The sequence below is a fragment of the Paenibacillus periandrae genome, assembly GCF_022458865.1.
In the GTDB taxonomy this organism is placed as follows: domain Bacteria; phylum Bacillota; class Bacilli; order Paenibacillales; family NBRC-103111; genus Paenibacillus_S; species Paenibacillus_S periandrae.
The window spans coordinates 1-57,671 of the sequence record NZ_JAJNMU010000020.1 but is presented as its reverse complement, the minus strand read 5'-3'; the positions used below and the strand labels follow the sequence as shown (position 1 = coordinate 57,671).

At 44.8% G+C, this 57,671-nt stretch carries 52 protein-coding genes and 3 pseudogenes (1 of these 55 running past the window's edge); 9 read left to right on the top strand and 46 right to left on the bottom strand.

Annotation, left to right across the window (positions count from 1 at the left end):
- The 3 genes from LRL21_RS29870 to LRL21_RS29860 all read right to left on the bottom strand — a co-directional run.
- Positions 1–311, bottom strand: the 5' portion of a protein-coding gene (locus tag LRL21_RS29870; protein WP_240419417.1) for a Gfo/Idh/MocA family protein. It extends 214 nt beyond the left edge of the window; 311 of the gene's 525 nt are visible here — the first part of the coding sequence; it begins with the start codon at positions 309–311; its stop codon lies beyond the left edge, outside the window.
- Positions 312–350: 39 nt separating this feature from the next.
- The gene (locus tag LRL21_RS29865; protein ID WP_240419416.1) at positions 351–1,652 is read right to left on the bottom strand and encodes a right-handed parallel beta-helix repeat-containing protein; all 1,302 of its coding nucleotides are present in this window, start codon (positions 1,650–1,652) and stop codon (positions 351–353) included.
- Between the two features lie 870 nt (positions 1,653–2,522).
- Complete coding sequence (locus LRL21_RS29860) at positions 2,523–2,720, bottom strand: hypothetical protein (RefSeq protein ID WP_240419415.1); 198 nt, start codon at positions 2,718–2,720, stop codon at positions 2,523–2,525.
- A gap of 274 nt (positions 2,721–2,994) precedes the next feature.
- Here LRL21_RS29860 and LRL21_RS29855 point away from each other — a divergent pair, with 274 nt between their 5' ends.
- Genes LRL21_RS29855 through LRL21_RS29845 form a run of 3 tightly spaced genes read left to right on the top strand, consistent with a single transcriptional unit; the run spans position 2,995 to position 4,106 of the window.
- Complete coding sequence (locus LRL21_RS29855; protein ID WP_240419414.1) at positions 2,995–3,426, top strand: helix-turn-helix domain-containing protein; 432 nt, start codon at positions 2,995–2,997, stop codon at positions 3,424–3,426.
- A 52-nt stretch (positions 3,427–3,478) separates the two neighbouring features.
- A complete protein-coding gene (locus LRL21_RS29850; protein WP_240419413.1) occupies positions 3,479–3,739 on the top strand; it encodes a hypothetical protein in 261 nt (86 codons plus the stop codon).
- Complete coding sequence (locus LRL21_RS29845) at positions 3,663–4,106, top strand: transposase (RefSeq protein WP_240419412.1); 444 nt, start codon at positions 3,663–3,665, stop codon at positions 4,104–4,106. Before LRL21_RS29850 ends, LRL21_RS29845 begins: the two co-directional genes overlap by 77 nt.
- 587 nt (positions 4,107–4,693) lie before the next feature.
- Here LRL21_RS29845 and LRL21_RS29840 read toward each other — a convergent pair.
- The 4 genes and pseudogenes from LRL21_RS29840 to LRL21_RS29825 all read right to left on the bottom strand — a co-directional run.
- Positions 4,694–5,219, bottom strand: a pseudogene (locus LRL21_RS29840) (AraC family transcriptional regulator ligand-binding domain-containing protein); the annotation flags it as partial.
- A gap of 73 nt (positions 5,220–5,292) precedes the next feature.
- Positions 5,293–6,265 (bottom strand): annotated as a pseudogene (locus LRL21_RS29835) (aldo/keto reductase).
- Positions 6,266–6,275: 10 nt separating this feature from the next.
- Positions 6,276–6,707 carry a MerR family transcriptional regulator gene (locus LRL21_RS29830; protein ID WP_240419411.1) on the bottom strand — a complete coding sequence of 144 codons (432 nt, stop codon included), beginning with the start codon at positions 6,705–6,707 and terminating at the stop codon, positions 6,276–6,278.
- 416 nt (positions 6,708–7,123) lie between these two features.
- Positions 7,124–7,903 carry a phosphotransferase gene (locus LRL21_RS29825; protein WP_240419410.1) on the bottom strand — a complete coding sequence of 260 codons (780 nt, stop codon included), beginning with the start codon at positions 7,901–7,903 and terminating at the stop codon, positions 7,124–7,126.
- Between the two features lie 946 nt (positions 7,904–8,849).
- Between LRL21_RS29825 and LRL21_RS29820 the strand changes: the two are divergent.
- A pseudogene (locus LRL21_RS29820) lies at positions 8,850–10,097 on the top strand (IS110 family RNA-guided transposase).
- Between the two features lie 298 nt (positions 10,098–10,395).
- Here LRL21_RS29820 and LRL21_RS29815 read toward each other — a convergent pair.
- From LRL21_RS29815 to LRL21_RS29745, 15 genes are all read right to left on the bottom strand, one after another.
- Positions 10,396–10,821: an SRPBCC family protein gene (locus tag LRL21_RS29815; RefSeq protein WP_240419409.1), complete on the bottom strand. Its 426-nt coding sequence runs from the start codon at positions 10,819–10,821 to the stop codon at positions 10,396–10,398.
- Positions 10,822–10,982: 161 nt separating this feature from the next.
- Complete coding sequence (locus tag LRL21_RS29810; protein WP_240419408.1) at positions 10,983–11,309, bottom strand: sigma-70 family RNA polymerase sigma factor family protein; 327 nt, start codon at positions 11,307–11,309, stop codon at positions 10,983–10,985.
- 69 nt (positions 11,310–11,378) lie between these two features.
- Positions 11,379–11,840: a sigma-70 family RNA polymerase sigma factor gene (locus LRL21_RS29805; protein WP_240419407.1), complete on the bottom strand. Its 462-nt coding sequence runs from the start codon at positions 11,838–11,840 to the stop codon at positions 11,379–11,381.
- Between the two features lie 181 nt (positions 11,841–12,021).
- On the bottom strand, positions 12,022–12,507 hold the full coding sequence (locus LRL21_RS29800; RefSeq protein WP_240419406.1) for an NUDIX domain-containing protein: 486 nt from the start codon (positions 12,505–12,507) through the stop codon (positions 12,022–12,024).
- Between the two features lie 126 nt (positions 12,508–12,633).
- The gene (locus LRL21_RS29795) at positions 12,634–13,116 is read right to left on the bottom strand and encodes an HIT family protein (protein WP_240419405.1); all 483 of its coding nucleotides are present in this window, start codon (positions 13,114–13,116) and stop codon (positions 12,634–12,636) included.
- Between the two features lie 165 nt (positions 13,117–13,281).
- Entirely contained in the window at positions 13,282–13,767 is a 486-nt protein-coding gene (locus LRL21_RS29790; RefSeq protein ID WP_240419404.1) for an NUDIX hydrolase, read from the bottom strand.
- 181 nt (positions 13,768–13,948) lie between these two features.
- Positions 13,949–14,386, bottom strand: a complete 438-nt coding sequence (locus LRL21_RS29785; protein ID WP_240419403.1) for a DUF5946 family protein — start codon at positions 14,384–14,386, stop codon at positions 13,949–13,951.
- Positions 14,387–14,619: 233 nt separating this feature from the next.
- Entirely contained in the window at positions 14,620–14,919 is a 300-nt protein-coding gene (locus LRL21_RS29780) for a hypothetical protein (protein ID WP_240419402.1), read from the bottom strand.
- Between the two features lie 149 nt (positions 14,920–15,068).
- Complete coding sequence (locus LRL21_RS29775) at positions 15,069–15,653, bottom strand: Ldh family oxidoreductase (protein ID WP_240419401.1); 585 nt, start codon at positions 15,651–15,653, stop codon at positions 15,069–15,071.
- A 463-nt stretch (positions 15,654–16,116) separates the two neighbouring features.
- Complete coding sequence (locus LRL21_RS29770) at positions 16,117–17,031, bottom strand: NmrA/HSCARG family protein (RefSeq protein WP_240419400.1); 915 nt, start codon at positions 17,029–17,031, stop codon at positions 16,117–16,119.
- A 167-nt stretch (positions 17,032–17,198) separates the two neighbouring features.
- The gene (locus LRL21_RS29765; RefSeq protein ID WP_240419399.1) at positions 17,199–17,765 is read right to left on the bottom strand and encodes a TetR/AcrR family transcriptional regulator; all 567 of its coding nucleotides are present in this window, start codon (positions 17,763–17,765) and stop codon (positions 17,199–17,201) included.
- 636 nt (positions 17,766–18,401) lie between these two features.
- Positions 18,402–18,578, bottom strand: a complete 177-nt coding sequence (locus LRL21_RS29760; RefSeq protein ID WP_240419398.1) for a dihydrofolate reductase family protein — start codon at positions 18,576–18,578, stop codon at positions 18,402–18,404.
- Positions 18,579–18,674: 96 nt separating this feature from the next.
- Positions 18,675–21,293, bottom strand: coding sequence for a phosphoenolpyruvate synthase (ppsA, locus tag LRL21_RS29755; RefSeq protein ID WP_240419397.1), 2,619 nt, complete (start codon positions 21,291–21,293; stop codon positions 18,675–18,677).
- Between the two features lie 157 nt (positions 21,294–21,450).
- Positions 21,451–23,856, bottom strand: a complete 2,406-nt coding sequence (gene helD / locus LRL21_RS29750; RefSeq protein WP_240419396.1) for an RNA polymerase recycling motor HelD — start codon at positions 23,854–23,856, stop codon at positions 21,451–21,453.
- Positions 23,857–24,847: 991 nt separating this feature from the next.
- Positions 24,848–25,819 carry an NAD(P)-dependent oxidoreductase gene (locus LRL21_RS29745; RefSeq protein ID WP_240419395.1) on the bottom strand — a complete coding sequence of 324 codons (972 nt, stop codon included), beginning with the start codon at positions 25,817–25,819 and terminating at the stop codon, positions 24,848–24,850.
- 349 nt (positions 25,820–26,168) lie between these two features.
- Here LRL21_RS29745 and LRL21_RS46890 point away from each other — a divergent pair, with 349 nt between their 5' ends.
- Complete coding sequence (locus LRL21_RS46890; protein WP_240419394.1) at positions 26,169–26,330, top strand: helix-turn-helix domain-containing protein; 162 nt, start codon at positions 26,169–26,171, stop codon at positions 26,328–26,330.
- Between the two features lie 267 nt (positions 26,331–26,597).
- Here LRL21_RS46890 and LRL21_RS29735 read toward each other — a convergent pair whose 3' ends face one another.
- The 19 genes from LRL21_RS29735 to LRL21_RS29645 form a co-directional block, all read right to left on the bottom strand.
- A complete protein-coding gene (locus LRL21_RS29735; RefSeq protein ID WP_240419393.1) occupies positions 26,598–26,837 on the bottom strand; it encodes a hypothetical protein in 240 nt (79 codons plus the stop codon).
- 111 nt (positions 26,838–26,948) lie between these two features.
- Entirely contained in the window at positions 26,949–28,688 is a 1,740-nt protein-coding gene (locus LRL21_RS29730; RefSeq protein WP_240419392.1) for a DUF5605 domain-containing protein, read from the bottom strand.
- Positions 28,689–28,703: 15 nt separating this feature from the next.
- A complete protein-coding gene (locus tag LRL21_RS29725; RefSeq protein WP_240419391.1) occupies positions 28,704–28,892 on the bottom strand; it encodes a hypothetical protein in 189 nt (62 codons plus the stop codon).
- 21 nt (positions 28,893–28,913) lie between these two features.
- The gene (locus tag LRL21_RS29720; RefSeq protein ID WP_240419390.1) at positions 28,914–30,464 is read right to left on the bottom strand and encodes a glycoside hydrolase family 43 protein; all 1,551 of its coding nucleotides are present in this window, start codon (positions 30,462–30,464) and stop codon (positions 28,914–28,916) included.
- Between the two features lie 28 nt (positions 30,465–30,492).
- A complete protein-coding gene (locus LRL21_RS29715; RefSeq protein WP_240419560.1) occupies positions 30,493–32,112 on the bottom strand; it encodes a response regulator transcription factor in 1,620 nt (539 codons plus the stop codon).
- A 1-nt stretch (position 32,113) separates the two neighbouring features.
- Positions 32,114–33,865, bottom strand: a complete 1,752-nt coding sequence (locus tag LRL21_RS29710) for a sensor histidine kinase (RefSeq protein ID WP_240419389.1) — start codon at positions 33,863–33,865, stop codon at positions 32,114–32,116.
- A gap of 86 nt (positions 33,866–33,951) precedes the next feature.
- On the bottom strand, positions 33,952–34,878 hold the full coding sequence (locus LRL21_RS29705) for a carbohydrate ABC transporter permease (RefSeq protein ID WP_420832502.1): 927 nt from the start codon (positions 34,876–34,878) through the stop codon (positions 33,952–33,954).
- Between the two features lie 14 nt (positions 34,879–34,892).
- Positions 34,893–35,795, bottom strand: coding sequence for an ABC transporter permease (locus LRL21_RS29700; protein ID WP_240419388.1), 903 nt, complete (start codon positions 35,793–35,795; stop codon positions 34,893–34,895).
- 67 nt (positions 35,796–35,862) lie between these two features.
- Positions 35,863–37,596 (bottom strand): extracellular solute-binding protein, encoded by a 1,734-nt coding sequence (locus tag LRL21_RS29695; protein WP_240419387.1) that lies wholly within the window; start codon positions 37,594–37,596, stop codon positions 35,863–35,865.
- Between the two features lie 312 nt (positions 37,597–37,908).
- Positions 37,909–39,444 carry an alpha-N-arabinofuranosidase gene (locus LRL21_RS29690; protein ID WP_240419386.1) on the bottom strand — a complete coding sequence of 512 codons (1,536 nt, stop codon included), beginning with the start codon at positions 39,442–39,444 and terminating at the stop codon, positions 37,909–37,911.
- Positions 39,445–39,460: 16 nt separating this feature from the next.
- Positions 39,461–39,724: a DUF6171 family protein gene (locus LRL21_RS29685; protein WP_240419385.1), complete on the bottom strand. Its 264-nt coding sequence runs from the start codon at positions 39,722–39,724 to the stop codon at positions 39,461–39,463.
- 18 nt (positions 39,725–39,742) lie between these two features.
- Positions 39,743–41,275: an alpha-N-arabinofuranosidase gene (locus LRL21_RS29680; RefSeq protein WP_240419384.1), complete on the bottom strand. Its 1,533-nt coding sequence runs from the start codon at positions 41,273–41,275 to the stop codon at positions 39,743–39,745.
- 36 nt (positions 41,276–41,311) lie between these two features.
- Entirely contained in the window at positions 41,312–42,157 is an 846-nt protein-coding gene (locus LRL21_RS29675) for a carbohydrate ABC transporter permease (RefSeq protein ID WP_240419383.1), read from the bottom strand.
- 2 nt (positions 42,158–42,159) lie between these two features.
- Positions 42,160–43,110: a carbohydrate ABC transporter permease gene (locus tag LRL21_RS29670; RefSeq protein WP_240419382.1), complete on the bottom strand. Its 951-nt coding sequence runs from the start codon at positions 43,108–43,110 to the stop codon at positions 42,160–42,162.
- Between the two features lie 88 nt (positions 43,111–43,198).
- Positions 43,199–44,515, bottom strand: a complete 1,317-nt coding sequence (locus tag LRL21_RS29665) for an ABC transporter substrate-binding protein (protein WP_240419381.1) — start codon at positions 44,513–44,515, stop codon at positions 43,199–43,201.
- A 151-nt stretch (positions 44,516–44,666) separates the two neighbouring features.
- Complete coding sequence (locus LRL21_RS29660) at positions 44,667–46,304, bottom strand: response regulator transcription factor (RefSeq protein ID WP_240419380.1); 1,638 nt, start codon at positions 46,302–46,304, stop codon at positions 44,667–44,669.
- Positions 46,294–48,135: a sensor histidine kinase gene (locus tag LRL21_RS29655; protein ID WP_240419379.1), complete on the bottom strand. Its 1,842-nt coding sequence runs from the start codon at positions 48,133–48,135 to the stop codon at positions 46,294–46,296. The genes LRL21_RS29660 and LRL21_RS29655 overlap by 11 nt, the downstream gene beginning before the upstream one ends.
- 255 nt (positions 48,136–48,390) lie before the next feature.
- Positions 48,391–48,705, bottom strand: a complete 315-nt coding sequence (locus LRL21_RS46885; RefSeq protein WP_420832501.1) for a hypothetical protein — start codon at positions 48,703–48,705, stop codon at positions 48,391–48,393.
- Positions 48,706–48,792: 87 nt separating this feature from the next.
- Complete coding sequence (locus LRL21_RS29645; RefSeq protein WP_240419378.1) at positions 48,793–48,960, bottom strand: hypothetical protein; 168 nt, start codon at positions 48,958–48,960, stop codon at positions 48,793–48,795.
- Between the two features lie 84 nt (positions 48,961–49,044).
- Here LRL21_RS29645 and LRL21_RS29640 point away from each other — a divergent pair, with 84 nt between their 5' ends.
- Together LRL21_RS29640 and LRL21_RS29635 are read left to right on the top strand one after the other, a co-directional pair.
- Positions 49,045–49,311: a hypothetical protein gene (locus LRL21_RS29640; protein ID WP_240419377.1), complete on the top strand. Its 267-nt coding sequence runs from the start codon at positions 49,045–49,047 to the stop codon at positions 49,309–49,311.
- Positions 49,312–49,859: 548 nt separating this feature from the next.
- Positions 49,860–50,099 carry a hypothetical protein gene (locus tag LRL21_RS29635; RefSeq protein ID WP_240419376.1) on the top strand — a complete coding sequence of 80 codons (240 nt, stop codon included), beginning with the start codon at positions 49,860–49,862 and terminating at the stop codon, positions 50,097–50,099.
- Between the two features lie 170 nt (positions 50,100–50,269).
- On the opposite strand, the gene LRL21_RS29630 is transcribed toward LRL21_RS29635, so the two are convergent.
- From LRL21_RS29630 to LRL21_RS29610, 5 genes are all read right to left on the bottom strand, one after another.
- A complete protein-coding gene (locus LRL21_RS29630; protein WP_240419375.1) occupies positions 50,270–51,073 on the bottom strand; it encodes an undecaprenyl-diphosphate phosphatase in 804 nt (267 codons plus the stop codon).
- Positions 51,074–51,293: 220 nt separating this feature from the next.
- On the bottom strand, positions 51,294–51,632 hold the full coding sequence (locus LRL21_RS29625) for a YxeA family protein (RefSeq protein ID WP_240419374.1): 339 nt from the start codon (positions 51,630–51,632) through the stop codon (positions 51,294–51,296).
- 22 nt (positions 51,633–51,654) lie between these two features.
- On the bottom strand, positions 51,655–52,383 hold the full coding sequence (locus LRL21_RS29620) for an ABC transporter permease (RefSeq protein WP_240419373.1): 729 nt from the start codon (positions 52,381–52,383) through the stop codon (positions 51,655–51,657).
- A 12-nt stretch (positions 52,384–52,395) separates the two neighbouring features.
- Positions 52,396–53,148: an ABC transporter permease gene (locus LRL21_RS29615; RefSeq protein ID WP_240419372.1), complete on the bottom strand. Its 753-nt coding sequence runs from the start codon at positions 53,146–53,148 to the stop codon at positions 52,396–52,398.
- Positions 53,145–54,062, bottom strand: a complete 918-nt coding sequence (locus tag LRL21_RS29610; RefSeq protein ID WP_240419556.1) for an ABC transporter ATP-binding protein — start codon at positions 54,060–54,062, stop codon at positions 53,145–53,147. The genes LRL21_RS29615 and LRL21_RS29610 overlap by 4 nt, the downstream gene beginning before the upstream one ends.
- Positions 54,063–54,231: 169 nt before the next feature.
- Here LRL21_RS29610 and LRL21_RS29605 point away from each other — a divergent pair, with 169 nt between their 5' ends.
- Both LRL21_RS29605 and LRL21_RS29600 read left to right on the top strand, forming a co-directional pair.
- Positions 54,232–54,945 carry a response regulator transcription factor gene (locus LRL21_RS29605; protein WP_240419371.1) on the top strand — a complete coding sequence of 238 codons (714 nt, stop codon included), beginning with the start codon at positions 54,232–54,234 and terminating at the stop codon, positions 54,943–54,945.
- Complete coding sequence (locus LRL21_RS29600; protein WP_240419370.1) at positions 54,946–56,343, top strand: sensor histidine kinase; 1,398 nt, start codon at positions 54,946–54,948, stop codon at positions 56,341–56,343.
- The last annotated feature ends 1,328 nt before the right edge of the window (positions 56,344–57,671 follow it).

Below are 57,671 nucleotides of genomic sequence, written 5' to 3'. Positions count from 1 at the left end.
GCAGCCGCAGGCTTCTCACAAAGAACATGGGACCCTTGCGAAAGAGCGTAACACGTCTGATCGGCATGCAGATGAATGAGTGAAGAAATGACGGCAAGATCGGCCCTGTTCTTGGCGTAAAATTGCTCTAGACTTTTGTATACAGGAACGTTGCGTTCCATTAATTCCGAATAATAATGGCAGCCCTCTGGATAAGGGTCTACGGCTCCGGCAATTTCCAAATAGTGCTCATCCATCCGCTCCAGCATTTCCTTCACATAGATGTTCCCATAGCCGCCGATCCCTACAAAGGCTATCTTTAACCTATCCACGTAACTTCCCCTCTTCACTTCTTACCCACTATACGAATACTATTTAACCGACAATCCGACAATTCGGCCATGTAAATGTCCAGTTGCTGTTGGCGGTGCATTGCTTGGTCCTATTTGCAAAGAGTTTTCCGCGAGCTGAAACGAAATTTCGTTCATATAAGAATCCTGAGCCGTTTTTACCAAGGTGTACTTGTTCGCATCGTTGCCCCAGACAACGATTCGCTCGGGAGGAGCATTAACTATAATCGCTGTTTTTTCTTCCTCCGCATGCCCGGCGGATTGAAACGAGTTTTGAACGATATGCATATCCGCTACGCCCGAAGTCAAATAGATGTCACTGTCTCCTACGGTGCGATTGTTATCGTGAAATGCGTTATTTTCCACCAATGTCCGGTGGCCGGACTGATTATAGAGGTCATTGCGGACAAAGATCCCATGCCTTCCGTTTGAGGCAATGCGGTTATTGCGAATGATCGCATCGGTGTCCCGATGCCCGATAGACAAGCCGTCCTGTCCGTTCCCTTCAATGATACAGTCCTCACACAACGAATAGGAAACTCGCAAACAATAATAAACCCCGTCTTTTCCATTGCTGAGACTTTTTGAACCGCGGAAAACGAAACCGACAGAGCCACTGCCGGGATGAAACCCGCAACCGGTATTGTTGATGCAGGAACAGTGCTCCACAAGCGTATTGGTACACTGCTGGAAGCTGATCCCGTCGCCGTTGTAATTTTTAACCGCTACATTTCTTATTTGCACATTGTCCGTACGCAGCAGGAAAATGCCGCCTCCCCGGCAGCCATTCAAGTAGGCATTTTGTTCCGCATTCCCATCGATAACCAGATTCTCTACAACAGCATTCTCCAGATCGTAACCACTGATCATCGGATACACCGTGGTGACCCTCCCATTGGCTGCTCCGGAAATGTCGTGGTTGAGCGAACGCGTCAGTCCGAGTTCGTTGCCTCTAATCCAGCAAACGGTTGCTACCGCATCCGTAAAGCCACCTGCTCGGTCGTCTGTAATATGAACACCATTACCAATAGAGAACTTTTCCGGTTCTGTAACGGCTACCGCAAACAAACCGTAACCGTTATTATAGATCACAGACGAGCTGATTGACGGCGGCTTCCACAAAACCGTTTCGCTGCCATGACCACGAAGTGTTATATTTGAACTCAGGTGTAGCGAATCCTTCAAGACATATCTTCCTGGAAGTATATTGATGATGCCCCCGCCCACAGCGGCTGCCTGATCAATTGCTGCCTGGATGATTTCGTTCGTTGTACCCGTCAACTCGGCATCCTGTTGTCCCACTGTCCATTCCATTTTCACCATATTCCTGCTCCTCCTAAGCTCTTAGCTTGCAATTTTTTTGCAGCATCCTTACAATCACAACACATCGGACCTAGCCTACCTGAAAGTAAGACACCCCTTCATGTGTCAACCGCCCAATGCCCCAGCACATTGTTATATATAGCTCTTTTCAAAGTTAATAATTAGTAGATAGAGTCATCATACCTCAGCGATTAATTATACGACAAATCTTTTTTTCTTCTTTTTTAATCAACAAATTAACGAAGCAATCCTACTTGCAACTAAATAGTCTGTCGGCATTCACCGAGGCAGATGAGACAATATTTCCTTGTACCATCCAAACGGATCTCCTCCTACGAACCGGAATTCGCAACCTCCCATAATACACAAATCAGCATGCCCAACAAGCAATGACCTCGATTGATGAAGAAAAAAATCGCCGTTTAGAAATACGGCTATCTCTGTTATGATAGAATCGATTTTGAACTGAAAGGAGTGGCATCACCTTGAAAGCGATCTCATTCGTTCGATCTTTGATTTCCGGCAAACCGAACAAAGGTCACCTTTATCGAAAAAGCTTACTGTTCGTCGTATTCGTGACCTGTATCCCTACAGCTATCATCGGGATCAGCTCTTACTTCGTGGGCAGCAATAATATCGAGCATGAGGTAAATCGTACTCATCATCTGCAATTAACTAAGTTTCCTCTCCCAAATCGGCCCACTTGCTAGACGCTAAGACTCTTCCGGAAAAATATCGGGTTGGAGAGATTTCCGTTTCCCCTCTTGTAACTCTTTTCGATATTTTTTTGCGCGGCTCATATACACAGATATCTGCTGCTTTGATGTCTCTAGTATTTCGGCAACTTCGGAAAGTCCAGCAAGTGGGGGATTAGTTTCCCAAGATTACGAATGTTTCAGCTTGTTCAGGTATGTCGCTTTCATCTTCAAGCGTGATGTAAAAAAAATGAGATTGTTTAGTTTCAGGTTCATTTTGACGTTTTGCCCACATCCACTCAAGATCAATGCGGACGCTTGGTTTGTGTGTATGAATCAGGTTTTGGTTTGGAGGAGTGACGATAACTGTCATTGGATATTGAAACGGTTTGCTGTAATAAGTTGCGGCATTAAGAATTTATGTAAAGTTATTTTTGATGGCTTCAATAATGTTTGCCTCTCGAATTTGAATATTTTCTGCAATGGGCCGCGGTCGTTTTGGTTGTTCATTTGATAAGTTTTCAATCAAATCATCCTCTCATCGATTGTTTAACTTTATTTATGACTATATAGAATGAACTCGTGTTTTAAACAACCGACCAATTCGGGTAATGATGTAGAAAAGACCGAAAAGGAAGGGATCAGAGATGAAAAAAGAAAACGAACTAGAGATACTCGTAACAGCAATGAAAGAAACCAATAGCACTCGGATGTATGAACGCTATCTCGCTGTGCGTCTTCACTTGGTAGGACGAACCTTAACGGAAATCGCGGGTAGCTTAAAACGGACTTACCAAACCGTCAGCACGTATTGGAACACCTACCGTAACCAAGGGTTGTCGGGTCTCGATCTTGGACATTCGCCTGGAGGTCCAAAGAAACTCACTGAAGAACAAGAAGACAAGGTGAAGGCTACCATCACGACTCTGCGTCCTGTCGACGTTGGATTCAAAGCCCGGCACACTTGGACCCTGAACATCAAGTCGAATCCATCGTCAACCGATCGGGGAACACAGATAAAGCTCGTAAATTTACGGTGTATCAATTGTTGCAATATTGGTGCGCACAGCGGTTTATGAAGAATGGCCCAGCTACCGTGCCGGTTCTGATTGCGCTTCCCTCAGTGACCTGGTGGAAGTTCATTATTCACGATTTTCAAGTAAAGCGGCTGAAGTTCCATTTGCCGTATTTAAGGATGGACCGGTGAGCGAAAGCCTGACTCAGATGCCTTTCATTATGGTCATGGACCGGGCGTACGGCAAACTGGAGCGACTGGATCGTTTCAAACAAGACGGGCAATTCGTTTGTCATTCGCTTGCGCGACAACGTCCATCTGGAAAAGCCGATAGCGTTACGTCAACAAAGTCCGATGGAATTACCGGTCATACGTGACATCACCTGTCAACTGGGCACTCCGCAATGTCGTTCGAAAAAGCTCCATCGCGTCGTCATTTTTCAAGACTTCGAAGGCAGTGAAATCCGAGTGGTGACCGATTTAATGCATGTGACGGCGGAGCAAATTGCACAGATATATAAAGTTCGCTGGCAGATTGAGGTCTTTTTTCGCTGGATCAAACAGCATATGAACCTAACTACGCTATTTGGCACAACCGAAAATGCGGTGTATGGCCAATTGTTTAGCGCTCTCACGATCTATGTCCTGCTCAAATGGTCATTCAATGCACTTTCCTTAAAAATGCCCCGGCATGCCAGACTTCCATTTGTTCAATTTTCACGCTTATTTAGTCTGTGTAAGTAACCGATTGAGTGGGTGGTGCGACTGAATCGCCTGCTTCAGTATACCTCTGGCAGGATTACTTGTATTACAATTTCTGGTTAATCAACAGGTCTGGTATCCCCAATATATACCATCTCCTTGTTAGATTCCTTTAACTTTGCTCTGCAAAGCCATGTTGTTCCGGATGAATCCTCATCCGTTTACTTAAACTTATTATAAATCCTGCCTATTTAATGCACTACCCAGAGATCTTCCGATTTAGCCAGGTAATATTCAGATTATTAAAAATACTTGGAATATAAGAGCATTCGTAACGTCACCGGGCATTATCTTTTTTCTTAAACATAAAACGAATGATAAAAGCGGTATAAGGGGGCACCCAACCGAAATCACAGTAAATTAATCTTCAGTTTTTTCCTTCCTAAAGTGGGCAACAAGTGGGCAACTTTATATGAGTAGGTAACTTTGTGTCAATATACAATTGAGTAGGTAACTTTGTGTCATTGAAAAATGACACAAAGTTACCTACAAAAAAAACGAGAATCCTATATAAGTATTGAGTTTCCATAGTGGGAAACTTAATGTCGATCTACATGACAAGATTAAACTTCGAGTACTTCCGTGTTGCCCATATCGTGGACGAACTCTACCGAATAAGCCGTGAGCGGCCGACCGGTTCCTCGTCGTCCTAGCTCTAAGAGATAGGCGAGTGTAATCCCAACCAGTACAGGAGGTCCGGGCTCCGTGGCATGCTGCCAATCCAGTTCGATGATACCCAGCCCTCCTTCTTCACGTAAACACAAGCTTTCAGGCGGGCACATTTGCTTATTTCGAGTCATTCGCGTAAGAGCATTTCGGAAATCCCTGGCATGGAAGGTCGCTAAGACGGCCGGTGGATATTGCGCCGTCTCGAATGCGGTGGCCAACTTGACGATTCCCGTGGCAGTATCCCCGATAAGTTCGGCATAAGCCTGCCAGATCGCGTAGTATTGGGCGGTTGTGACGACTGGGTCGTCGATGACGGTCAAGGCAGATGAGCATGGCGCGCTACTTCTTGAGGGGAATCCCTAATAGGCGCAAACTGGACCAGAACCCTGGTGCGAGCTTCACTCGATCAGCGGCTGTTGCTTTCATTATGGTTAACCTCCTAGGGCAATGTCGAATATCAAAAATGGCCCACGGATACCGTGGACCATTAAATTATAGCTTAACCATCAAGCAGCGTCATTTGTTCTTTCATGTATCGAGCGCCTTGAGTAATGTTCTTCGGACTAACGTTCTCGATGAGCGTAAGGTCTTCTTTCGTGAGGACAACATCCGAGGCAGCGGCATTTTCCTCCAAATACTTAATTCGCTTCGTTCCTGGGATGGGTAGCGCCCCATTGGAGATCGTCCAGGCGATGGCAAATTGAGAGGGAGAACAATCTTTTTCAAGCGCGATCTCCTTGATCTTATTGACAATCTCCAAGTTCTTCATAAAGTTCTCTCCCTGGAATCGAGGCAACCATCTGCGAAGATCGTCGGCAGCCAAATCCTCGAACTTACGAAGCTCGCCGGAGATAAAGCCTCTGCTGAGCGGACTATATGCAACATGGGTAATCCCCAGTTCTCTTGCGGCAGGAAGAATCTCGTCTTCGATGTCACGGCTCCAGAGTGAATATTCGCTCTCCAGCGCGGAGATCGGATGCACTGCATGGGCACGACGAATGGTTGATGCGGAAGCTTCAGACAGACCGAGCGCCCGAACCTTGCCAGCCTTAACCAGATCGGCCATCGCCCCAACCGTCTCTTCGATCGGAACTTGCGGATCGACTCGGTGCTGATAATACAGATCGATGTAATCCGTCTTTAAACGATGCAGACTATCATCCACTGCCTTCTTAATGTAATCGGGATGGCCGCTGATACTCTCGTAATTGGGGGTGTAAGAGAACTTGGTCGCAATTACAGCTTGCTCTCGACGCCCCTGAAGTGCTTTCCCAAGCAACTCTTCGTTGTGCCCGTTCCCATACACGTCGGCGGTATCGAACATCGTGACGCCTAGGTCTAAAGCACGATGAATCGTTTGGATAGATTGTTCATCGTTAGTCTCCCCGTACATGCCCGGAGGACATTCCCATGATGCCAAGTCCGATCGAAGATAAAATAATATCACTATTGCCCAATGCTCTTTGTTTCATCTTTTCATCCTCAATCCTGTTTAATCGATTGGTTGTGTTGATCTTCCATTTGATTCAGCAGCCTGCTCTCGGAAGGAAGCCTTCCCCTCTCAATATCCTCGTAGATGGCAAGCTTATTATTAACGGCATCAAGCGCTTCTGCCAGTTCGCTTTGTCGACGGTACAATTCTTCTTTGTACTGGTTTAAGATCGCTTTTCTCTGCGGAATCGTGGCATCGCCGTCTAACGCGAGGTTAACCATCTGCTTCATCAAGGAAATTTTCATTCCGGTGGCCCGGAAACACGTCATTAACCGAATCCAATCCAGATGATCTTGATCGAACAGACGATTGCCGTGCCGATCCCTCTTAATGTAAGGAAGCAATCCCTCCTTCTCATAAAACCGAATCGTATGTGCCGGGCAACCAAGCCGCTCCGAAGCTTCCTTGATCGTATATGACATAGCGATGTTCGCTCCTTTTGTGCAAATTTTAAGAAAGCCGGTTGGTTCTTATTAGCCTAAACCTTAAAGTGCACTTTAAAGCAAGTATAATTTTGAAGCAATTGCTCACAGCATCAATTAAGTGCACGGCTGGCCAACGATTGAACTATCCTCCCTCGTAGAAAAGGACTACCACTTGATAGCCCTCTCAGTATTGGACAATAGTGGTTACTTAATAATGATCTTTTTATTTAGACCAAATCTGCCCGGCAACCTTCAAGCAGCATTCTAATTTAAATTACTCGCCAAAACTTCTTTCAAAAATCATTTGTATGCTGTGACCTAAATCATCAATAGAGTTAGCATCTCTTTCAGTTTCTTTCTCAATATCGCTTTCAAATTCATCGTCTATCGGATGGGCACCTTCGAAGCGATACTTAAAAGAACTTATACAAACCTTCTTGGAAATACCTATATTCTTCATCTGTTATCCTTAATCTATCATAGGATTCAAAGAATAATTCTTTATCCCCCTTTTGATCAAAAACATCTTGCTTAGGTCTGATAGCCAACGCGATATCAAATCGCGGATCACCAAACGCAGCTCTAGGCCAATCGATAATACCAATTACATTATTGTAGTTAACCAATACATTATTAGTGTGAAAATCGCCATGAATCAGAGTATTCTCAATCGGTTTAGGTCTATCATTTTTCAGTCGTATAAGTAATTCTTCAGTGCCATCCACATTATAATTAGCAAGATTGTGGCTAGCCTTCATGAGCATTGTACCTAACCAAGATTGATCATTCTTGCGCAATCTAACAGGGCATTGGCATTCATGGATTTGCTTTAAACATAGACCATAGTAAGATATAACTTTCTCTCTATCCCTGAGATTAGGTTTACTTCCCAAGAAATGTCTCAAACTTATTCCATCTATATAATCCATGAGTAGCCATCTGGATTTGTCTTGAATATGGAAAGCATATGCCTTTGGAACCGGTAGTCCAGTAGTTGAAAGATATTGTAATGCTTTATATTCCTCCGATAACCATTCATTAAATAAACCATGCTCTGTCTTTTTAATAATGAACTGATGATCACGAGTTTCAATTTTAACAACAAGCGAAGTATGCCCTTGTTGAGGGAATGAGATGTTCTTAATCGCTCCTATTTGCTCTACAAATTCAACAGGAATATCATGTATGTCCATTGGTCTCTCCTCTTCCGCCTTTCGTGCCCTTTCAGATAACGTTATTGCATTCGAACCCTCACCGGTTTAGGCTTCGAAGAAGCGGATACCCTTTCTCAGTTAGCCAATGCAGGGTTGTCCGCTGCTTCCGCTTCTTCGAAAATACACCTCGCGGACCGCGGGATTCATGCCTCAATCTCCTCGAATCGTACATTATATATCGCTATTGTACGCTACCTTCATCAGTAAAAGGAAGAATTTTCTATTCAGTTTAAAGAAATACGTTTTAGTAAGGTGTCACCTGATAAGTCAAATGCAATTGGTCTAATTGGTCTACCAGCTTCTTTGGGATTCCAACCATGGTTAATAGCCAGTGTTATGAACTGAGATACATCACTTGGCTTTATTACCTTTAAATTCGTATCATTCACATCAGGAAAGCTCGTCCAAAAGCCATTACTTTCGGAAGTAACGTAAACCTCGATCCTTTTCCCCTTACTATTCCATGTTCTGTAACAAAAACTAAGTAACCACTATCAGGTGACACAGTCCATCTATACATTTCATTATCACCTACAATTGTTCTTGAATTCCTCTTACTGATGGTCAAAAGCTCACTTCCCGTCCTAAAATGTAACTCTTGAATTAAGGAATTGTACCATGTATTCGAAATAAAACACTTGGTTTCAGATCCATTCTCTGTTGCGGATAACTGCCCGTTCGTAATATAAGGTTAGCCAGATATTTCTGGTTGACCTTTTTTCATAGGGTCTTATGATTACGGTAGTCGGGGTAGAACGGTGTGCCCGTGGGACTTGATCCCGTCAGCTAAACTGTTCACCCCCTACTTGTATAAACATGTTTCAGGCTGGTTGGGACCAGATCCCGTTTAACAAGCGAACCTATGACATTACAAGAAGCCTTAGGGGATACCGACAATTATGTATGATGAAGGAGGAGAATTCGTATGAATCCAGTCGTGGGTCTGGATGTAGCCAAAGGAGAAAGTCAAGTTCAAGCATTTTTGGATAAACGAAAGCCGTATCGTAAAAGTTTTAGCATCCTTCATAATGTTGAGGAATTTAATACTATTTTTCTTAAGTTCTTAAAGGAAGTTGAGACCCTAGGGGGTAAAAAGCCTACAGTTATTTTGGAATCAACAGGACACTATCATACTCCTGTTGTTCAATTGCATCAATATGTGTATATTATCGTCAATCCACTTATTGCTTATCGAGCTAAAAGTTCAAGCTTACGGAAGGTTAAAACCGATGCCATTGATTCCTTTCATCTATGTGAACTTTATTATAAAGAAGAACTAGAGCCTTATAAAAAAGGGGGATCCAACGCTTAAACCTTCGTAATCTAACAAGACTGCACGAAAGCATTCAGGAGTATCTGCACAAACGAAATTACAGCTTCATTCCGTGTTGGATCAAATATTTCCTGAATATGTAGGTGTGTTTGGTGATTTATATTCCAAAGTTTCCTTGCAAACACTATTACAGTTTCCAACATCGAAGTCGGTTTTAAGCATCAGCGAATGTACATTGGTGGATAAAATAGCTTCTCTATGTAAAAGTCGTTCTGATAAATGGGCGAAGGAACGGGCGCAAAAGCTAAGAGACGCCGCATCCCGAAACCCATTCCAGAACAACTTATTTCAAAGCCATATCTTTAATCTTGAGATCCTGATCACGTTAATCCTTCAATACCAAGAGCACCTATCCAAGTTGGATGCCGAAATAGATGCCCTTGCCCAAGAAATGGAAGAATATATGATTCTCCAATCTATCCCTGGTATAGGAGAAAAAATCGCTGCAACGCTTATCTCCGAAATCGGTGAGATCGATCGGTTTAATCACCCCAAAAAGCTAGTCGCTTTCGCTGGAGTAGACCCTAGTGTGTATGCCTCTGGCAAATTTACAGCTTCAGTTAACCGAATTACCAAAAGAGGGTCTAGCAGCTTAAGACACGCATTATATATGGCTGTAAGGTGTGGAATACGTGATGCTCGTAAAAAGAAAAAGACAGATGAAATGATCCCACGCAATAAAGATTAAGAGAATTTTACGATAAGAAACGAAATGAAGGCAAACCTTTTAGAGTAGCGGTCATCGCTTGTGTTAACAAACTTTTACATTGGATTTATGCGTTACTAAAAAGCAAAACAGATTTCCAAGATACGGATCAAAAACTACATCCAACTAAATAAACAATAACTTTCCAAATTAAAAATTGGGGAAGTTTATTTGGCATGTTCATTTTTAGTATAGCACGTAAATTAGAAGTGTTTTAGAGAAAAATCTTGACAACTATTAGCTGGTTTAGCTCAACGAACGACAGCAACCGATCACGCGACCGGTTGCCGTCATGTTGAGATGCTATCGTCTACCGATAGAACACAATAACAACAGTGAATAGGGAACAGAACAATCGAAGATCGATTGCTCTTTCATCCAAGGAAAAACGCGCTCTGTCGTCCTTTGGAGGCAGAGCGCGTTTCGTTATTCTTATGATGCTTCCGTATATCGTTTGAAACTATCCAGAATCGCTTGCCAACCCGCCTGTTGGAATTCAACAGGGTGAGTGCTCTCGGGGTCGAAGATTTCAACGACCTTCGTGGCCTCGCCTTGATCGACGAACGCAATATCCACTTTCCGTCCGTCTCCCAATGTGTAGGCAATCGTCTCATGCAGCTTCACTTCGTCGTAAATTCCGCTATAATCAAAACCCATACTACCATCTTTCGCTTCCATCCTTGTCAGGAATTCGCCACCGACTCGCAAATCGTTCTCCGCTCTTGGCGCATGCCATTCCTCGGAAGGTTGATACCACTTCGTAATGTGGTCCGGCTCGGTCCAATAGCTCCATACTTTTGCTACAGGGGCTTGAACGACGGTCTCTACGGTTACTTTCGTTGAATTGCTTGTTTCCATTGTGAAGGACACCTCTTTACAGGAATTTTGTTTCTCACTAATATAGACGAATACCAATCTCCGAATTCATCGGTCTATTTGTTCGGGAAGCCCTAATCGGGAAAATAATTTTGCATTTATGAAATTTTGAACATGAAATATCCGATTATCTTTCACTTCAATCACGTGAATGCCCCAAGGCACCAGGACGGATGCCTCCTTACCTGGCACATACTGCGCCCGGGATAACCGCCATTCACTGTAGTTGGCAAAAATTTGGCTCCCTCGCAATGCCAGCGCGTAAGTGCAAAAAACGCGGACAAATCTTCTTGCCCGCTTATCCACATGGCGAAAGGCGACATGGACATACAACCTTCCTCATGTAACAACGACACAAGCGCTTGGATATCGAATTGCTCAAACGCTTCCACATACCACGAGAGAAGATTCTGGTCGGGATTGACATCCATCTTACTAAATTCGTCGGAGCGAAGCCACGTTCGGTCCATCGTCTCCCTGGCTCGTTGCAGGGCGCTGTTCGCCGCTGCCGGCGACATTCCCAACGTTTCCGCAATTTGTTACGAAGACCATTCAAAGACATCCTTCAGAATAAGAACCGCGTGTTGACGAGGCGGCAAGGTTTGCAAAAGTGCAATAAAGCAGAGCTGAAGGGTATCCTTGCGAACGAGAGCATCTTCCGGATTTTCTCCAAATTCGGGTGAGGGCCAAATCCAGGACGAGTCTGGCAGCGTTTCGTTCGGTTCGACAATCTTGATCACCGGGTTGGACAGGTCAACGGGAAGCGTACGGCGCTTCGCTTGCCTCAGCTTGTCCAGGCATAAGTTCGACGCTATGCGGTAGATCCATGTTTTAATGGATGAGTCCTGTCTGAATCGATCCCAGCTCTGCCATGCCCGAATATAGGTTTCCTGTACAGCATCGTCCGCATCATCAATGGATCCCAACATTCGATAACAATACGAGGTTAACCCCGGCTTGTAGCTCTCAAATAACTTCATATCAAAAGCGGCTTCATTCATCTTCGCCTCCTTAGGTCCCTCCTTCCATCATATTCGAATCATCCGGCAGACACAAGGCGAAACAGCTACGTCGTCCTTTGGCGGCGGGGCGTATTTCGCACCAAGAAGTATACAGGATTGTCCTCATGTTCATGTCTGGTTAAGCTATTGTTATCCGTTAGTTCAACAAAATGATGAAATTTTAGAATCTAAATTTTGAATATGGTTCAATCCTACGGCTTATATAATATTCTTTTAAAAAATCTTTGAGTGTTTGAGGAAACTTTAGATCATTTATTTCGCTGACTTGCTTTAAAGACTCTATTATTGTTGAAATATCCAACCATTCAAATCCAATCTGGGCAACATCATTCTGTAAATGAGTGATCTTATCTTCAACTTCAAAGGAACAGTGAAAGATAAATTCAATTGCGTGTACTTGTTTAACTAAAAAAGAATATTCGTGATTATTAGAAATATATTCCCTAACGCAAACCAATTCTTTTATTTTTGCGTTAATATTTAATTCTTCATTGCATTCGCGTAGAATAGTATCTTCAATTGTCTCGCCTGATTCTTGCCCACCACCGGGCAAAGTATAATAAATGCCTACTTTATCAAGTTTTTTCTTAATAAAAAGTAGCTTATTATCATATTCAATAATTGCTTTTGCTGTATTCCTAACCAAAATGTTCCCTCCTGTATCGAAGTCACTCAACTATCGTTTTCCGTTTATTTTTTCCCAATCCTTAGTAAGGCCTACGTACACTCAGGTTCATCTCCTACTAGGGATATCATTCGCTCCTCCTAGACCTTAAATGTTTTCCTTTATCCAAGAACGCAACTTATCAGCATAGAAAGAGCGTTCATCTGGATCGGACTGAGAACCCTTTGTCAGATAAAGTTGATCATTCACATATCTTGGGTAAACATGGAGATGATAATGCCACACGTCTTGATTGCCAGCAGGCTCATTATGTTGCCGCGTAGAAATCCCATCACATCCATATGTACTTTTCATTGCAAACGCTGTAAGCTGAGCCGCGCGGTGAATTTCAACAGCGTAATCCGCAGGGAGTTCAAAGATGTTCTCGAAATGTTGATTAGGAACAACAAGTACATGTCCTTTATTGTTTGGCCACCATTTGCTAGCTATAAATGCCGTTACCTTTTCATTCTGATAGATGATATCCCTTTGTTTTGTTCCCTGATGAGGTCGCTCGATACCCCAAACACGACAAAATGGACACTCGTATCCTTCGGGCTTATGTGAAAATGATGCTGTCACCTTTCTCATTCAACTCCATCCATATTTATCCAATAAGTTATTAGACGCAGGCAACTTCTTTTCGTTGCGTTATTCTGCCCGTAACGTAATGGGGGCTGCCGATTGTGTTGGCAGCCTCGTCCTGGTGTTATTGTGCTAACGTTCCTCGTTTGATCAACAACGAGAAATAATTTACTACGATATACCTTTTTGGTGTTTGATTATAAACTCTGGGCTCGTTACATACTCCATGTAATTTACTGCTCCGTTAAACTCCAAATAAGCCTGATAGCGAGTGCGAATAGCTGGATGTGTAATGAAATCAAGAACTCTATATTTCGCCACCCAGCGGCTATCTGTTGTTTCTTCAGAAACAGCTAACTCCCCGCCAACAGGTTTACATACGAAATCAAATATAACTTGCGTAGGAACATCAGTCACGCCATCATACCATTTAAAAATACCTGTATTCGAATAGACACCAATTAAGTAGCTAACCGTGGTGTCTATTCCGCTTTCCTCTTTGATTTCACGAACCAAAGCGTCCATCAGATTTTCTCCAACTTCTACTTGACCACCAGGATAAACCCAACCACCGTCACGAGTTTTTACTAAAAGGATATTTCCTTGCCCATCTTCCACAAATCCACCTGCGGATACTATGTGCGTTGGAAATGGCATATTACGTCCCCCCTTTATCGGCAATGTTCTATATTTATTCAATTACCTTCTTGCATTATCCTGTCCGTGGCACAACGCGGCTGCCGATCTATGCCAGCAGCCGCATCTTAGTTGATTATTGAGCTATAGTATCCGTTTGTTTAAATATCTTTATAACCTCGTTGTACTATAATCCATCCTATCATTGTTTCAAAACAAGCGGTCCCATCTCTTGCAACGTGGTACGTCCCCATTGCTCAATATGCTTGCAATAGCTTTCCGCGTCATGCATCTGCGCGGCCACATCGGCGATCGTCATGGACCATGCCACCTTGGGAAGAGGCGGCGCATCCGCCAGCCTTCGAATCCCTTTGGTGCTTCCTGGTCCTTGGACGGCATCCTGGCGAATCATCTCGGTGGTGTGGCCTTCCTCCAGGTATTTTCGCAGCGCGGCTTGCATCCAGACATACAATTCATCGCTGTAGCCCACATGTTGAATCATGTAGCAGGCGACGGTGAGAAAATGAACCCGTCCGTAACCGGGATCGGTGAACTCGAGTGCCAGAAATTCACTGAAAATCGATTCGCACGTCTTCTCCCCAGTATGAACGGCGCCGCACTTAGTACAGGTTTCAGACATGAATATAACCTCCTATCACATTCATAGACGCATAATATTGGAATAAGTTCTATCTTCTTCTGGTAGACTCTACAAGAAAAGACGCTTATCTGGGTATGTTAAGTGGTGGATAGCAAAGCTTGTGTTCCCGGGAGATTAGCTACCTCTATTCATTAAACTCCCGTTAGCTGAGAGGGCTGTCGTTCTATAGTATCGGCAGCCTTCTTCATATGTCTATTGCGCTAACGTATCCGTTAGCGCAATGATTCGAAATTCATATTGATACCTGATCTGTTGCTGACACGAATAATTGAATCAAGTTGACTCTTGGGATATTCAATCCATCCCCTGCTCATTACTTGATTACTTATTTCAAAAGAATGATATCCTGGATAGGTCTTAAACTGCTTCAAATAATCTTGAATTTGTTTGATCATATGAGCTGAGTTAAATAATTTTGAATCAAATGCAAATATTATAGCCCCTTCTCCCCAGGGTTTACCTGGTGCATTTCCAAAAAATCCCCAAGTTAATGCACCTGCAATAAACTCCATACCCATTGCTAACCAAGACCTTTAGTTCCACCCAAGGGCGGAAAAGATCCGCAACTTCGATCTCCTTCGAGAATCTTATACAATATATTTAAGTCTTGAGATGCCTCACCATTTGCATCTTGTACGATTCCAGGAGGAAGTATTCCATATTAGTCAGCATATTCTTTTAGCCCGACCGCCGAGTGACGAATATCATGAGTACTTAAAGAACCGTCAAATAAAAAAGGCGGGGTACCTGGTGCACATATTGCAAGCGGATTATTACCAATAACATTTAGATCGGTAATGCCTTTATTCAGTAATGGGTTGTTTTGCGTTATTATTAACCCTATTTGGTTTGCTGATAAAATCGGTTTTAATCCTTCCCCAATGATGTTCGGTTTAGGCACCGCGACGATCCCAATTCCATATGTATCAGCTAGGGATGATGCAAGTGACGCACCTTTCCTGGCGACTTCATCAGGCCAATTTCTATAAGTAGAACAAACACGAGCTGAAATTGGTGTAATATGCTCCGTTGTGACTTCCAATTGCTTAGTCACAATTCCACTATTAATTCTATCAATAATTGATTCGAGCCGTGCAGTACCTCTTGGAAAATCACCAATAATATCACGATTGATTTGTATTTCTGTCCACGTGTTTACAACATAGTCATCTTCCACCCATTGACGTAGAATACTCTTACACCAAAGAGTCATCTCAGAAATACTTATTTTTACTGACTCAAGCATTTTAGTTCCACTCCTTTCCCTTTTTCAAAGTACAACCGAACATCTTTCTGAATATTTTTTTCCAATTATATCCTTCCATTCAAATGCATGCAAACTTATTTTTAAACATTCTTTCAATTTGTTACTACTCTAGGTTCTTGTCAAAATCGGGAATGAGATAAGGTTCTTGTCACCCCATAAGAACTTTATCTACTTTATTGTATTTACATCAAAAAAGCGTATTAGCCTGTGATAAGGCTTATACTTCATCGACCTCAAATGATCTGGAACGATTACTTGGACGCCCGGTCATAACACTCCAAGAAAGCGTAAAATCATTCATCTCTTTGGAAAACTTGATGCTCTGATTTCAGAGCTTGCTACAAAATATTCCATTCAGGATCGTGATTGGGAGGCTGTTATGCTCCACCAGCAAGCGCAAAAAAGAAGCCTTAAAATCAGGCTTCTTGAGTTTTTCCCTATTTTAGTTTATTTCAAACCTATGTCTGTTCTCCTCAACCCATTCCGCAAAAGATTTAAGCTCAACGCCATACTCTCTTGTTTCCTGAATATCGAAGCCGTAACCGGGCACTTCTTCTAACCACTCCATAAAATAAACCGTTCCCTCCAACATTCCGCGTTTCCGGGTTTCCTCATCGCCTGCGATTTCGAAGACCACTTTTTTATCGAGAACGCGACTCAGCGTTTGCGCAATCTCCGTCATGGAAAGTTCGTCGCTTGCGACATTAATATCCTTTCCATGAAACTTCTGCGGATTCTCAAAAGCTGCGCGCGCAAATTTGGCCGTATCCTCTCCGGAATTCAATTTTAGAGGAGTATCTCCCTTCAACGTGCCAAACAAAACCCCGTTTTTCAATTCCGGCGCCATAATGGCCGAGTTGGGCTCTACAAAATTTTCCATAAACCAGCAAGGATGCAAAATCGTCCAAGCTTGGAAACCTCCATTGCGGATGAGTTCTTCGATTTCGTATTTATTCTCCCAAGTCTGAGTCAGATACTTGTATTTATCCCACCGTGGAAGCACATTGCTGCCGGCGACCGAGGTATGCACGACTTGTTCGATTCCGGCTTTTCTTGCCGCCTCCACCATATTTGCGGCATTTCGCGGTTCAATTGTCTGATCGTAGGGATCGGCGTACTGCACTGAGAAGATTGCCGATACATTGTCCATGGCAGGTTCGAGCGATGCCGCATCGGCCAAGTCTCCCTGGATCAACTCCGCACCTTTAGCCGCTATCGCTTGAGCAGCAGCCGACTCCGGGTTCCGGGTCAGGATCCGTACGCGATGACCGTGCTTCAACAACTCGCGAGCTACGTTGCCGCCTTGTGTTCCTGTACCACCTATAACCAGTATCAATCTTGCTTTGTTGGGTTCCATATCTAACCTCTCCAATCCGAAGGAATATTCGAATTATATTACATGGGTAAAGAAATGTAAATACCAGGGTAAAGTTTTATTGAACTTGAGATCGAAAAGGAAATCAAAATACTAAAAAACGCCCCCTCTTTTGAGCGAAGCGTTACCTTTTACAACCCCTATTCGCCTTACACGACCAGCAAAATTTCAAATTGCTTCCTCGTTTCTTCCAGAATATCGAAACTGCCGCCCATAATGGCCCAATTCAGAATGACTCCATTGGCTATAATACACATTGAATCAAGCAAATCCTCTGCGCTCGCCGGATTTTTGATTTGTCCAGCGTCTTTGGCCCGTTGAACCAACGTGGGAATAACGCTGCTTAATAGTGATGACTTGCCTTTATCGAGCGGAAGGGTCTGGTTCCGAAGGTGGACCCTGTAATTTTCCTTCGTCATTTCGACTCCCAGACGAACCATGTGCTTCACGTAAATCTCCATGCCTTTTATCGCCTGATCGGCATAATCGGTGACGGACAGAATGTCCAGTACATCATTGTTGGAGATCATATTGTCAAACGAAAAAACCTCGGAAATCAACTCATCCTTGGATTTGAAATGATAGTAAAACGCGGTTTTGGTCACATTGATCTCTTTGCAAATTTGATTGATTGTGACTTGATCGAATCCATATTTATTAAATAACTGGATGCTTGCGGTCAAAATAGCTTCTTTGGTTGCGCCTCTTGTGCTCATCTCTTCCCCCCAACTCCTTTGCCATTATTATAAATCATTTTACTAAGAATTAATATTACATTACTTCGGTAATGTTTTTAGTTATTTTAGTATTGACTTTGATTTGTCTTGGTAATATCATGATCCTAGAATCGCAAATCGTTATGAGCTCATAAGTTCAGTCCTCCAGATAGACTTCCTGGCAACAAAAATTGTGTTTGCATTAATGCTATTGAACATTTCACTAATTGGCGACTACCAGCGACCAAGATATCCTTATCTGGTTGTTGCTTTAATTGAATCACTTCTTCTGCGATATTCCCCTTAATGAATTGTGAATTGTTCCACTCCAGATTCTCCAATGTTGTTGTTACAACGTACTTGGGGAGGTTGTTCATACGATCGGCGAAACCTTTTTCATCTGTCCTTGAAGGCCGAGCATCTGCGAAGCCTTGATCTCAGATACAATTATTTTTCTCTTTTAATAATCTCTTCCTACTCTGCTTCTATATTCACAACGAACGGGAGACGCTAGAATCGACATTTCAGAAAAATTTTCTAATCTTTTTTCAAATATGATTCCGCCTCTTTAACTTATTCAAGTTAAATTCCAACATCCTGCCAAATAGCTCTATGAGGCTGCCCAAGCGTGCAACCTCATAAAGCCGCTAACACTTCCAGAACATGGTCTTTGGTTACCTTGGAATTGGTCCAATCCACTTCTGTAAGTGTTGTCGAACAAACGATTTTCGTTGCATTTTCTAACCAGCGTGCTTGTTCAGCATGGTATCTAGACCCCAGCAGACTTTCCGGCAATTTTGTCCAAAATCCCATGCCACTCACTTGCACCTTCTAGACCTTTCACTGAACGAGGCATTTTTTCATAAGCCGAGCGAAAATGCTCATCATCCTGCTAACGTGCATATTCCATTACAACAATTCGATATACCCTTCTGTTCCATGCACCCGAATTCGTTGCCCATCTCTTATCCGTTTGGTCGCATTCTCCACACCTACAACCGCCGGCAAGCCATATTCACGTGCTATAACGGCTCCATGGGTCATCAATCCGCCGACTTCCGTAACTAAGCCTTTTATAGATAAAAACAATGGAGTCCAGCTGGGATCGGTAAAGGCAGTCACAAGTATATCGCCATCTTCCAGATCAGCCTCTTCCATATTCAGGATTACCCGTGCCCTCCCTTCAACAACACCCGAAGAAACGGCAAGACCTGCAATAGCTCCGGCGGGGATATTTTCCCTTTTGTACTGACCGGTAATGATTTCGCCATCAGACGTAATCACACGTGGCGGAGTTAGTTTTTCATAGTGTTTATACTCCTCTTTTCGTTTGTGGATAACTTGGTAATCCAGTTTATTTGTGCGTACGGTTTCCTGCAATTCTTCAAAAGCAAGATAGTAAATATCTTCTTTTTCATGAAGAATGTTGGCTTCTAAAAGCCTTTCCGCTTCCTTTAGTAACGCCTGCTTGTAAATGAAGTAGCGACTTACAATGTCATATTTCGGATATTCACGATAACCGATGAAATTCCGAATCAAATCGATCATTTGTTTTGTCTCTTCGGCTTTTTGTTCACCACCCGGTAATTGTTTCAATCGGGCTAATAAGTCCTGTTCTTTTTTCAAAGCTTCCTGTCGCCCTTGCTCAAATTTTCGTTTACTGGCGCCAGGCTCAAGATTTTTGATGTTACTAAGGATCATAGGTACCAGTATACTTGGTTTTTCACTCCAGCGTGTTCTTGTGATATCGATCTCCCCGGCACATCGCATTCCATATTTGTCGAGATAAGCAGCAATGGCATCACGCACCTTCTGCCCACCTTCGAATTGAACCAGTTCATCCAAAAATTTATCATCCTTTAGCTGTTGTAAATACTTAATTATTTCCGGATAGGGACGAATCACATCTGCAACATCCAGTAGCTCCATACCCATTTCAGAAGTGACGTTGTTAGGTACTGATAGGGAAAGTGTGTCTGCTACGTTTTTTTCACCTAACCATTCATTCATTTTTTCATTGATCCATGCTGAAGCATGGATGCCGGCCATAATTACACTCAAATTATTCAAATCTGACGAACGCTGCCTCCGTTGCTGCATATCTTCCAGGATGCAATCAAACACTTCTAAGCCCAATTTCGACTGGATGTTATGTTTTAATGCGGACAAGGATGCCTCACTACTCTGAATCAAATGATCAACAATCGACGGGTTATTTCCTGCTTCTGCTAAAATCTCCGCAGGCGACATACCTATATGGCTTTTTACGGGACCTGGTTCGCTCTGGTCATTCGGGTCCAACTTTATAAAATCTCCCCGCTCTATGATGGTAATAAGCGCGTCTTTTATGAGTGGATCGGAGTGTCCTAAAACACCCAATAAATTTTGCCTGCCAGCTGTTGAAGCCAAGCCCTTCGTGATATCCACAAACAGCCTTCCGCCACCCGTTTTAAACATGGGGCTGGCACCTGTTAACACCCAAACGGATATCCCAAGCGGTTTAAAAGGATCCGTCATCATTTGCTGATGGCCGACAGACACATACACGTGATTCTCCTGGTCATTCGCTTCAGGAATGGGATATAAAGTGGTGATCGGCCGGCTCTGGACAATATAAAAGGTATCATCAGCCAAGCACCATTCGATGTCTTGGGGGAAGCCGAAATGTTCTTCAATCTGTCTTCCGATACGTTCCAGTTGTAAAATTTGTTGATCTGTTAGGGCTTGCGTCTTTTGCTGATCAGGATTGAGCTGCTGGGTCTCTGTTCCGCCTTCTTTTCGACCATAAATAGCCATTTTTTTGGTTTCTATTCTCTTGCTAACGATTACCCCATCCTTAACTTGATAACAGTCGGCGGATATCAAGCCGGAGACCAACGCTTCTCCAAGTCCGAAACTGGCATCGATAGAGAGCAGCTTTCGGTTGCAAGTGATGGGATCAGCGGTGAATAGAATCCCTGATGCCTGAGGGAACACCATTTTCTGAACGATAACGGATAAATAAACTTGGTTGTGGTCGAATCCATTCTGCATTCGGTAAATGACCGCCCGTTCCGTAAATAAAGAAGCCCAACATTTGCGGATATGCTCCAAGATGGATTCTTTGCCAATAATATTTAAATAGGTATCTTGCTGACCAGCAAAAGAAGCATGCGGCAAATCCTCAGCAGTCGCACTAGAACGCACGGCATAAGCATATTCATCGCCATACTTGGTGATATGGTGAGCAACTGCTTCCACAACTTCCAAAGGAATAGCCGAATCCAATATGGCCTCTCGAATCTTTTTGCTGATTTCAGCAATTTGTTCTCGATCTTCTACTTTCAGCAAAGTTAGCCGCTTCAACAAAGCATGAACGATTTCGTTTTGTTCGATAGCATTTTGATATCCCACCGTTGTCACACAAAATCCTTCTGGCACTTGTAATCCTTCAATTTTTGACAATTTACCTAAATTTAGCCCTTTTCCACCAACGAGCATAAGCTGCGTTGTATCCATCTCCTGAAACCCAAGAACCAACGAATTCATTCAATATCTCTCCTAACCATTGAATTGAGAAAAAACATATGACAAGAGTTTACCAGTGTGGTACCCGTCCTGTTGTAATGAAGGGTTACAGGATGGCGCCGAAGATTTGCTAAATCATGAGCTGCAGCTTATCGCCGCCGACGTCACCCCCGATCCCTTAATATGGCGCTTTCTCGTACAAATTAGCAGGCAATGCCTGCACGAACCGCGACCAATCTCCCGTCGTGTAAAGATGAAGCCGGTGCATGGCCCGCGTACAAGCGGTATAAAGAAGCTTGCGTTCATTGTCCCGGCCGTAAGCTTCGGGCGAAGCATCATAGACCAAGACTGCATCGAACTCGACACCCTTGGCGAGATACACGGGAATGATCATCACTCCTTTTTCAAAGCCCTGCGTCTCCTTCGTAATGAGCTGCAGAGCATCGCCTCCATGAATCCGTAACGATTCATGGGCCTCCCGGCTTTCGGCTGCGGTCTTCGTAATGACGGCAATGGAATCGAAGCCCTCGGCCGTTAGCGCCGCGATGTCTGCCAGAATTTGCGCATCACGCTTCTCACCGACGTCCAGTCTCATCAGAAGGGGCTTTGGACCGCCCCTTTCAAACGGTGCAATGTCTTCCCCGCCTGGAAGCATCGATTTCGTAAATTCAACAATCTCCTTAGTTGAACGATAACTGCGCACAAGGCGGACAAGGCGTGTTTCAGTTTCGCCGAAAAGGCGGACCAGTGGCGAATCGGCTGCGTCCAAACTTGTAGACTGCATAAAGATCGCTTGCCCGAAATCGCCGAGCACCGTCATCCGGGCACGGGGAAACAGCTTTTTTAGATATTCATATTGAAACGCCGAATAATCCTGTCCCTCGTCAACGAAGACATGCCGGATTTCCGTGTTCGTCCGGACGCCTTCGATAAGTTCTCTTAAATACAAATACGGAGTCGCATCCTCGTGGAACAACTCGCTGCGGAGCAGCGCTTCCTTGGTTTGCGCGCATATTTCAGCCCACAGCGGGGGGAAGTCGGCTCCATTCGTTTTCTCCCGAAAAGGGGCTTCGCCCTCAAACAGTTGCCCATATAAGCTCTTGATATCGATGAACGAGAATTTCTTCACACTTTTCCTAAGTGGTTTAAAGCCTTCTTTCACGATCTTTCGGCGAAGCAGCTCTTCCTCCTTAAGACCGAAATCAAAGTCGCCTTCATCTCCCAGGCGTTCGTTCTCGCGAGCGGCGTATTTTTCCACAATTTCGAATACTTCCTTCTCTTTATGCAGCATTTCGAAGGCCTCCACGTACTGCTCGGTGTCGAGATAATTCAACTCCTCCTGCACCCAAGGCGCTTCCCGTTCCGCGCGTTCCAGCGAAGCCAGTTCATTCAGCAGCCATTCCTGCAAAAGCAGGACACGATTGGACAACGACAGGGAGCGGTCATAACCGTAAAACTCCACCCTCATTCGCTCCGCGGTGATCAAATCGCGGTCCCGAAACCGAATGCCGTTGAACCGCATGCCTTCCCGTCCCAGCCACATTGCATAGTTATGCAGGGCTTGCAGGAAAGCCTCGGATGCTTTATACCCGATCCCTTGAAGGCGAGCCTCGTACCCCGGCACTCCTTGCGAGGTCAGCACATATTCAATCTGGTCAAAGGGATCCTCCGGCCGCAGCGCAGAACCGAGCCAATAGTCGAGATATTCCTGAAAGGTCGTCTGCTGCATATTCTCTTCACCGAGCTCTGGAAGGACGTTGGAGATATAACCGGCAAACATCGGATTCGGCGAGAAAAGAACGATCTGATCGGCCTTGATCGTCTGGCGGTGTTTGTACAGCAAGTACGCCACCCGCTGCAGCGCTGCGGAAGTCTTGCCGCTGCCGGCCGCCCCCTGCACGATAAGCATCCGGCTTTTGTCGTCGCGGATGATGGCGTTCTGTTCCTTCTGGATGGTTGCCACGATGCTCTTCATTTGCGAATCCGCGCCTTTGCCGAGCACCTGCTGCAGCAATTCGTCTCCGATCGTTTCACTCGCGTCAAACATGTTGCGGATTTTCCCGTTTTGAATCTGAAACTGCCGCTTGAGCTCCATCATCCCTTCGAATCGCCCGGACGGCGTGACATAAGACGCCGGGCCGGGGATGTAGTCGTAGTACAGGCTCGCAATTGGCGTGCGCCAGTCATAAATCAGAAAGCTCAATCCGTCTTCGTCGACGAAGGAAGAGACACCGATATAGATCTGCTCGCTGAAGTCCAGACCATCCTCCTTAAAGTCGAAGCGTCCGAAATAAGGAGACGGGAGCAGTCGGTTCATGCTTTTCCATTGCTCCGTCAGCAGCTTGTGGCGGCGCTCCCTTTCGGCCAATAACGCGGACTGCTGGTTAATCGTGTAGTAGGTCTCTTCGAAATCTCCGCCCGTGCTTGTGTTAATCGTAAGATCTTCCCAAAACCGCTTGCGGATGTCCGAAGCCTGATCGCGCATCCCCGCAACCTCCGGCTCCAGTTCGGCAATTCTCGCCTGCAGCTTGTTCCGGACCCGTTCCAGCCGCTCCTGTTCCTCCCGCCAATCCATCACTTCCATCTCCGTTGAACACACTCCTTTTTCCGTTTTTTGGGGATAAAAAAGAGCATTGACAAATCAAAGTTCCAGATGTACAATTAAATTAGGGATAAGATTAAATGCAATCCATATTTTGATTTTCAATGACGCTACCGATTATATCATAGTGTCTATTCGTGTTCAATTTATTTTTTTATTATTACCGTTCGGCTGCGCTGAACACTGGCCCGGATTGTGGACAGTTTCAACAAAACACCGCGGAGTTAAGCTACCAGGAGATGACCCTTTATTCATTAGGGTCATCTTTTATTATGTCCACTGGCTCAGAATTGTAATGGGTGATGTGGAAGCGGCATTTCAGGCAGACTGACATCCGCTTGTCTTCCATGTCCAGCGTGTGCGAATACACAATAGGGGTCCCGCCAACATTTTGCGTTTATCTATACTCGAACGTGAAAAAGCCTTGAAATATAAGGCTCTGCACATTGTTTACATATATTCAATGTATTCTTGTGGGAACATCACAAAAAAGCAGGCCATAACTGGAACAATACAGTCTTGGCCTGCTTTTTTCTGTCATTCACCAATCGTGTTCCATTAGCGTAATGGGTTGCTGCGTTTCTAATTTTCGAAATATGCAAATATCGATGTGAGAAATCTTTAATTATAGAAAGAAAGGTTTCACGTAAATCGCCTAGATGAGATATCCCTCGAATATCCAAAGGATGTATGTTCTTGTCCACTTACACTTGATCTCGTGAATAACTGGCTCTTAGGCTCAAGTTCAGATATAATTGCTTTTGCCATATTATCCTGACAAATAATACAACCAAGTGAGTGGACCGCTGCAACTGCGCTGCCGTGTCCCCCTTGCCATTATCTGGAGGCAATCAGGTATAAAGATCTGTTGCTGTTAGCCTGGCGTCAGCATCACCCATTCCCGCTCGGATTTATCGGGAAGCACCCAGGTGCACTGAGCTGCGTCCGATAGCTCATTTTTATTGCACCAAAACTATAATAACTGATTGAGCTTGCTTTCAGGCTCTTCACCATTTTCTACACGTTTTATATTATTTATAAAGAAATCATATCTTTTTTTATGAAATTTTCGACCATCAGGCATACCTGCTGTATGGGGAGTAAGTATCACATTACCAAGATTCCGGAGCTCACTATCAATAGGAAGCGGTTCAGATTCAAACACATCCAGGCATGCGCCTGAAATATCCCCGTTTTTTAATGCATCAATCAAGTCTCTTTCGTTGACAATCCCGCCGCGGGCTGTATTGATAAAAAGAGTGGTATTCTTCATTTTCTTGAATGCAGCTTTGTTGATCAGCTGTTTGGATTGCTGATTCAAGGGTATATGTACACTGACTATGTCCGATGTGCTTACAAGAGTATCGAAATCTGTCATTTTCACAAAATCGTCAGATTGTACAACAGCATTTCTCGCATAAGCCAGCACATTCATATCAAAAACCCTGCAAAACGAAGCTACTTTTTTTCCAATCGCGCCCAAACCGATAATCCCAATCGTTTTATCCTTTAATTCACTCCCTGTATAGTCCAATTGATTTTCATCCATCTTGTTTTTCATGAAGGTATCAAGAAACGGTATGTTTTTATAATAAGAGAATATCAGTGCCATTACGTGCTCGGCCACTGCCTGTGCATTCACTCCTGCAGCATTGGCCACCCAAATGCCGAGCTGTGTACAGGTAGGGACATCTACATTATCAAATCCTGCACCCGTCTGTACCAATTTTAATTTTTTTGCGATAGAAAGCAGGCTGTGATCCACTTTAACATGTTCAGGGATGATTACCTGGCAATCTTCAATATGATGCAGCATTTCTTTTCCGGGCGGGACAACTATAACTTTCCAGTCTTGCGGAAAATACCTTGTAATATTAGATTTTGAGGTCTCGCTAAAATAGCCAACTATGAGAATCTTCATTGCTAAACCACCTTTCCCTTTCATAACCTTTACCATTCTTCGAAGAAAACCCGTTTGATGCTCGTCATTTTATCCTTTTAAAGAAGCAGTAATTATTGCCATATTATAAACTTCATCTGCAGTACAACCTCTTTAAAAGGCCATTGATCGGTGCAATTAGCCCCTGGATACTCAAACTAGACTATATGCTTCAAAGTTTCCAAGACACTGACAGCAATCAGGACGAGAACTCTTCAGTGAAAAAACATTTGACCCCTCGTCTTTATTAATAATAATTTTAAACATAAAGAATAATGTTGTAAAACTCAAATATTTTGTGAACCTATTAATTATTTCTAGATATTGAGGAAGTATTCTATGTATTTTCCTGGGAATGAAGTCGTTTTTAGCTATCGTACGGACCGAGAGTGTAAGAAAAGCGACCGAATTACTGTACCTGTCACAAGCTACGGTAAGCTATCGGTTAAAGACATTGGAGCAGGAAATGGGCCCTCTTTGGTTGAGCGAAGAAAAGGGGCACCCAAAATCAGTCTGACTCTTTTCTTTTGTCTTTACTCTTTCCTCCATCATTTTCTGAAAATGCTTTGCTCTTTCCAAGTGGCAGGCTTTTAGCTGATCCTGGTAATGATGCATTTTCATATGCTACTCATACATTTGTTTGTGGTAAGTAGCGTGATTTTGAGTAAACATAGGCATTTGATAAAGAGTAAAAGACATTACATTTACCACTCCTTGAAGTTGCGATTTTGCTTACGACAACAGTCTATAAAATGAACACGGCACCAGCCTATGTCCTGTTTAATCATAAAAATGAATAGGGGACTCCGTTTTCCACTTTGCTCGCATCATACCCACAGCTATAGCTGTTGATGCCCCTTTCGTCTGCTTTCTTTTCTATTCTTTGACCTGCTGTAACTTCGCGGCCAGATGTTGTAACACCGGTGCATTTGTTGCATGGTAATAGCTTGGAAAGCATACCTAAGCTAGCTTCAGCCTGCGCGCCAGAATCAGCGAAAAAAATGGTGGTCAAGGATGTATTCATTCACCATGCAGCCCAGGGCTCATTTAGGGAAATTCAGGTTCACTTCGTTCCTACGAAGAACCCAGAGTTAAACCCATAATATCCGATCCGCATGCTTGTTAATACCGTTATTCAAGTCTTCGTCACGCGCACCGCCATGTACGGAATGCCTGGAAGCTCGATCCGGAATGCGCCTTCGTAGGTGCCCGGCAGTCTTTTCACCGTCATGTTCCAGGTATCGATCACATCCACATGATACCAGATGCCCGGCTTCATGCTAAACTTCCGGTAACGTGGTTGATTGAAGCCGTAATAGAACAAGTAATACACGTCGGCGATCCCTGCCGAGGGTACATCCCATTCGGATAGGAGCGGATTGAGCCCTTCCGCTGGCCCTTCCTCCATTATCCAGCGCAGGAAGGCGATCCGTTCCATACTCGTTCCATGAAGCTTGCCCCCCTTGGACCACCAGAGGATGTCATCCGGATGCAGATAGGTCTCGCCATGCCCCACATAGCCGCCACGCACCGCTCCTTCCCAGAAGCGGCGTGTCATCTCCTGTCCGCTGATGTTGCCCCAGCCTTGATCGATATCGCCTTCATATGCGCATTCGTCGATGACGATCGGTTTGTTCCACCGGTCCCGCCATTCGTTCGTATTTTCGGCCGTTTTGTACACGTCGATCCGCTGAATGCTGCAGTGTGTAATCCAGTCCCGGCTGTAATCATAGAAAACAAAGCAGTTATGAATCGATATCAGCCGACCGTAGGCATCCTGCCCGGTTATGATCCTGGCGAAGCGTTCCCAATCGTCCGGCTGCTTGGCCCACATCAGGTCGTATTCATTGGCCAGCGACCACCAGACATTCCGGTAGGCGGACAGCCGCGCCACGATATAGCGCAAGTACCGGTCATCGGCGGCCGGACTCATCTCGGAGAACCCCCAGCGGTCATACGCATGGAACAGGATCAGGTCCGCTTCGATCCCAAGCCCCAGTAGATCCAGAATGCGGCTCTCCAGATGACGAAAGAACGCAGGGTTGAACCGGGTGTAATCCCATCCTTCCTCGAGCGAACCTTCATACGGATAATGCTGCGGCTCATTGGCATTGAACTGGTAATATTTCGGAAATACGCACATCCGCAGCTTGTTGAACGGCGATGTCCGTAGCGTATAGAGCGTCCGCTGCTCCAACTCCTCGTCCTGATGCGTCCATACGTAACAGGTGGTGCCAACCGGGATATACGGCGTTCCGTCGGCATACCCGAAGTGGAACCGGTTTTTCACCTGGACCGGTCCGTGATTGCCGGACGCCGGGGCGGTGCTTGCAAACCGGCCTTCGATTCCGTTCAGGGAGCGTGCCGTGCTTCGCGTCCGGTACGTCCACTCTCCCACGACGTCTGGCATGAACCGGATGCGGTAGATGCCCTCCCCGTCATAAAAGCCCGCGGTTTCGACCGCCCGATCGGCACAGCGAAACTCGGCGCTCAGCGCAACGTCCACGAACGGATTCCCGTGGCTCGGGCCATGCAGCACCAGCTCGAATACACCCCATTGCTCCGCCTGCGGAGTCCCCTGTACAGTTGCGGATCCTGCGGGAACCGTAGCCTCCTCGTAAAGTGCGGACGGCGCGATGTCCGCCTCCAGGGCCGGCTCGTCCCGGATCGTCGCCAGCTCCTGCAGGATCGCGTGCAGCAGCTCCGGCATCCAAGTATATGCTTTATTGGAAGCCGCAAGCTGGGGAAGCGTCTGTATTTTCATAAACGACAAATAAGGAGAATCCGTAAGATCGGGAACATGCTTGAGCAGCACTGCCCGTGCCTCGGGATTCGCCCAGATCACACCGATTTTCGTTTGCTCCGTAAAAGACACTGCCAATCTCCCCCTTCATGGTAATGTAAATGGCAGATCGCTTGGTATGGTGAGAATCCCTTTCAGCCCCTTATGAAGGTAGTACTGCACCGACTTCCCGTTGCTGACTGTCCATTGGGCGATCATTTTGACTCCAAGAGCAATTAGATGATCCTCAAGATAAGTGGTGCAAGCGGATACGCAAGCCAAGTATGGTGTGGACATACGTCCAGTAATCTTCTAAGTTCATCTGCGGGATTTCATCACATTGTACGCAAACCTGGAAAATTGAGCCGTTCCTCCAATCTCCTTGGTAGAGTAGAGGAACAGTCCGTAACGCACCCCTACAAATTGATCCATTTTCCAGACCATATTATGGGTAATACCAAGCTTCTTCCAAGCTTCTCCGTCCATGTAATAAAACTCACACTCGTCCGTATTGTTTACGAAATTGCCATAAGCCTTCAAAGTAACTTTGTTATTGTCCACTGGAATCCTTGCAAATTCTACACCGGCATCTTTGTCTACCAGGTTTCCGAAGATCGTTTTATCGTCTGTCGTCCTTGCCAACATGACCAAGTAGTAATGTCCAGCTTCCTTGGTAAGCGCAATGAAGCCATAGGTGCTGATCAAGAAGCACAAGCCTGCATAATCGCCCTCCTTTAGCTCGCTTCCATCCAAGGTAACGATAGCTTCGCATGCGGGCCCCATTGCACGCTGTGTCAACATATTTGCCGAATATATTAAATTTGCACTAATTTTTCCAGATTGAATCCGATATGTACCTGGCTTATCCGTTAAAGACCACAAATTATTTGTCGGAATATGATTCCACTGCCAGAAGTCTTTCAGATGGACGTTGCCGTTCTCATCCGGCCTGTAGAAGAAATCATCACTTCCGACCAAAGGTTTGTATTCATATCCGGGTTTAGTGCTCGGTATGTCGATATATGAGGGCGGTTTCCTATCGAATACCGGAACATCATTATCCCAATGCAAAGGCACCAAGACAGGGATACGGCCAACGGCACCATGATCCTGAAACAATACGGCATACCATTTACCATCTGGAGTATCAACGATTCCGCCTTGTGCTATGCCTGCATTAAAATACCCCATGTCATCATCAAACACCTCTCCGCCAACAAAGTCCCCTTCCAGGGAATCTGCTACAAAACAGGCTTGTGTTCTGCGACTATGTCTGGAATTTGTTATGTGTATGAGAAATACGTAATATTTCCCATTAATCTTATAGACATGAGCACCTTCATAACCAAGATGATAAGGTTCTGTCTCCCTTACAATGATCCGGTTTAATCCACCAGGCTTGGGACCGGTCAAATCTTCCATTAATTCTGTAAGATGAATCTCTGCATTTCCATATATAATAAAAACTCTACCATCATCATCAAACAAAAGTGAGCAATCATGATAGAATCCTTCAATATTCGGATGCTTCGTCCATGGTCCTGTGATTTCAAAAGCAGAAAACAAATACGTTTGATGAGTATCATTTGCTACGAAACATACATAATATTTGCCTTGATGGTAACGCAAAGATGCCGCCCACATTCCCTTTCCATAGATCTGTCGGTCACCCTCCAGTCTCTGATCCGGTGTATGATCCAAAGCCTCATATACATATGCTGCCACTTCCCAATGGATCAGGTCATACGATCGCAATATGACACACCCCGGCATAAAATGCATGGTTGTACTGACCATATAATAAGTATCCTCAACCCGGATCACATCGGGGTCCGGATAGTCCGCCCATATAATGGGATTCGGGTACATCTGCATTTCCCCCTATCCTTTTCTCAACTCACTTTTTAGCTCGTAGGGCTTCCCGCTGTTCCAACGGTGTCAGCCCGGTCATTTTCTTGAAAAATCGGGTAAACGAGTGAGCCGCATCATACCCCACACGAACACCGACCTCCGAAATTTTCAACTCATCCTGCTTGAGCAGCTCTCTTGCTTTTCCAATCCTTGCTTCCTCAATATAGTCAGATAAATTCCTGCCGCACTCTTGTTTGAAAAGTCTGGACAAATATGACGGATTAAAATGAAACTCACTTGCCAAACGCACTAGTGACAGATCCTCGGCTAGATGCTGTTCGATGTATAAACGAACCTTTTCGACCACCTCCGCCGCCCGATTTCGTTCACCCGTTCGTCTGATAGCGAACAAGGATTCCGCCGTCCGTTTCAAAAACTCGAAGCTCTCATACCACGATGCATGCTCGTCAATCTGAATAAGACCAACGGCTCCTACTTTATCATGAAGCTCCCAGCGATTCATGTAAGATAACAGGATAAGCGCTATCATGAAATAAAGCTCCTTCAAAAAATTACTTCCTGTATTCCTTCCATTGAGCAGCGGTGTTGTCACTTCGTCAAAGATTCTAAGAAACTCGTCCCTCCGACCTCCTTCCAGATGCGCCGCTAACGCCTCCGCCTTTTCCCGAGAAGCTCGTTCTCTTGCCAGTTCCGACGATTCGGAAGCTTTCATAGCTGCCAGTTGCACCATCTGAGCTCCATCACCTGCCCTCAGATGCTGCCACCGCCTAATTGAGTCGTAGGCCGTCGACAACCCCTTCCACTCGCAAGGCTCAGCGCCTATCGTTACAGCAACCGATACTTGTAGAGACTCCTTGCAGGCTCGTTGAATCAGCTCAAATTCGCCTTCCAGAAATCTTACCGTTCTAGCATAATCATCCGCTATTGCGAGCTCATTGTTCGGACGCGTTTGGATGAACCAGACGAGATCACCGTAGCGATCAATCATTCCGAGACTTACCGTTTTTTCCGTCAGGAACGTCTCCGCCAATATCTTGACGGCTAACGCCGCTTCCTGCCTATCGGCTAACGAATTTGAAAATGAAGGCGCCAAACCACCAAGAGCCATAAGTACGGGCAGCGAAGGATCGAGGGGAATGTTTAATTTATGGAAATCCTCAACCATCACATTTGCAGCACGCGCACCTTGGAGCAAGTGCCGAAAATAATTCCCTTGAGCAAGCGTTTCCAGCGTCGTAAGGCTCTCTCTGGACTGCTGAATCAAGTTGTTCAAACGCAGGCTGTTTTCCAGTTCTTCGATGGCATCGCTAACTGCTGTGATGATTTTCTCATATCCTTCACTCTTGAGCAGGTAATTGACACCCGGAGTTTGGATCGCTCGATAGACATAATCGAAATCGTGATGGCCTGTTAAAAATATGATCTTGCAATGCGACCATTTCCGGCGAATGTTCTCCATGAGCTCCAGCCCCCCCATACCAGGCATACGGATGTCGGATAACACGATATCAACCCTGGTCCGGTTCAGTAGCTCCAAAGCTTCGTACCCGGAGTAGGCTTTGTACAAATCAAGGTCGAGATTCAGTTTACAAAATACTTCAAACAGCCCGTCGGTAATGATCTCTTCGTCATCGACGATTAGCATTCTATTCACGAACATCACCCCCTTTAAAGGGAATACAAATGATCACTTTCAGCCCCCCGCTCTCACCTCTACATACCCTGAGCCCGTAATATTCACCGAAAGTGATCTTCATTCGGCGGTGAATATTTACCAACCCCGTCGTCTCCTCGTCACCATTATGAAGAGAAGACACAATACGTTGTAATGCCATGTCTGTCAAGCTTTCACCATTATCTTCCACCACGATGCGAATTTCAGTCTTTTCAATCTCGAAGCGGATAACAATCCTTCCGCCATGCGCCATCTGTTCCAGGCTGTGTTCGAATGCGTTCTCAATAATGGGCTGGACAATTAAGCGTGGAACCGAAACCTGCTCGATTTCCTGTGGTAAGGAGTCGAACTTTACTTCAATACGCCTTGAGAAGCGAAGCTCCTGAATCTCTGTGTACATTCTGGCATGGTGAATTTCTAGTTTCAACAGCACATCGTCTGAAGCATTCCGGGTAACAAATTGAAAATACTCACCCAACTGTGTTGTGAACTGTCCGATTCGTTCAATATCTCCCGTTTTCGACATCGTATTCAGAATAAAAAGACTGTTGTATAGAAAATGCGGATTAATTTGTGATTGAAGCTGCTTCAGCTCGGCCCGTTGAGTCATGATTTTCTGCTTATAGACTTGATCGATCAAAGAACGTAGATTTGCAACCATTTGGTTAAATCGGCCATACAAATATCCAAATTCATCCTTAGACTCATGCCGGATGTTAACGTCAAGGTCTCCATTCTCCATACGCCGAAAGCTTTTAACAAGCGTTAATAACGGTTTGTGAATAAACTTGTAAGTGGAGAACGCATAAACCGCAATAATAAAGACAGCAACGAACACAAACAGCCATGCCCACATATAAAACTTGTCCAGCGGTTTCTTGATCATTTGTTCGGGAATAAACCGGTAAATGGACATTTTTAGAAAGTCCGAGCTTGCAATGGCCGTATAATAACGGCTTCCTGAGATGGTAATGGTTCCCGCATTACGAATTGTAGTTTGCCTTATTTGTTGAACGGCAGTAGTCATATCCAGCTGCAAGTGCTCTACCGGCACACTCGTCACAATGACACCGGATTTCTCTGAGATCAACAAAGTTCCGCTGCCGACATAGGTGTTGAACTGGCCCAGCGCCTCCTGAAGTCTGTATTGATCAAGCTCAACTTCAATGATAAACAGCGGTTGATTCCCATTGGTTCCGCTTTGCTTTGCCGCGCTTAAGAATAATCCACCATTCCACTCAATCATCTGGTTGTTGCGGCTGCCAAAAACCGAGCGAATCTCATAATACCTCTCGGAATCTAATTCGCGAGGACCGTTGGCAGATGAAATCGTTTTTGATATCGGATAGATGTGTGCGCTCACATTTTTGATATACGTACTACTATTTTGAATGGCGTAGAGCCGTTTTCGCAGCGAATTGATTTTTTCAGTACGCCTAAAGGCATCCATCGTATTCCAGGTCAGCGTCAGATCATTGAGATCCTCGTCCTCGAGAACTCCATACTGTAGGAGCTTCATCCGTTCTACCTCTTTCTCAAAATCCGTTAGATAGAAGCTGATCTGGGTAACCGCTGTTTTGGAGATGTCTTCGCTTGCCGTTTGTACGATCCAGTGATACAGGTAAACGCCAAATAAAATAATCGGCAGCATGATAAACAAAAAAGTAATGAGCAGCCGAAGAAAAATCGTGTTTCGCAGAGAGAATGGTTGACGTTTGATCAAGGAGCAAGCCTCCAACGTTTTCTTCCATTATAGCTTGAAACCTTGAAACCTTCCTAAAGTATTTTCGTCCTGCACCAATCGACCTGTTACCCCTTTACGCTGCCTAGAACAATTCCTTTTACAAAATACTTCTGCAGAAACGGGTACGCCAAAATGATTGGGAGGGAGCCCAGGAATATCTGTGATGCTTTTAGCGTTCGGTCGGAAATAAGGGCCAAATTCAACGCTTCGTCGCGCGACATGCTTGATAAACTTTGCTGTATGACGATCGTCTGGATATAGCTCTGCAGCGGGTAATGGCTAGGGTCTCCCATAAGTAGAAGGCCGTCGAACCAACTGTTCCAATGCTCCACCATGGAAAATAAGGCAAGCGTTGCAAGAGCAGGCTTTGATATCGGCACATAAATTTTCCATAGTGTCGTCCAGTGACTAGCGCCGTCCATGACGGCTGCCTCCTCCAGCTCCTTGGGAAGCTCTCTGAAAAAATTAAGCAGCAGTACAACACTAAAAACGGGAACCGCGCCGGGTAAGACGAGTGCCCAGATCGTATCAAGGAGATTGTACTGCTTAAGCGTAGTATACCAAGGGATTAAACCACCGTGAAAGAGCATCGTCATGAAGAAAATCCAAGCGTAAACCATTCGCAGGCGAAATGATTTCGATTCCTTTGACAAAGGAAATGCGACGAGGATGGTTAAAAACAAATTTAATGGCGTCCCAATTGCTATGCGCTCCAAAGAAACAAGCATCGATTGCCAAAACGCTTCCCGGCTAGCCGTATAAGAATAAGATGCCAATGTGAAATCGACCGGCCACAGTTTTACATAACCTGCTGCTGCTGCAGTACTTGAACTGAACGAAACAGCGACGATGTGGATTAACGGAAGGACGCATATTAACGATACCAGTATGAGGAAGGAAGCATTTAGAACGGAAAACCATTCGAACCGCCTTCGACTGTAAGGTACTTGGATAAACGCGTCAGATGCAGGTCTTGTTGAATGCTGTGCCACTGTTTTCCCTCCTTCTAGAAAATTCTATATTTCGCAAAACGATAAGCAACAAAATACGAGCCAGAAATCAAAATGAGCGAAACCAGTGATTTGAATAGTCCAACCGCCGTTGCCACACTATATTGGGCATCCAACAAACCGAGCCGATACACAAAAGTATCAAGGATATCGCCGCTTTCATATACCTGAGGGCTATACAAATTGAACACCTGATCGAACCCTGCGTTCAGCAACTGCCCTAGACTTAGAACAGACAGCAATACGATTACCATACGCATGCCGGGAATGGTGATATGCCAGATCTTATGCCAGCGGTTTGCGCCGTCAATCGTAGCCGATTCATATAAACCGGGATCAATACCCGTAATAGCTGCTAAATAAATGATAGTCCCATAACCAAAGTTTTTCCATATATCCGAAGAGACGAGAGTAAACGGAAACCATTGGTTGTCCCCGAGAAAAAATATTTTTTTAAGGCCGAGCGCGCCCAACAATTCGTTAACAATACCACTAGAAGGCGATAAAATATCGATTAGTATGCCGCCCAGAACGACCCATGAGAGGAAATAGGGTAAATAAATGGTCGTTTGTACACTTCTTTTAATCACCTCATTCTTCAATTCGTTGAGAAGAATGGCAAATACAATCGGAACAATCAAGCCGAGAATAAGCTTAAGACTTGAAATAAAGAGGGTATTCCACAAAACCTGATTAAAGCTGGGCAGGTGCATGACGTATTTGAAATTATCCCAACCGACCCATCTCTGATCGCCGAATAAGCCCTTGGCAGGTATAAACTTTTGAAATGCGATGATGATTCCCGCCATAGGTACGTATGAAAATAATACGATCAGCACCAGTCCCGGTAATATCATCAGATGCAGCGGGAGCTCTCTCCACATTTTCCTGGTTACCATATTCATCCTCCATCGTTTGGAGCAAACTAAGCAGAGGAAGGAAGACAACTCCATCCTCTGCTCGTCGCTACTTCTTCTTTGATGTGTACCAGTCATTGACTTCTTTCGTTATTTGTTCTCCACCAAGCTTCGCCCAGTCTTTAACAAATTTATCAAATTCATCTATAGCTGCACCCATTATGATTTTAGTATAAATCTCATTCTGCATCTTTTCCAAAGTAGATTTGCGTTCAACCATTGTAGAAGTAGGTGCTCCAACGAACTTCTCCATCAGGAACTGATTGTTTTTATCGTACTGGTCAACCACACCCTCGGAGCCTTCAGGGCCGTAAATCCGCTCCCACCCCCAAAGTGCAAACCCTTCTTTAGAGCCCGAATTATAAGCGTCGATTTTCCCTTGAATGGTCTTGGCTTCTCCTGTCAATGTCGAGACATTTCCTGATTTACGGGCTGCATCGATCGCTCTAAACGCCTCTACGTTTTTCTTCACTGGCGCCGGCTGCACGGGGGACAACTGCCATACGCTTTCAGCTTCAGGTGGTGCGTAATATTTGTCAAACTCTGCCGTTTTACCAAAGTTTTTCTCCAAATGCAGATTAAAAAGCTTGACCACCGCTTCAGGATGCTTGAATCCCTTCTTCACGGCAAAGAACTTGGTCGTACTGAATTTTAAAGGTACTTTAGGTAATTCCCCGTTCTCCGAAACAATCGGAAACGCCCTCCACTGCGCTTGCGGGTCGTTATTGCGGTTCAACTGGAGCGGCCAAATGGAATTCCACTGCTCACCATATTCCATGCCGATCTTACCGGCAGCAATTTGCTCTGATACCTTGCCTCCGTCTTTAATCCCGAATTCCTGATCCAATTCCCCGTTTTTAAACATGCCCTGGAGGGCTAGAAGCGCATTCTTCACTTCTGGTTGAATGCCACCATAAACCAGCTTCCCAGAACCGTCTGCCATCCACATATTCGGATAGGACTTGTACCCAGCCATAAAACCTTCCAGTCCCATGGCTCCGCCCCACAAACTTTTCGTTACACCAAGGCCATAAGTATCTTTTTTCCCATTGCCGTCCGGGTCATTTTCCGCAAATGCTTTTGAAATCGCTCGCACATCAGCCATCGTCTTTGGAGGTTGCAGCCCCAGTTTCTGCAGCCAATCTGTACGAATCCATAAAAACATAGCACGCTCAAGCGAGGAATCGACCTGCGGGATCGCCATCAATTTGCCGCCAAACGTAGCGGCATCAAACGGACTTGTGCCCTCCTGGGATAGGATTTCTTTGGCCAGTGTAGAAGCATATTTCTCATATATGGCCGTCATATCTTCGATCTGACCGGAATCAGCCAACTGGTTCAATTGAGTTGCGTTCACCGGAATGACATCAGGCAGGTCACCGGAAGCAAGCGTTACATTAATCTTCTGTAAATACTGATCTGACGTGTCATTCCCCTTGACGACCCAGTTATATTTGATATTGATGCCCAACTGATCCTTGTATAAACGGCTCCAGCGATTGTCTTCTAACGTTTCGCCCTTTAACACACCGAGCACGTTATTTTCTACGACGTCACTTAGATTACGGACGAACGAGACATTGATCGGCGGATCATACTTGCCAAGCGGGTCTGTATTTGCACCCTTCACATCGTTATTTCCCACAGTGCTCGCCGTTTCATTCTTAGCTTCTTTCTGATTGGTACTCGTCGAACCGTTTTGACTTGTACACGCCGACAAGAGCGTTGTGATTACTAAAATAGAAACAGATAGCGCTTTCACATTATGCTTTTTTAGTTTCATGTACATCCCCCGATACCCAGTTTTTAAAATATTAACACAGTGGCGCTGTGTATGTCTTCATTATAGGAGCCGCACAGGAGTCTAACAATGTGCAACTCTTTACTTTACTTACCAATTGTTGTCATAATGTAAACGCAATCACTATTCCTTTTACCTGCGCAGCCAATGTGGTTTTGAAGCGGGCACCTTCCGTAACTGAGATTTTCCAGGCATTTGTTTGCCATGCATGCAATAAAAAGACCCGCCAACGGGCGAGTCGTCAAGTGTTTAAATTAAGGGATTCTTCTGTCGAATAGCTGGCCTAACCTAACCTCACCCAAATGCGGCTGAAACATCCAGCCTTACCAAAACTACAGACGCTTTCGGAATTGTCACCGTAAGCTCCGAGCCTGCTGCCGATACGGGCTGTTCCATCGGCGTAACCTTGTATGGCTCATCAAAGCTGTTGCCATCCTTGTGGCTGGATGAAGACAATACGACAATTGACCCTGTACCTGCATATTCGCCACCATGCAGGTCAAGCTTAACCTCCTGGTCCTCATCGACCGCTAAGTTGGCAAGTGTAACCGCCAGTATGCCGTCTTTGACCGACGCGGAGCAGGAGATGCTTGGAACGTAATGCGTCTCGCCCTCTATTGTATAGGTGATGTCACTGCAATCGACTGCCGTCTTAAGGCTCATTCCATGCTGATGAATTTTATACATATCAAACACGTAATAGCTTGTAGTGGCCACACAGTTATCACCCTTGGCAAGAAACAGGGAGTGGATACAGTTTACAAGCTGCGCCACGTTGGCCATGACAACCTTATCGCAGTGGTTGTTGAAAATATTCAAGGAAAGCGCAGCCAGAACCGCCTCTCGCATCGTACTCGGCTGCTCAAACAAGTATTTGCCCGGCAGTGGATGCCTGCCGTTCTGCAAATGCCACACCCCCCACTCATCGACGATGAGTCCAATGGACGCTCCGGGCATTGCAGCTTGAATCATGTCAAACTGGGATTGAATAAACGGCTCCATCTCCAGCCCGACACGCATCATTTCATACCACTGCGCATCGGTATATTCCAACTCCGTACCCATTTTACCCGTATTGGTCACATAATAGTGTAGAGAGTACCCAAACATGGGAGAAACCCTTCCCACTGTATACATCTCCTTATACTTGTCAAAAAACTTTTCCGTCCACTCCGGAATATTTTCGTACGGCCCGCATGCTATGTAATGAAGCTCCGGTCCGACACTTTTGCTGATAATACCATACTTTCGGTAAATATGGCAGTAATCCTCGGGTGTCATGCAGCCGCCGCCGCCCCAATTTTCATTGCCAAGCCCCCAGTATTTGACGTTGAACGGCTCCGGGCTTCCATGCTTCTCGCGTTCCATCGCAAGTGTGGTTGTTCCTCTCGGCATATTGCAGTATTCAATCCAATTTCTGGATTCCAATACAGTTGTTGTCGTAGCGTTTACCGCCAAGTACGGCTCAGCATTTACAAGCCTGCAAAACTCGATAAACTCATGAGTGCCGACCTGATTGGATTCAAATTTTCCGTCGTTCATATACCACCAGTTCACGGTTGTCGGACGCTGCTCTTTCGGACCGATGCCGTCTCTCCAGTTGTAAGTCTCCGCAAAACATCCGCCTGGCCAGCGAATAACAGACGGTTGGATAGCCTTCAATTTCTCAACAAGCTCTTGTCTAAAGCCTTGGATATGAGCGACCTCGGAGTTCTCGCCTACCCAGATTCCGTCGTATACGACTCCTCCCAAATGCTCTACAAAGTGTCCGTAAATGTCGGGATTAATGAGCCCTATCTGTTCTCCCAGTCTAATGTCAATTGTAGTCATCCTCATTCTCCTGCCCTTACCATTTAGGAGTCAAAGGATAGGGGCATCCCCTATCCTTTATTTTAGTCCGAATTTGCACAAGACAGCCGCAATATTTGCATGTCCCTCCGAGTGTATAACCAGTGCAACTAACACATTGAGCAAGCCGCCCTGCGCTTGTTACGTCGTCGGCAAGCTCTACATGACGAGAATCAATCAGCATTTGCAGCATAGCCTTTATTTTCTCCGGTGTGACATGTATCGTTTCCGAACAGTCCTTGCATGGCCCCTGTCTGGTCATCGGGGTACCTCCTCCCGATTAAGAAATTGTCAGCACGACAACAGACATCGGCGGAATATCCGCATGGAATCCTTCTTCGTTCAATTGTACGCCCGTGAACAGCTCGGGCTTGACTTCATCTGGTTGTTCGAACGTATTATGGCTGTTCATCAAGGATGATACCAGTACTCTACCCGTAACCTGCTTGCCGACGAATCCTTCCGCATAGCCATCCAGCGGCGCTGCTTGTTTTGGGTCCGTATTACAGATGGTTATATTCAGTTTGCCTGCCGCATCCATGGAAGCGGATACGCTTAGCTGCGGAACTTCTTCCCCATTGAACGTGTAGGTACCGCTCTGAATCTCGATCGGCTGCATAATGGCATCCATGTGTACCTTAAACATTTCAAACACATGATAGGTAGGGGTCAGGATCATTTTTTCCCCCTCCGTTAAAATAACCGCCTGCAGCACATTGATCGTCTGAGCAATATTCGCCATTCTTACGCGGTCACAGTGATTGTTGAAAATATTCAGGCTGATCGCCGCGGAAACTGCGTCTCTCATCGTATTTTGCTGGTACAGAAAGCCGGGATTGGTGCTGGGCTCAACGTCGAACCATGTACCCCATTCGTCGATGATGAGCGCCACCTTCTTCTCGGGATCATATTTATCCATAATTGCCGAGTGCTTAACCACAAGCTCCTCTGTGAAATAGGCCGCCTTCATAATGCCAAACCATTCGCTTTCATCGAAGTCAACGGCTTGTCCTCTCACCGCATCCGGTTTTTTCAAATAAAATCGGTTGCCGTCGGGATTTTCGATTACAATGCTGTGATCTCTTAACCTCGTGTAATAATGGAGCGCCAGTCCGTCCATGAAAGGTCCCGCTTCCCGCATGAGAACCTCTGTCCAGTGGTAATTGTCTCCCCTTGGGCCTGCAGCGATTTTATAGATGGAATTGTCTCCATAATCCCTAACATACGTGCTGTATTGCCGGTAAAGATCCGCATAATATTCTGCTCTCATTCGGCCGCCGCAGCCCCAGTTTTCGTTGCCGATACCGAAATATGTCAACTTCCAAGGCTTTTCTCTTCCGTTTGCTTGCCGCAGGTTCGCCATCGGCGATTCACCGTCGAAGGTCATATATTCGACCCACTGCTGCATCTCATAGACCGTTCCACTTCCGACATTCCCGCAAATATACGGCTCGGTCTCCAGCAGCTCGCACAAATCGAAAAATTCGTGGGTACCGAAATGGTTATTCTCAACGACGCCACCCCAATGGTTGTTAATCATTCGGGCTCTCGATTCCTTAGGGCCAATGCCTTCCTTCCAATGATATTCATCGGCGAAGCACCCGCCCGGCCAACGCAGCATCGGAATGCTCAAATCCTTCAATGCCTGAACAACATCATTGCGGATTCCACGCGTATGGGGAATGTCTGAATCCTCGCCGACCCAAATCCCCTCATATATACAACGTCCCAGATGCTCGGCAAAGTGTCCGTAAATGTTTCGATCGATTTTGTGAACTGCCGTTTGCGTATTGATTTTAATGCTGCTTTTCATAATGTCAGCCTCCTGATTGAAATAATTTATGATGGTTTAGCCTTTAACGCCGCCAGTGGACAAGCCTGAAATAAAAGCCCTCTGATTTAACAGGAACAAAACAATAATAGGGATGATCGCGAGCACGGCTCCGGCAATTAGCATGTCATAATTGTTGCCGTAAGGCGACATCAGCGAAGCAAGACCTATTGGAATCGTAAACATCGTATTGGTGCGAAGCACGATCAAAGGCCATATAAAGCTGTTCCAGCTCTGCATCGCCAGCAATATCCCCATTGCGCCGAACGCCGGCTGCATCAAGGGGGCCATAATTCGGAAAAATATACCGAACTCCGAGCATCCGTCGATCCTTCCCGCATCCATAAAGTCTTTGGAAATACCCGTTACGTACTGCCGGAAGAAAAAGATCGCCATAGGCGAAACGACAAACGGCAAGATAACTCCATAATACGTATTGATTATGCCCATCTTCACCGTGAGCTTATAGAGAGGCAGCATCAAAATTTCAAGTGGCACCATCATCACAAACAGCACCAGCATAAAAATCAAGTTTTTCCCCTTGAAGTTATATGCCCCTAAGCCGTAGCCAACCAATGAAGAGAGCAACAGAGAGAATACGGTATGAAGCGCAGTTATGCCAAGACTATTTCTATACCAGAATAAATAAACACTGCCCTTGCCTGAAAACAAAAGCTTATAGTTGTCAAGACTCATCAGGCTCGGGATAATCCTGAAATCCATACCACTTCGGAATAGCTCCTTGGAGCTCTTAAAAGATGCCATAAACATGTAGTAGAGAGGAAATAAGACAATAAAGCATACGATGAGAAAGAAAGCAATCATGAATACCATTAACAACTTTCTTCTAATATTAGGATTCATCGTCAGTCACTCTCCTTTTTAAACAGTCCGAACATTTTCAACTGGATCAGATTAACCGTCAGTACGATCAGGAGCAGGGTAATGCCAATTGCTGATCCCATTCCCATATCATTTCGTTGAAATGCTTGCTGGTAAATAAACCTGACGATGGTAAGCCCGATATCTCCCGGCATGCCTTCGTTCCAGAACACATAGCTTTCTCCGAACATTCTGTAACCTTCAAAGATGCCTATCGTCAAGGTGTAGATGATAATGGGCTTTAAGAGCGGTAGTGTTATCCAGTAAAACTTGGAAAACACACTGGCTCCGTCCATTTCAGCCGATTCGTATAATTCCTCCGGTATGCTTTGAAGACCGGCCAGGTAATACACTATATTAATACCGGCAGTTCTCCATGTATTGAGAATGACCATCAGCATCATTCCCGTACTATAGTTAAGAATCCAATTTTGCGGAGAAATACCGAACTTGGCGATAACGGAATTAATGAATGCCGTATCCGCTTCCCCAAACATAAGCCTGAAGGAAACACCGGCTACGATAACAGAAGTTAAGGCCGGGATGAAAATGACGGACTTAAACAATGTTTTTCCCTTGGTCAATTTGGAATTCAGAAAAACGGCGAACACAATCGGGATCGGAATCAATAACAGGAGCGATAAAATCGTGTAGATCGTATTCGTCTGCAGAGCATTGAAAAAATGCTCGTCAAACATTCTCCGGTAGTTATCGAGACCTATAAATTTGCTGCTGCTAAGCCCGTGCACCTCTTGAAAGCTCATGCTGATCGTGGATGCTGTAGGGTATAAAAAAAAGATGAGAAACGATAAAAGAAACGGCGCTACGAAGAGATAAGGAGCAAACTTTTCCGAAAAAAATATTTTTCTCAAGCTGAATGCTTTCTTCACCTTGGGATTGTGGCTATATGCCTGCCGAACAGCTTCTTTATTCAACTATTTCACCTCCATAAGCATGACGGCTGCCGTAAGCGGTTGCAATTCCCCGTTTGTGCAGCCGTCAGCATTACAATCTGCCGAATGGCTATTTCTTCTGTTTGCGGAGCTCGGCTGCAGCAGCTTTTAATGCCTGTTCGGGAGTTTGTGATTGGTCCTTCAACGACTTGAACATGACATTGGAATTGACCAAGTCCTGGGAAGCGGAGCTCAGCTCGCTCATATTTGGCGATTTGATCTCGTCCTTCATGCCCAGAAGTACATTGAATATAACCTCATTACTGAAATAGGGATCGGGTTTTTGCAGCTCAGGATCATTCCAGACATCCCATCTGATCGGATCGAACTTCAACTCCTGCCAAATCCTCACATTCGATTCCTTGGTCAGCTTCGCATACGCAAGGAACTTTGTGGCTGCATCCTGGTTTTTGCTCTGCTTCGTAACGGCCGTGCCGGTTCCTCCCATACCTGCGGATCTTACGTTGCCATTTTCCCAAACAGGCATCGGTCTAACCAAAATTTTCCCCTTCAAATCAGGCATGTATTCCAAAAATCTGCTCATGTACCACATCGGCATGATCAGTGAAGCCGCTTCTCCTTTGTTCATAAATGTAAAAAATTCCTCCGCTCCAGTATTGCCGCCCGGCATTGGGACTGCGATTTTGTCCTTATCAATCATATCCTTCATTGCCTGCAGCGTCTTGATATTGATTTCGTTGTCAAGCGTAACGTCGCCTTTTTTATCCAAATAGTCGGAGCCTCGCTGAATGATCATAGGCCAGAACGGTCTTTGACCTGTTACCTCGAAGGAGGTCATCGGCTTGCCGGTTGCAACCAGCACCTTTTTACCGGCTTCGATATAATCGTTCCAGGTTTTTATGGTATCTACATTTACGCCAGCCTTATCCAGAAGTTGCTTGTTATAATACACAACTGTAGCGCCGACATGGAAATCGATCCCGTAATATTTTCCGTTTTTACTGTAAATATCGAATCGCGATTGAATGAACTTATCTTTCTCAGGCTCGATAATGTTGTTCAATTCTACCAGCTGGATATCGCCTTTAAGAAAGTTTTGAAAATAGTTAATGTTGATATCGCTAATGTCTGGTGCTCCTACTCCGGATTGAAGAGCGATGAGCAGCTTATTGTGCATTTCCGCATTGGGGTACGTGTCAATCGTCAGTTCAATCGGCTGATTGGGATTACTTTTATTCCAAAGCTCCGCCGTTTTTTCATAATACTTCTTATGAAGCTCCTGGAAGGTCCACAATGACAGCTTAACCGGTTTCGGTGTACCCGGATTACTGTCCTTGGCCTGATTGGCCCCGTCACTGCTGCAGCCCGACAGAATAGTTGTCAACAGAACCGCGGATACAGCTGCAATAGATGTTGCTTTTCTCATAGAATCGTTCCCCCTTAAAAAAGATGTTGTTAAGTAAACGAATACGTTTGTTTACCTGTAACTAATTATAAAAACAAACATCCCTTTGTCGAACTCCATTTTTTTATAATTAACTATAAATTTTTGATATGCGCATCCGTTTATTTCTGTATCACTTCCTGCAGCTCTGCTCGTATTCAAGCGGTGTCATGCCCGTTACCTCCCTGAATACTTTAAAGAAATAATTATAGTTATTAAACCCGACGCTGCTGACAATTTCCTTTAGCTTAAGCTCGCCTTTTTCAATACAATGCTTAGCTTGCTCAACCCTGACATGATTCAAATATTCAGCAAAGCCTATTCCGCATTCTTCCTTAAACAGTCTGCTGATATAGGAGCTGCTTGCACCCGCGAAATCAGCGACATCCTTCAAGGAAAAGTCGCTGCTGTAGTTGCGATGTATATACTCGACAGCTTTCTTCGTTATATTGCTTAGCCCGCTCTCTAATTTCATTAGCTTAAGCATCGATATCAGTTTATCGTATAAATTCACGACCCAAGCTTTAATATCCATAAGGGTTTCGTATTTCTGTATCAGATTGTAAGGAATGTCCTCTGCCATATACAGCTTGGCTATCTCAATTCCCGTATCCTTGCAAATTTTGTTTACAATATTGATCAATTCGGCACAAATCATCTGGGTAGATTTGCTACCCAGCCTCATACTCGAGATTTTACCAAAAATGTCATCCAACCTGCTTTTCACCTCCTTGTCATCCTGGTTTTTCAGCGCGGCATAAATGGCTTTTTCATCTTTTATATCCAAGCAGAAGAAGCTTTCGTCCTTTTTATGAGGGGTACTCTCGATAAAAATACTGTTTTTGCCTTTGTAAAACTTGTCTCTCAATAGGGTCTCCGCATAGTTGTAAGCCTGAGGCAGTTTGGTCAATTCCGTGCAAACCTTGCTCACGCCGAAGCATGCCGTTATATTCAAATGTTTTTTGATTTCCGATCTCATTCGGTTTAAAATCGTATACATGGTATTGTAGATATACATTGTGCTCTTTAACGGGCCTAATGAGAAAATCATCGCAAACTTCCCTTTAGCCATATGCACGATGACGGACTTTTCCCAATCCTTAAGTATTTCCTTCGATATTTCCATGAAGGTATGGAGCACTACGTCCACTTCAGGAGAAGAAAATTTTTCTTCAAGCAATCGGAAATCGTCAATTTCGGCTATCGTCACCATCAAGTTTTCCGTATCCAGCTTCATGTCGAGAGTACGGAGCCTCCCTGTGATTTCCTCCACATTAGACAGGCTCCCCTCCAGAAGCTTCCGAACAAATGTTTGACGCAAAACAACCTTGCTGGTCGTCAGCTCTTTATCGATATCGCGCTGTCTGTCGCGTTCATTCCGATACGAATGAATGGAGCTACGTGCCGTATTCAAAATATTCAATAAAAATGGCGCATCTAGACGATGCTTCAGCACGTAGTCCATAGCGCCATTCTTCATGCTTTGTCTTACATAATCGAAATCATCATAAGCACTCAGCGCAATAATACTGATCTGTGGGAAGTTTTTTTCCAAATGCTCGATCAAACCGATGCCGTTTAATCCAGGCATATTGATATCTGTAATAACAATATCGGGGGCTTCTTTTTCGATAAGCTGAACGGCATGGTTTCCGTTATGGGCATCCTCCATTATATAAAACCCTGCGTTCTCCCAATGGATCATCGTCTTTAATACGGTTCTGGAAACCGCATCGTCATCAACTATGAGCACCTTCAGCCTATTTGACATCGTCTTCACCTCCTGCAGCAGGAATTGTTATTTCAACAGTCGTAAACAGATTAGGCACGCAATGAATCGAAAGTCCGAATTTTTCACCGAAATACAGCTTTATTCTTTCGTCAACATTCCGAATCCCTATACCACTGAATCCGGATTGATTAATCGATGTTGTTTGCTGCAGCAGACTGTTCAACGTATGCCCGTCCATCCCGACACCATTATCGGTAATCGTTATTTTTAATTCATTCTGGACCCGATATCCTTTTATAATAATCAAGCCCTGTCCTTCCATAGGCTCAATTCCGTGCAGCAGACAATTTTCCACAATCGGCTGCAACGCGAACTTCAATATATGACAATCCAGAATATCTTCCTCGATCTCAAAATGCACCATGAACTTGTCATAATACCGGTACGCCATAATGTTTAAATAGTTTTTGACATATTCGATCTCCTCTCTAATATTGATCAGCTCGCTGCCTTTTCCCATAGAACCGTGAAGCAAGCTGATCAGGGAAGTGATCAGGTTGGATATATTGTCGGCCTTCTGGACATTGGCCAGCCATCTGACGGTATTCAAGGAATTCGATAAAAAATGCGGATTGATTTGCGCTTGTAACGATTTTAGTTCTGCAAGCCTTTTCAATTTTTCCTTCATTTTCACTTCATCAATCAAGTATTGCAGCTCACTGACCATTTGATTGAAGTTTGTCGTCACTTTCCCCAATTCATCGCTGCTTCTATCGTCAATCTGGACGACTAAATTGCCCAGCTTCACGTTATTCATCGAATCGATAAGACTCTTTAGAGGAGAGGAGATACTCTTGGATACGTAGTAAGACAGAAGCAGTGCGAGCACAAAACAACTAACACCGAGTACCAATATATAGAAGCTTATTTTTACCGATTCATGGTCCAAATAGGAAAAGGGTATGGTGCTTACTACATACCAATCTGCACGTGGTATATATGTATACGCAATCAAATGACGCTTACCGGCAATCGTGGTGTTGAATGAGTATGTGTCGGTATCCCTATTCTGCTTAAGCTCTTCAATCAGCGTGTCATCGGGGTAAGGCGTGGCGGCCTTAAGCTGCGGATTTTGACTCGATATAACGGTTCCTTTCCCGTTCACTATAAATATATGGGAACCAGCTCCCAGGGTAATGTCTTTGAACTTATTGAATATATACTTCACGTCAATTCTCATGATCATATACCCAATCGGAAGTCCTTCAAACGATTTAAAGCTTCTGGACAACAAAATACCCGCTTCCCCGTAATTACTGAAACGAGAGCTTGAATTCCGTGCCAGCTCTTCGTTATCCTGATTTTGAATTGACCATACAGGAACGCCGTTTTTAATCATCGTTTCTTCAAATAGTTCGTTTAAATAATCGGACTTCAAATTAAATTTGAAGCTAATATCCCCGTAGGCAATCACTTTCTCCTTATTTCTTGTATAAACCAGAACATCGGACACACTGTGAAAAAAAGAAAATCGTTTAGCCAGCATCTCCTGTATCTTGATTTGCGCCACGTTCCTTTCCCATTCGCTCATTGTATTGAAGCCGCTCATCGTCTGTTGAACGAGATCGGAGAATGCAATGTCAACGCTGTCATTTTCAAGCTTTATAAGTTCATTTACTATATTTTCGCTGACTTGGTCCATCAGCTGGATGGAGGCTGTGCTGATTTTTGTTCTTATCGCATCGCTTGATATGTAATAAGAAAATATTCCAATAATGAACATGGGGAGCAAGGAAAGAACAGCAAAGGAGATGAGCAGCCTGTTTTGAATCTTGATCTTACGGATTAGTCGGTTCATGTTATAAGTCATAGTCTCAGTCATCCTTATGTTTAGTAGATGGGGACAGCTACACTTCTTAATAATCGCCGAACAATCACAGTATCGTCAACTATAACTTAGAAGCTGTGCTCAGTTGAAGGTATGGGTACACGCGTCATCTTGTCAATCATAAGAAAGTATGGCGACTCATAAAGTATCTAGGTATCTAACTTGTACTTGACACTGTTGAACAGTGGACAAGAAAAAGAGACGTAGCGGAAGCTGTTCTCCATTCGGATCAAGGCTTTAGTATACGTCCCAGGCGTACAACATGCGTTTAGAAGCATTCGGCTGTAAAGGGGCAGCCACTCTCGCAAAGCAATCTGCCTGGATAACGCATGCATCGAATCCTTTTTTTCGCATTTCATGACAGGAAAAAGCTACCATTCGATCTTCCGGTATGTCGCCCCATACACCGTATTTGTCGCGCCAGTCGTCCAGTACCGTGCGCAATCTTTCCAAATCAGCCCGATAACTGGGATCGACCGCTAAATTACGCATTTCGTAAGGGTCATTCACGTAATCGTATAATTCTTCAACAGGCCCCGTGTTCTGCATCAATAATCGCTGATCTCCTTCAAGCTGGCCCGAAAGCTCCAGTCTCCACAACTCCTGGAAAGCCGGATGCTGGTGACTGAATTGAATCTGTTACAGGTAAGGCTTCTCCGGTAGTAATTCCGAATATATATATCGCTTGTCACGCGCAGCACGTACCATGTCATACGATTCGTCATAACGATCACGGGTCGCAAATATATAATCCCTCGATTTTGCGTGTGCGCCCAAAAAAGGCTGCCCTTGCAGATGGCTTGGCATGGCTGCATCCGCTAATAAATTGCGTGAAGGTCAGTCAGATGTAATAATAGAAAAGAGGGAGACAAAGTTGGGAGGAAGGAGAATATGTCGAACATGGACAAGGAGAAAAAGGCTCTGGAGAAAGCGACAACGATATATGAAACAGGCGAAATCATAACGGCTAAAGTGTACAAGGTCAGCCAGGAGCAGAAAGAGGAACTCGATCGTCTGTCAGCTGAGAGGCACGAAAAGTTACTCGAGGAGGCAATACCGAAGATCCGAGAGCGGTACGAACAGCTAGTCAAGCTCCGGCAGCAACAGCCGAAGACTGACGACGGTGGCAAGCCTCCGAGTGATTCCGCTAACGGGTAAATTTAGTTCAATAAAATTGCTTTTTCCACTTTTGAGCAACATGCTAAAATACATTAGCACCAGTTAACCTCTGAGTCTAATGTGGAGCTTAGAAAGACTTCTATAAAGTATTTGTGGTAACTAGTACGATATTAAGAAGGAATTAGCCCCCTAATAGGCGTATATACAATTGTGCAGTGACCTCTCAGGGAACAACCACCCAGAATAGGTTTGGAGCCAGCAGGACATCCCCCTAGACTTCTTTAACAGAAATGAGGCGCTCCATGTTTTTAGCGCTGCACATTTGATGATTATTCAACCTGTCGAAATGACAGGTTTTATTGCATAGAAAAACAAAGAACTTAACAGAGAACGCAGGAAATTGTTTCCTCATGTCGAAAGAACTTAACATTAGCCCTTTAAAGTTGTTAAGGCGGATTCTCGACCTCTCAGTTTATTATGGGTAATGCACCGAATCTAAAACCTGACATGCTACATTGGGCCCGTTGCGGAGCTCTTAAGAAAACTTGGTTAATCTGTTGCATATGATTCGAATAGGTGATCATAAGTTGAATAATTTTATACTTACGGATACGAGCCTTATTGAAGACCAAGACAACTCAAGAGCTTTTTATCCCTTCTATGTTGGAATAGATATTGGTTCGGACTTCCATGTTGCTGCTTGCATTCCTTTTGAAAAGTTCCGCAGTACTCTAATAACAATTGGTGCAAAAACTACTGCTACAAAAGCCTCTGTGACCTTGGCAGAGATGTTACCCAACAACACCATCTTACACTTCCTTAAATAGAACATAAATCGCCCATCACCCTGTAAATTGGAAGCATAGAAGCTTCTAATTCAGTGTCATGGGCTCATTTAGATTTTTCTAAGCACTACACTACATTGTAGACTACTCCATTAAGCTATCGTGTTCCGTTTGAACATCATGATAGTGGTATAGATTTCTTTAACAACTGGTTACTGTAAGACTATTAAATAGAAGAGAGCTGCTAAGACAAAACGGTATAGAGCAAACCATTCTAATCGAATTCGCTTAATCAGTTTGATGAAAGTCACTACTGCAATCATTGCCACAAGAAAGGATGTCGTAAAGCCAATTAATATTAGAAAGAAATCGTCAGAATTCAGCAAATCGCGACTATCGTACAAATCCAACAAGCTTGCGCCAAACATAACAGGCACGGAAATAAGGAACGTAAAATCTGCGGCCGCTTTTTGGCTAGTACCAAGCAAAAGGCCACCCGAAATCGTCGAACCCGATCTGGAAAACCCTGGACATAAAGCCAAACATTGAAATAGCCCAATTCCGAAAGCTTGTTTATAATTAATCCCATCCATCGTATCAGCGGTTTCAGTTCTCCTACTCCGTGCTGCGATGATCATCAACAAGCCACCAGTAACTAGACCAATTAGAACAGGGGTTGGACCAAATAATTGGCTTTTTATTGTGTCCTTGAAAAGAAGATATACGATTAATGCTGGCAACATAGCCAAAATCATATGAATGACATTTAACCCTTTACTTTGAGAAAAATCCATTCTAATCAGATTAGCCCCAATCTCCAAATACCTTTTCCAATAAAGAATTAGAACTGCCATCACTGCACCCAACTGTATAACAATTTTAAAAGTTATTGCAGCGTCTCCCTCAAAGCTAAGCAAATTGCCTGCTAAAATAAGATGTCCAGTAGACGATACTGGTAAAAATTCAGTTAAGCCCTCTATTATGCCAAGTATTATTGCTTTAATTACATCAGTCATCAGTGGATATCCCCCTTACGGAATTAAACTCGTTTAACAATTTCCAGTATAAGGGGGATATCAATATATACCCATCGATTAACCTAACAATATTCAATTCAGTATGACATAATTGTCACATTGCTTATTTCTTTAGTCTTGAGTAACCCCTTTGATTAAAATCATGGCAGTCAATTGATGTGCTGAAGATGACCATTCCAAGTCCCTATTATTTTTGATACTACTGTTGAACCGCTTCCGGCAGCTCCTCGAAGGTAATCTCTTCCCAGTGCGTGACACCTCGAATCAGCGTGTTATATAACTGGACGTAAGCCCCTTTTCTCAATGGCTTCCCGGCCGAAAAGCCAAGCTTTTTTTCCTTTCCTTTCTCATTATAGGCAGTTAGCTCATAGCCGTAACGTCCATTCTCATCTTGTACGCCGGGCTCGTTTATTATCGTATAAAAGACGGTTTTCCCCGCAGGATTATCAGGTGTCAGCTTCTCCGGAGTGAAGAAGAATATCCACAAGCATGCCCCAATCACAATAAGTAGTCCAAGCACCAGCCATATTTTTTTCATCAATAATTCCTTCTATGCCCAATCAGGATGAGACCATATCCTGATTCTTCAACCGGCGAATAGACAGCAACGCAAAAATAAGAATTAAAACCATATTCACCACCCAGAACAGAACGTTCTGTACGTCAGTCAGTTTATCCTGGTTCAGCACACTCATACCAATGGTGAGCAGCGAGAACGGAAAAAAAATGCCCAGCTTGGCCGTATACATGCCCAGACCGATAAAGACCGCGAACAGACTAATGCCTATAGGCGTTGCGAAGCTGCGAATTCGTACCGACAGTCCGAGTTGTAGTGCCGTAATGGACAGCGAAGCATACCATCCACGCAACATCCAGCCAATAGTCTCTACTGGAAAAGTCCCTAAGGAGAACAGGGTACCAGCAAGCCAGTACAGTCCCATGAACAACGATTGTGCTACCAAGATTAAAATGCTGACAACAATCAATTTGGCAAAAAACACACTTGCTACCGATACAGGAGTGGTCATCATCATATTCCAGTTCCGGTTCAGATGCTCCAGCCTGCATACATAAGCACAGCAAATAGCAATCAGGATGGGCAGGAAAAACTCGCCGTAAAACAAGATTACCTGGGTCCACAGGCTATACCAGCCATTGTGCAGGACACCTCGATTAAAATAATAATTTGCACAACCAATCAGCAAGCTTATGACTGGAAGTACAGCGAGTACAATACCAATACGGGAATGCCTCAATTTGAGCCATTCAGCAGATATACTTCGTTTCATCAGCTTCCCTCCTTAGATTTCCTGCCGGGTTACATGGCTACTTCCCGCGATATAGAACAGGACCGTCATCATCAGCGCAGTCATTACGATACCGGAGCCTACAGGCTGTGCCATAAATGTGCCCGAAGAATTGGCGTATAGATAAGTAACCGGGCTGAGGTCCATATAATAAGACCAGATAAAGATATGTCTGGCAGCAGCAGGGAACAATCCGGCGGTCATTCCGATAAAGCCGCCCAGCATGCCCAGGCACAGCGCGAAGGCCTGGTTCTTGATGGCCAGAGAAATCCATTGCTGAAGCGCCGTAACAGCGAGAGTCGTCAGCAGGGTACCTCCAATGAACTGGTTTAGCAAGGCCATAGGAGGAGCGCCGGGAAAATCCTTTATCAGTCCGAACACGATCATGAGTACGGTCTGTACAAGGATGCCATACAGGAGCAAACTATTGGCGCAAATATACTTCGCTGCGTAGAGCTGGCCGCGACTCACATTGGTAGAAACAAGCATTTTCCAAGTATCGCCCTTATGCTCCATATCACAAATCCGGGAAACAATGATGGCGGATATAATCGGCGTAAAAAGTCCGTTCATGGAGGATATACTGAAAATGACAGATTCCCAGACAGCGTGATCCGGATTACGAGTAATGGACAGGCTGATGGACATGAAAGCCCACAGCATCTCTACGACAAGAAATAATATCATCATGATCCATATTTTTTTGCGGCGGATTTTGAAGTATTCCAGTCCTAATATTTGGATCACAAGCTCCGCTCCTTCCCCGTCAGCTCCAGGAAAATATCCTCCAAGCTTTTCTTCCGCTCCTCGATTCGGATGACAGGAATGTTATGTGAAACAAGCAGCCTGTTTAACTCTGCCACCTCTATGTCCTCAAGATTGTCGAGCTCAAGCCGACTGCCGCTTTGGATCGGACCACAGCCTTGAGTGAGAAGCAGCCGCTCTGCTTTGGCATTGTCTCCGGTTTTTAGCAGGATGGTGGTTTTGCTTTTTTTCCGCAGGCTTGCCATACTGCCCTGGTACAGCAGATTCCCTTCGCTGATAATGCCTACTGAGGTAGCGATCTGTTCGATCTCCGAGAGCAGGTGGCTGGAGAGCAATATCGTTATTCCGTAACGTGTGGGCAATGACTTGATAAGCTCCCGGATTTCGCCAATGCCTGCGGGATCAAGACCATTCGTTGGCTCATCGAGGATCAGCAGCTTGGGGAAGGCGAGCAGGGCCATGGCTATTCCCAGCCGCTGCTTCATTCCGAGCGAATATTGTTCAGCTTTTTTGTTTTGCTGATTTTCCAGCCGGACGATACGAATCGCCTCATCTACATTTTTATCCGGCACGTTCCGCAGGCGCTGCATGACCTTCATATTCTCAAGCCCTGTCAGGTGCCCATAGAAGGAAGGAGATTCAATCAGTGATCCGGTACGTTGCAGTATGGATGAGCGATGTCTGCTAAGACTTTGCCCGAAAATTGTGATCGTCCCCTCAGAAGGCTTAATGAGTCCGAGCAGCATTTTTAGCGTCGTCGTTTTTCCCGCTCCGTTAGGCCCCAGAAACCCGTAGATTTCACCCTCCTGAACCTTAAGATCAACCTTATTTACACGGTTAATTGCCCCATACGTTTTGGACAGATTGTGCGTTTGCACAATAGCCGAAGCATTCATATGAAAAGTCAGCTCCAATCAAGTCTATTTGAGATCGCTCTCCTCTGCTCCAACTGTAATGAATGCGCCTTTCTCCAGCCTAAAGAAAACCTTACAGCTACCTTAAATAGAATTAGCACAACACAGATAACCCCCTTGTTCATGTATAATAAAAATCGGGTGATACAGCATGGACAATTTAAAAGACAAAAAAATATTAATTGTAGATGATGAACCGGAAATCAGAATTATGATGGAACGGTTTTTAAGAAAAGAGGGCTTTTTCCGCATATACTCAGCCGCCGACTGCGCTTCAGCTTTATCGATCTGCCGCACAGGCAAGCCGGATATAGCAATTCTCGATGTCATGCTGCCAGATGGCGATGGTTTCTCGCTCCTGTCTTCCATCAGACAGTTCACGGATACGCCAGTCCTTTTTCTCTCCGCTCGGGGCGAGGATGAGGATCGGTTGCTCGGATTAGGCTTGGGGGCAGATGATTACATGGTAAAGCCGTTCCTGCCGCGTGAGCTGGTATTGCGGCTGATGGCGATTTTAAAGCGGGTCTACGCCTCTCCCATGGCGGAGCGTTTGTCTGTCTTCCGATTGGGAGAACAGACCATTGATCTGAATAGCGCTGTCGTGCACAGGAATCAGAAGGAGCTGCCACTTACGGCAAAGGAGCATGCGATTCTTGTGAAGCTGTTCGAGAACCAGGGCCGTATCGTCACGAGCGATGCCTTATGCCAGGCCGTCTGGGGAGACGATAGCTATGGCTACGAAAATACACTTATGGTTCATATCAGGCGGGTACGCGAAAAAATCGAGCCGGATCCTTCCAAACCGCTCCATCTTCTCACCGTCAGGGGACTCGGGTATAAGCTGCTGGTGAAGGAGATACGTTGAGTGCAGGGAATTATTCGCATCTTACGCCGATTTGTCGCCACGACTATCTTTGTCTCGATTTTTCTGCTTATTTTTAACTTCGTACTGCTGGGCACGCTGGTGTTCAAGGAAATTGACCAGCGCCCGTCTCCGCAGGGCGTCCTCAAGCAAGTGGCCCAAGAGCTTGGCAAGCAGGATGGCAATTATCGTCTGGACGAGCAAGCCGCTGCGCTTCTGCAGTACAATCAAGCCTGGGCTATGCTGCTTGGTGAAGATGGCCTTGTGAAATGGGACTACCTCCTGCCAAATGATGTTCCAAGATCCTACAATCTAATCGAGGTAGCCAAGTTCTCGCGTTATTATCTTATGGAATATCCTGTCTATATTTGGGAGCACGAGGATGGCCTGGTTGTGGTGGGGTACCCCAAGAAAAGCTACGGAAAGTATCAATTTGATTTTGTTGCTGACTGGCTAAGGACGTTGCCCATGCGGCTTGTGCTGCTGCTGCTCCTGAATGTGTCGCTGGCCCTGCTGATTTCTGTCGTAATTGGCACGCGTCTCATGAGAGGGATCCGTCCTCTTGTAGCGGGAGTCCACAATCTTGCCAAGGAGGAAGCGGTCCAATTGGACGCCAAAGGTATATTCGGTGATGTAGCCCAGAGCATTAATTCCGCATCAACTATGCTCCAAAACAAGACGGCCGCGTTGAAGGCGCGGGATGAAGCCCGCTCCAACTGGATTGCAGGGATTTCTCATGATATCCGGACTCCGCTCTCAATGGTTCTGGGCTACGCTAGTGAGATGGAGGATAATTCAGATTTGCCAATGGAGCAAAGACATCAGGCCGGTATCATCCGACGCCAAGGTGAAAAGCTGCGCTCACTTGTAAGCGACCTGAATCTCGTTTCCATGCTCGAGTATGAAATGCAGCCTTTACATTTGAAGCACATCCGGTTATCGGTTCTGGCGAGACAGGTTGCCGCGGAGTTTTTAAATAGCGGATTGGATGACCGGTATGACATTGAATTGAAACTGGCCGATGAAGAGGTTCAGATCAATGGGGACGAGAAATTGCTGCTTCGGGCAATCAGTAATCTTGTCCAAAACAGTGTGCGTCATAACCCGCAGGGCTGCGAGATTATGCTAGAAACTTCTCTTTCTAGGGACCGCTCCCAGTACTTCTTGATCGTAACGGATACTGGATTGGGAATCCCACTGGAGCAATTGGCGGAGATTACCAAATTGCCTTATTCATCAAGGAGAAAGCGAACTGTCCTGCTCGGTCACGGTTTGGGGCTTCCGATGGTAGCAAGGATTGTGCAGGCGCATCACGGCCGTCTCATTGTTGCAAGCGGTGTGGATCAAAGAGGTCTGCAAGCAGTTATGGAATTCCCTGTGCATCCGCAGCATGGAAAATAGACAGAGAGAAAAATGAACTAAAGAAGATTGGTCACATATTTCCATATAATTACACTAGCGTTGCATTAATTTTCTTTGAGTGTGGTGGACGGTGGTCTGCGAAATGTACCGGATGTGGTCATATCATTCTTTTTGGCGAGACGAAGCAATCTAATACATATACCAAGAAGAACACCCGTAAGCGTCAAATCTAGCACGCCTTCAACTGCACCAGAATTAATCCTTACCACCTTGATATCACACTTCAGAGATGAAACAGCGGTCAAGCGATCTCCTTGTGGGCTGTTTCAATCTCTGAAATTCTCTTAAAGGCGGAAGGGTTATGAAACTAACATTTGTACTCTTACCCATCCAGTAGAGCGAAGAGCCAAAAAATTAAAGACAGGCTGCAGCCAATGCAGCCACAATAAGTTGGAAGCTCACTCGCGAAGAATTTAATAAACTAAGCCAGACCGAGAGACCAACAGAGTGTGTAAGAATTCCCATTCCTGATCAGTTGTGAAGTATTTAGAATCAAGTCCAGAGAGTTTAGCACTTCTGCAAATTGCTTTACAACGTCCTTGAAATTTTCCGGGTTACTTTTGATATAAATTTGTATTTAAGAATATTCGGACATTAAACCACCTATTGTCTGGCTACTAGTAGCCCATGATTATAAGTGCTGTCCGTTAGTTCAACTGGCAGTCGTTGTCGTACCCTAATTTCGAATATATTACCTTCTGTGAACCGCAATGAAATTTTCTCACATATTGCATTATTATCCATGAGAAAAGCTACTTTCAGCAAGTGGCCTTAATGCAGAAATGATGGGAATTCAGAACACTAAAACTATTCCATACTTATTTACGAGATAGATATGGGCATATATCCAATCCCTAATTTTTATCTCGGCATACACTGAGTTAGAAGCCCAATTAATAAGGAGTGAATAAATCGAATGGGATTTATACCGCAGCAAGGACCAACTTCTCCTCCACCCTCATATGTACCTCAATTGTCTCCATATGCTGTTGACCTTGGGACAATTTCTGGTTGTTTGGATCAATACACGTTCATATGGCTCAATAATGGAGATAGCTTTTGGTTCTATCTGACTTTTGTCGGAAGGACATCGATTTTAGGATATAGATTTTTCGGAGGAAGATGGAATCCTTATACAGTCAATTTAAGAGAAATTATTTCATTTTCATGTTACTAATTAACTTGAGTGTTGCGAAAATAATGCTGTCGACGAAAGTAGCATAAGGCCAGGAATTTAGAAGCTTCGTCGAATCCATAAACAGAAGAAGGACATCGCCTTTGAATAGAGAAATTTTTGGTTACCACGC

What these genes read in the sequence shown, in the direction of transcription:
- LRL21_RS29865 (WP_240419416.1), bottom strand. Translation starts at nt 1,652, where the DNA reads ATGGTGAAAATGGAATGGACAGTGGGACAACAGGATGCCGAGTTGACG.
- LRL21_RS29860 (WP_240419415.1), bottom strand. Translation starts at nt 2,720, where the DNA reads ATGACAGTTATCGTCACTCCTCCAAACCAAAACCTGATTCATACACAC.
- LRL21_RS29855 (WP_240419414.1), top strand. Translation starts at nt 2,995, where the DNA reads ATGAAAAAAGAAAACGAACTAGAGATACTCGTAACAGCAATGAAAGAA.
- LRL21_RS29830 (WP_240419411.1), bottom strand. Translation starts at nt 6,707, where the DNA reads ATGTCATATACGATCAAGGAAGCTTCGGAGCGGCTTGGTTGCCCGGCA.
- LRL21_RS29825 (WP_240419410.1), bottom strand. Translation starts at nt 7,903, where the DNA reads ATGGACATACATGATATTCCTGTTGAATTTGTAGAGCAAATAGGAGCG.
- LRL21_RS29815 (WP_240419409.1), bottom strand. Translation starts at nt 10,821, where the DNA reads ATGGAAACAAGCAATTCAACGAAAGTAACCGTAGAGACCGTCGTTCAA.
- LRL21_RS29810 (WP_240419408.1), bottom strand. Translation starts at nt 11,309, where the DNA reads ATGGACCGAACGTGGCTTCGCTCCGACGAATTTAGTAAGATGGATGTC.
- LRL21_RS29805 (WP_240419407.1), bottom strand. Translation starts at nt 11,840, where the DNA reads ATGAATGAAGCCGCTTTTGATATGAAGTTATTTGAGAGCTACAAGCCG.
- LRL21_RS29795 (WP_240419405.1), bottom strand. Translation starts at nt 13,116, where the DNA reads ATGAGAAAGGTGACAGCATCATTTTCACATAAGCCCGAAGGATACGAG.
- LRL21_RS29790 (WP_240419404.1), bottom strand. Translation starts at nt 13,767, where the DNA reads ATGCCATTTCCAACGCACATAGTATCCGCAGGTGGATTTGTGGAAGAT.
- LRL21_RS29785 (WP_240419403.1), bottom strand. Translation starts at nt 14,386, where the DNA reads ATGTCTGAAACCTGTACTAAGTGCGGCGCCGTTCATACTGGGGAGAAG.
- LRL21_RS29780 (WP_240419402.1), bottom strand. Translation starts at nt 14,919, where the DNA reads ATGGAGTTTATTGCAGGTGCATTAACTTGGGGATTTTTTGGAAATGCA.
- LRL21_RS29775 (WP_240419401.1), bottom strand. Translation starts at nt 15,653, where the DNA reads ATGCTTGAGTCAGTAAAAATAAGTATTTCTGAGATGACTCTTTGGTGT.
- LRL21_RS29770 (WP_240419400.1), bottom strand. Translation starts at nt 17,031, where the DNA reads ATGGAACCCAACAAAGCAAGATTGATACTGGTTATAGGTGGTACAGGA.
- LRL21_RS29765 (WP_240419399.1), bottom strand. Translation starts at nt 17,765, where the DNA reads ATGAGCACAAGAGGCGCAACCAAAGAAGCTATTTTGACCGCAAGCATC.
- LRL21_RS29760 (WP_240419398.1), bottom strand. Translation starts at nt 18,578, where the DNA reads ATGGGATTTTGGACAAAATTGCCGGAAAGTCTGCTGGGGTCTAGATAC.
- ppsA (WP_240419397.1), bottom strand. Translation starts at nt 21,293, where the DNA reads ATGAATTCGTTGGTTCTTGGGTTTCAGGAGATGGATACAACGCAGCTT.
- helD (WP_240419396.1), bottom strand. Translation starts at nt 23,856, where the DNA reads ATGGAAGTGATGGATTGGCGGGAGGAACAGGAGCGGCTGGAACGGGTC.
- LRL21_RS29745 (WP_240419395.1), bottom strand. Translation starts at nt 25,819, where the DNA reads ATGAAAGGGAAAGGTGGTTTAGCAATGAAGATTCTCATAGTTGGCTAT.
- LRL21_RS46890 (WP_240419394.1), top strand. Translation starts at nt 26,169, where the DNA reads ATGAAGTCGTTTTTAGCTATCGTACGGACCGAGAGTGTAAGAAAAGCG.
- LRL21_RS29735 (WP_240419393.1), bottom strand. Translation starts at nt 26,837, where the DNA reads ATGAATACATCCTTGACCACCATTTTTTTCGCTGATTCTGGCGCGCAG.
- LRL21_RS29725 (WP_240419391.1), bottom strand. Translation starts at nt 28,892, where the DNA reads ATGTCCACACCATACTTGGCTTGCGTATCCGCTTGCACCACTTATCTT.
- LRL21_RS29720 (WP_240419390.1), bottom strand. Translation starts at nt 30,464, where the DNA reads ATGTACCCGAATCCCATTATATGGGCGGACTATCCGGACCCCGATGTG.
- LRL21_RS29715 (WP_240419560.1), bottom strand. Translation starts at nt 32,112, where the DNA reads ATGCTAATCGTCGATGACGAAGAGATCATTACCGACGGGCTGTTTGAA.
- LRL21_RS29700 (WP_240419388.1), bottom strand. Translation starts at nt 35,795, where the DNA reads ATGGTAACCAGGAAAATGTGGAGAGAGCTCCCGCTGCATCTGATGATA.
- LRL21_RS29695 (WP_240419387.1), bottom strand. Translation starts at nt 37,596, where the DNA reads ATGAAACTAAAAAAGCATAATGTGAAAGCGCTATCTGTTTCTATTTTA.
- LRL21_RS29690 (WP_240419386.1), bottom strand. Translation starts at nt 39,444, where the DNA reads ATGACTACAATTGACATTAGACTGGGAGAACAGATAGGGCTCATTAAT.
- LRL21_RS29685 (WP_240419385.1), bottom strand. Translation starts at nt 39,724, where the DNA reads ATGACCAGACAGGGGCCATGCAAGGACTGTTCGGAAACGATACATGTC.
- LRL21_RS29680 (WP_240419384.1), bottom strand. Translation starts at nt 41,275, where the DNA reads ATGAAAAGCAGCATTAAAATCAATACGCAAACGGCAGTTCACAAAATC.
- LRL21_RS29675 (WP_240419383.1), bottom strand. Translation starts at nt 42,157, where the DNA reads ATGAATCCTAATATTAGAAGAAAGTTGTTAATGGTATTCATGATTGCT.
- LRL21_RS29665 (WP_240419381.1), bottom strand. Translation starts at nt 44,515, where the DNA reads ATGAGAAAAGCAACATCTATTGCAGCTGTATCCGCGGTTCTGTTGACA.
- LRL21_RS29660 (WP_240419380.1), bottom strand. Translation starts at nt 46,304, where the DNA reads ATGTCAAATAGGCTGAAGGTGCTCATAGTTGATGACGATGCGGTTTCC.
- LRL21_RS29655 (WP_240419379.1), bottom strand. Translation starts at nt 48,135, where the DNA reads ATGACTTATAACATGAACCGACTAATCCGTAAGATCAAGATTCAAAAC.
- LRL21_RS29645 (WP_240419378.1), bottom strand. Translation starts at nt 48,960, where the DNA reads ATGCCAAGCCATCTGCAAGGGCAGCCTTTTTTGGGCGCACACGCAAAA.
- LRL21_RS29640 (WP_240419377.1), top strand. Translation starts at nt 49,045, where the DNA reads ATGTCGAACATGGACAAGGAGAAAAAGGCTCTGGAGAAAGCGACAACG.
- LRL21_RS29630 (WP_240419375.1), bottom strand. Translation starts at nt 51,073, where the DNA reads ATGACTGATGTAATTAAAGCAATAATACTTGGCATAATAGAGGGCTTA.
- LRL21_RS29625 (WP_240419374.1), bottom strand. Translation starts at nt 51,632, where the DNA reads ATGAAAAAAATATGGCTGGTGCTTGGACTACTTATTGTGATTGGGGCA.
- LRL21_RS29620 (WP_240419373.1), bottom strand. Translation starts at nt 52,383, where the DNA reads ATGAAACGAAGTATATCTGCTGAATGGCTCAAATTGAGGCATTCCCGT.
- LRL21_RS29610 (WP_240419556.1), bottom strand. Translation starts at nt 54,062, where the DNA reads ATGAATGCTTCGGCTATTGTGCAAACGCACAATCTGTCCAAAACGTAT.
- LRL21_RS29605 (WP_240419371.1), top strand. Translation starts at nt 54,232, where the DNA reads ATGGACAATTTAAAAGACAAAAAAATATTAATTGTAGATGATGAACCG.